Annotated in this window: 47 protein-coding genes, 1 tRNA gene and 2 pseudogenes (1 of these 50 only partly in view); 20 read left to right on the forward strand and 30 right to left on the reverse strand. The window is 70.4% G+C overall.

The window, feature by feature from the left end:
- Both GPY60_RS04375 and GPY60_RS27400 read right to left on the reverse strand, forming a co-directional pair.
- Positions 1–1,940, reverse strand: a pseudogene (locus GPY60_RS04375) (ATP-binding protein) (it extends 1,230 nt beyond the left edge of the window).
- 484 nt (positions 1,941–2,424) lie between these two features.
- Positions 2,425–2,615: pseudogene (locus GPY60_RS27400) on the reverse strand (hypothetical protein).
- 327 nt (positions 2,616–2,942) lie between these two features.
- Here GPY60_RS27400 and GPY60_RS04385 point away from each other — a divergent pair.
- Genes GPY60_RS04385 through GPY60_RS04395 form a run of 3 tightly spaced genes read left to right on the forward strand, consistent with a single transcriptional unit; the run spans position 2,943 to position 5,562 of the window.
- Positions 2,943–3,938, forward strand: a complete 996-nt coding sequence (locus GPY60_RS04385; protein WP_156686404.1) for an ATP-binding cassette domain-containing protein — start codon at positions 2,943–2,945, stop codon at positions 3,936–3,938.
- Positions 3,935–4,744: an ABC transporter permease gene (locus tag GPY60_RS04390; protein ID WP_231639316.1), complete on the forward strand. Its 810-nt coding sequence runs from the start codon at positions 3,935–3,937 to the stop codon at positions 4,742–4,744. The genes GPY60_RS04385 and GPY60_RS04390 overlap by 4 nt, the downstream gene beginning before the upstream one ends.
- Entirely contained in the window at positions 4,744–5,562 is an 819-nt protein-coding gene (locus GPY60_RS04395; protein ID WP_156686405.1) for an ABC transporter permease, read from the forward strand. Before GPY60_RS04390 ends, GPY60_RS04395 begins: the two co-directional genes overlap by 1 nt.
- Before the next feature lie 13 nt (positions 5,563–5,575).
- Here the strand turns inward: GPY60_RS04395 and GPY60_RS04400 are convergent, their stop codons facing one another.
- From GPY60_RS04400 to GPY60_RS04450, 12 genes are all read right to left on the reverse strand, one after another.
- Positions 5,576–6,496: a hypothetical protein gene (locus GPY60_RS04400; protein WP_156686406.1), complete on the reverse strand. Its 921-nt coding sequence runs from the start codon at positions 6,494–6,496 to the stop codon at positions 5,576–5,578.
- A complete protein-coding gene (locus tag GPY60_RS04405) occupies positions 6,493–7,440 on the reverse strand; it encodes an AfsA-related hotdog domain-containing protein (RefSeq protein WP_156686407.1) in 948 nt (315 codons plus the stop codon). The genes GPY60_RS04400 and GPY60_RS04405 overlap by 4 nt, the downstream gene beginning before the upstream one ends.
- 13 nt (positions 7,441–7,453) lie before the next feature.
- The gene (locus GPY60_RS04410; RefSeq protein ID WP_156686408.1) at positions 7,454–8,257 is read right to left on the reverse strand and encodes a nucleoside-diphosphate kinase; all 804 of its coding nucleotides are present in this window, start codon (positions 8,255–8,257) and stop codon (positions 7,454–7,456) included.
- Complete coding sequence (locus GPY60_RS04415; RefSeq protein ID WP_156686409.1) at positions 8,254–9,330, reverse strand: SDR family oxidoreductase; 1,077 nt, start codon at positions 9,328–9,330, stop codon at positions 8,254–8,256. The genes GPY60_RS04410 and GPY60_RS04415 overlap by 4 nt, the downstream gene beginning before the upstream one ends.
- The gene (locus tag GPY60_RS26530) at positions 9,327–9,569 is read right to left on the reverse strand and encodes an acyl carrier protein (RefSeq protein WP_197283527.1); all 243 of its coding nucleotides are present in this window, start codon (positions 9,567–9,569) and stop codon (positions 9,327–9,329) included. The genes GPY60_RS04415 and GPY60_RS26530 overlap by 4 nt, the downstream gene beginning before the upstream one ends.
- Complete coding sequence (locus GPY60_RS04420; RefSeq protein WP_156686410.1) at positions 9,566–12,901, reverse strand: AMP-binding protein; 3,336 nt, start codon at positions 12,899–12,901, stop codon at positions 9,566–9,568. The genes GPY60_RS26530 and GPY60_RS04420 overlap by 4 nt, the downstream gene beginning before the upstream one ends.
- Complete coding sequence (locus GPY60_RS04425) at positions 12,889–15,606, reverse strand: phosphoenolpyruvate synthase (RefSeq protein ID WP_156686411.1); 2,718 nt, start codon at positions 15,604–15,606, stop codon at positions 12,889–12,891. Before GPY60_RS04425 ends, GPY60_RS04420 begins: the two co-directional genes overlap by 13 nt.
- Positions 15,607–15,892: 286 nt before the next feature.
- The gene (locus GPY60_RS04430) at positions 15,893–16,495 is read right to left on the reverse strand and encodes a restriction endonuclease (protein WP_156686412.1); all 603 of its coding nucleotides are present in this window, start codon (positions 16,493–16,495) and stop codon (positions 15,893–15,895) included.
- A 37-nt stretch (positions 16,496–16,532) separates the two neighbouring features.
- Complete coding sequence (locus GPY60_RS04435) at positions 16,533–17,963, reverse strand: cytochrome P450 (RefSeq protein ID WP_156686413.1); 1,431 nt, start codon at positions 17,961–17,963, stop codon at positions 16,533–16,535.
- 45 nt (positions 17,964–18,008) lie between these two features.
- Positions 18,009–18,311: a DUF4193 domain-containing protein gene (locus GPY60_RS04440; RefSeq protein WP_156686414.1), complete on the reverse strand. Its 303-nt coding sequence runs from the start codon at positions 18,309–18,311 to the stop codon at positions 18,009–18,011.
- A gap of 184 nt (positions 18,312–18,495) precedes the next feature.
- A complete protein-coding gene (locus GPY60_RS04445) occupies positions 18,496–18,780 on the reverse strand; it encodes a hypothetical protein (protein WP_156686415.1) in 285 nt (94 codons plus the stop codon).
- Positions 18,781–18,831: 51 nt separating this feature from the next.
- Entirely contained in the window at positions 18,832–19,146 is a 315-nt protein-coding gene (locus tag GPY60_RS04450; RefSeq protein WP_156686458.1) for a hypothetical protein, read from the reverse strand.
- Positions 19,147–19,316: 170 nt separating this feature from the next.
- On the opposite strand from GPY60_RS04450, the gene GPY60_RS04455 reads away from it, so the two are divergent.
- Entirely contained in the window at positions 19,317–20,003 is a 687-nt protein-coding gene (locus GPY60_RS04455) for an HAD family hydrolase (RefSeq protein WP_156686459.1), read from the forward strand.
- Positions 20,004–20,032: 29 nt separating this feature from the next.
- Here GPY60_RS04455 and GPY60_RS04460 read toward each other — a convergent pair whose 3' ends face one another.
- Together GPY60_RS04460 and GPY60_RS04465 are read right to left on the reverse strand one after the other, a co-directional pair.
- Entirely contained in the window at positions 20,033–20,533 is a 501-nt protein-coding gene (locus tag GPY60_RS04460) for a DUF6328 family protein (RefSeq protein WP_156686416.1), read from the reverse strand.
- 52 nt (positions 20,534–20,585) lie between these two features.
- On the reverse strand, positions 20,586–20,954 hold the full coding sequence (locus tag GPY60_RS04465; protein WP_156686417.1) for an STAS domain-containing protein: 369 nt from the start codon (positions 20,952–20,954) through the stop codon (positions 20,586–20,588).
- 161 nt (positions 20,955–21,115) lie between these two features.
- On the opposite strand from GPY60_RS04465, the gene GPY60_RS04470 reads away from it, so the two are divergent.
- From GPY60_RS04470 to GPY60_RS04495, 6 genes are read left to right on the forward strand one after another with little or no spacing between them, the layout of a single operon-like run.
- Positions 21,116–22,018, forward strand: a complete 903-nt coding sequence (locus GPY60_RS04470; protein WP_156686418.1) for an STAS domain-containing protein — start codon at positions 21,116–21,118, stop codon at positions 22,016–22,018.
- Positions 22,019–22,040: 22 nt separating this feature from the next.
- Complete coding sequence (locus GPY60_RS04475; RefSeq protein ID WP_156686419.1) at positions 22,041–22,430, forward strand: STAS domain-containing protein; 390 nt, start codon at positions 22,041–22,043, stop codon at positions 22,428–22,430.
- Complete coding sequence (locus GPY60_RS04480) at positions 22,420–22,839, forward strand: ATP-binding protein (RefSeq protein WP_156686420.1); 420 nt, start codon at positions 22,420–22,422, stop codon at positions 22,837–22,839. Before GPY60_RS04475 ends, GPY60_RS04480 begins: the two co-directional genes overlap by 11 nt.
- A gap of 58 nt (positions 22,840–22,897) precedes the next feature.
- A complete protein-coding gene (locus GPY60_RS04485; RefSeq protein WP_370462645.1) occupies positions 22,898–23,470 on the forward strand; it encodes a SpoIIE family protein phosphatase in 573 nt (190 codons plus the stop codon).
- Positions 23,467–25,689 (forward strand): SpoIIE family protein phosphatase, encoded by a 2,223-nt coding sequence (locus GPY60_RS04490; protein WP_156686421.1) that lies wholly within the window; start codon positions 23,467–23,469, stop codon positions 25,687–25,689. The genes GPY60_RS04485 and GPY60_RS04490 overlap by 4 nt, the downstream gene beginning before the upstream one ends.
- Positions 25,690–25,749: 60 nt before the next feature.
- Complete coding sequence (locus GPY60_RS04495; protein WP_156686461.1) at positions 25,750–26,751, forward strand: iron-containing redox enzyme family protein; 1,002 nt, start codon at positions 25,750–25,752, stop codon at positions 26,749–26,751.
- On the opposite strand, the gene GPY60_RS04500 is transcribed toward GPY60_RS04495, so the two are convergent.
- The 10 genes from GPY60_RS04500 to selD all read right to left on the reverse strand — a co-directional run bounded on the left by GPY60_RS04500 (position 26,699) and on the right by selD (position 38,052).
- On the reverse strand, positions 26,699–26,962 hold the full coding sequence (locus GPY60_RS04500) for a CDGSH iron-sulfur domain-containing protein (RefSeq protein ID WP_156686422.1): 264 nt from the start codon (positions 26,960–26,962) through the stop codon (positions 26,699–26,701). The genes GPY60_RS04495 and GPY60_RS04500 overlap by 53 nt on opposite strands.
- Entirely contained in the window at positions 26,959–27,648 is a 690-nt protein-coding gene (locus GPY60_RS04505; protein WP_156686423.1) for a HemK2/MTQ2 family protein methyltransferase, read from the reverse strand. The genes GPY60_RS04500 and GPY60_RS04505 overlap by 4 nt, the downstream gene beginning before the upstream one ends.
- Positions 27,649–27,776: 128 nt before the next feature.
- Positions 27,777–28,331 (reverse strand): type 1 glutamine amidotransferase domain-containing protein, encoded by a 555-nt coding sequence (locus GPY60_RS04510; RefSeq protein WP_156686424.1) that lies wholly within the window; start codon positions 28,329–28,331, stop codon positions 27,777–27,779.
- A 34-nt stretch (positions 28,332–28,365) separates the two neighbouring features.
- Entirely contained in the window at positions 28,366–29,535 is a 1,170-nt protein-coding gene (locus GPY60_RS04515) for a zinc-dependent alcohol dehydrogenase (RefSeq protein ID WP_156686425.1), read from the reverse strand.
- Complete coding sequence (locus GPY60_RS04520; RefSeq protein ID WP_156686426.1) at positions 29,532–30,467, reverse strand: SRPBCC family protein; 936 nt, start codon at positions 30,465–30,467, stop codon at positions 29,532–29,534. Before GPY60_RS04520 ends, GPY60_RS04515 begins: the two co-directional genes overlap by 4 nt.
- 159 nt (positions 30,468–30,626) lie before the next feature.
- Positions 30,627–31,613 (reverse strand): LLM class F420-dependent oxidoreductase, encoded by a 987-nt coding sequence (locus GPY60_RS04525; protein ID WP_156686427.1) that lies wholly within the window; start codon positions 31,611–31,613, stop codon positions 30,627–30,629.
- Between the two features lie 74 nt (positions 31,614–31,687).
- Positions 31,688–32,758 carry an NrfD/PsrC family molybdoenzyme membrane anchor subunit gene (gene nrfD / locus GPY60_RS04530; protein ID WP_156686428.1) on the reverse strand — a complete coding sequence of 357 codons (1,071 nt, stop codon included), beginning with the start codon at positions 32,756–32,758 and terminating at the stop codon, positions 31,688–31,690.
- Positions 32,759–32,765: 7 nt separating this feature from the next.
- Positions 32,766–33,737 carry a 4Fe-4S dicluster domain-containing protein gene (locus tag GPY60_RS04535; RefSeq protein ID WP_156686429.1) on the reverse strand — a complete coding sequence of 324 codons (972 nt, stop codon included), beginning with the start codon at positions 33,735–33,737 and terminating at the stop codon, positions 32,766–32,768.
- A complete protein-coding gene (fdh, locus tag GPY60_RS04540) occupies positions 33,700–37,023 on the reverse strand; it encodes a formate dehydrogenase (RefSeq protein WP_197283528.1) in 3,324 nt (1,107 codons plus the stop codon). The genes GPY60_RS04535 and fdh overlap by 38 nt, the downstream gene beginning before the upstream one ends.
- Positions 37,024–37,059: 36 nt before the next feature.
- Positions 37,060–38,052 (reverse strand): selenide, water dikinase SelD, encoded by a 993-nt coding sequence (gene selD, locus GPY60_RS04545; protein WP_156686430.1) that lies wholly within the window; start codon positions 38,050–38,052, stop codon positions 37,060–37,062.
- Between the two features lie 27 nt (positions 38,053–38,079).
- Between selD and GPY60_RS04550 the strand changes: the two genes are divergently transcribed.
- From GPY60_RS04550 to GPY60_RS04560, 3 genes are all read left to right on the forward strand, one after another.
- Positions 38,080–38,174, forward strand: a tRNA-Sec gene (locus GPY60_RS04550).
- 18 nt (positions 38,175–38,192) lie between these two features.
- Complete coding sequence (gene selA, locus GPY60_RS04555) at positions 38,193–39,473, forward strand: L-seryl-tRNA(Sec) selenium transferase (RefSeq protein WP_156686431.1); 1,281 nt, start codon at positions 38,193–38,195, stop codon at positions 39,471–39,473.
- Positions 39,461–41,167, forward strand: a complete 1,707-nt coding sequence (locus GPY60_RS04560; protein ID WP_156686432.1) for a SelB domain-containing protein — start codon at positions 39,461–39,463, stop codon at positions 41,165–41,167. Before selA ends, GPY60_RS04560 begins: the two co-directional genes overlap by 13 nt.
- A gap of 6 nt (positions 41,168–41,173) precedes the next feature.
- Here GPY60_RS04560 and GPY60_RS04565 read toward each other — a convergent pair whose 3' ends face one another.
- Both GPY60_RS04565 and GPY60_RS04570 read right to left on the reverse strand, forming a co-directional pair.
- Positions 41,174–43,354 (reverse strand): FUSC family protein, encoded by a 2,181-nt coding sequence (locus GPY60_RS04565; RefSeq protein WP_156686433.1) that lies wholly within the window; start codon positions 43,352–43,354, stop codon positions 41,174–41,176.
- 74 nt (positions 43,355–43,428) lie between these two features.
- Positions 43,429–43,893: a GatB/YqeY domain-containing protein gene (locus GPY60_RS04570; protein ID WP_156686434.1), complete on the reverse strand. Its 465-nt coding sequence runs from the start codon at positions 43,891–43,893 to the stop codon at positions 43,429–43,431.
- A 134-nt stretch (positions 43,894–44,027) separates the two neighbouring features.
- On the opposite strand from GPY60_RS04570, the gene GPY60_RS04575 reads away from it, so the two are divergent.
- Genes GPY60_RS04575 through GPY60_RS04595 form a run of 5 tightly spaced genes read left to right on the forward strand, consistent with a single transcriptional unit; the run spans position 44,028 to position 49,421 of the window.
- Complete coding sequence (locus GPY60_RS04575) at positions 44,028–45,308, forward strand: DUF7847 domain-containing protein (protein WP_156686435.1); 1,281 nt, start codon at positions 44,028–44,030, stop codon at positions 45,306–45,308.
- Between the two features lie 8 nt (positions 45,309–45,316).
- The gene (locus GPY60_RS04580) at positions 45,317–45,970 is read left to right on the forward strand and encodes a DUF4129 domain-containing protein (RefSeq protein ID WP_156686436.1); all 654 of its coding nucleotides are present in this window, start codon (positions 45,317–45,319) and stop codon (positions 45,968–45,970) included.
- Positions 45,970–47,094 carry a DUF4350 domain-containing protein gene (locus GPY60_RS04585; protein WP_156686437.1) on the forward strand — a complete coding sequence of 375 codons (1,125 nt, stop codon included), beginning with the start codon at positions 45,970–45,972 and terminating at the stop codon, positions 47,092–47,094. Before GPY60_RS04580 ends, GPY60_RS04585 begins: the two co-directional genes overlap by 1 nt.
- Positions 47,091–48,098 (forward strand): AAA family ATPase, encoded by a 1,008-nt coding sequence (locus GPY60_RS04590; protein WP_156686438.1) that lies wholly within the window; start codon positions 47,091–47,093, stop codon positions 48,096–48,098. The genes GPY60_RS04585 and GPY60_RS04590 overlap by 4 nt, the downstream gene beginning before the upstream one ends.
- A complete protein-coding gene (locus tag GPY60_RS04595) occupies positions 48,099–49,421 on the forward strand; it encodes a DUF58 domain-containing protein (RefSeq protein ID WP_156686439.1) in 1,323 nt (440 codons plus the stop codon). It begins immediately after the preceding gene.
- Positions 49,422–49,428: 7 nt separating this feature from the next.
- On the opposite strand, the gene GPY60_RS04600 is transcribed toward GPY60_RS04595, so the two are convergent.
- Positions 49,429–50,421 (reverse strand): stage II sporulation protein M, encoded by a 993-nt coding sequence (locus GPY60_RS04600; protein ID WP_156686440.1) that lies wholly within the window; start codon positions 50,419–50,421, stop codon positions 49,429–49,431.
- A gap of 46 nt (positions 50,422–50,467) precedes the next feature.
- On the opposite strand from GPY60_RS04600, the gene GPY60_RS04605 reads away from it, so the two are divergent.
- Positions 50,468–51,367, forward strand: a complete 900-nt coding sequence (locus GPY60_RS04605) for an RDD family protein (protein WP_156686441.1) — start codon at positions 50,468–50,470, stop codon at positions 51,365–51,367.
- Between the two features lie 3 nt (positions 51,368–51,370).
- On the opposite strand, the gene GPY60_RS04610 is transcribed toward GPY60_RS04605, so the two are convergent.
- Positions 51,371–51,760 carry a hypothetical protein gene (locus GPY60_RS04610; protein ID WP_156686442.1) on the reverse strand — a complete coding sequence of 130 codons (390 nt, stop codon included), beginning with the start codon at positions 51,758–51,760 and terminating at the stop codon, positions 51,371–51,373.
- A gap of 179 nt (positions 51,761–51,939) precedes the next feature.
- Here GPY60_RS04610 and GPY60_RS04615 point away from each other — a divergent pair, with 179 nt between their 5' ends.
- Positions 51,940–52,659, forward strand: a complete 720-nt coding sequence (locus GPY60_RS04615) for a PadR family transcriptional regulator (RefSeq protein WP_156686443.1) — start codon at positions 51,940–51,942, stop codon at positions 52,657–52,659.
- Positions 52,660–52,841: the final 182 nt, after the last annotated feature.

Here is a 52,841-nt window from a genome sequence, read left to right on the forward strand (position 1 = left end):
ATGTCACGGTTGGTCGCCCAGGTGGCGGTGCGCATGTGCCAGCCGTACGCCGTGTGGAGGTCACCAGCGGCCTCTAGATGCTCGGCGATCAGCGCCGCCTTCTCCTCCGCCATCGTGGGATCGCGTGATTCGATGGCGGCTGCCACCCGCCGGTGCAGCTCCGCGCGATCCGCTTTGAGTTGGGATTCGTAGGCCACGGTGCGGATCAGCGGGTGGTGGAACACATACTCGGGGTGTCCGGTGAAGGTGATCTGGTCAATCAGCTCGCCCGCCAGCAAGTCTTCCAGGGCGGGATCAATCCCCAGCGTTTCCAGCAAGCCCCGGCTGAAGCGTGAACCGATTACCGCCGCCGCGCTCAGCGTGCGCTTGGCTGCCGGATCGAGCCGGTCAATGCGCGCGGCGATGGTGGCCTGCAAGGTCGCGGGGACGTTCACCTCGCTAACCTCTATCGCCGAGCTGTAAGCGCCTGGCTCACCCAGCAATACGCCGCGCTCGGCCAGGTCGCGCACGATCTCCTCGGCGAAAAACGGATTCCCGAGAGACCTCTCGGCGATCTTCTCGCCCAGTGCACCCATCGAGGGGTCCCGGCCGAGCATCCCGGTGACCAACGCTGCGGTCTCTGAATCACTCAGCGGTGCAAGGGCGAGGGTTTGAGCACCGTGCACCCGGGCCAGCGCGCCTTCGTATTCCGGCCGGCAGCTGACCAGCACGAGCGAGGGCGTCTGCGGGATCACCCGCACAAAGTCGGCGAGCATCGACTCGCTGACCTCGTCGATCCAGTGGGCATCCTCGATGACGTAAACCCGCGGGCTTTCGCGAGCCAACGAGGCGGCGTTCACCAGCGCGGTCAACCGCCGCCGCCGCGCATCGGGGTCGATCTTGGGCAGCTCCACCTCGGGGTCGGCGACGGCCAGCAGATCGTCGAAGAGCGCCAAGTCCTCGGGATCGCCAGGGAACTGCGCCCGTATCCGCGCTCGTGCGGCCAGCGGGTCAAGGCCCGTGATGCCCGTGATCGCCCGCAGCAGCCGTGCCACCGCATGGAAGGGGACCTGGCTGGTGTGCGACTCGCAAAAGACGCTGAACACCTCCACACGCCGGGAGGCCGCCATCACCGCCACCTCGCGCACCAGACGACTCTTGCCAATCCCCGGCGGCCCGACCACACCGACCACCGCGCCGCGCCCGTCAATGGCACGTTCCAACAGGCCCTCGAGGGCCGACATTTCCCAGCGCCGACCCACCAGGTGCGACTCCGCACGCTCGGCAGTGCGATGTCCGTCGTCCATGGCCAGCAGCCGACGGGCAGGCACCCGCTCGTTGGCACCCTTGATTGCAACCAGCTCGGATTCGCCGAGAGTCGCAGCGCCCCGCACCAGTCGTGCCGTGGACGCGCTGAGCATCACCCCACCTGGGGGTGCCACCGATTCCATCCGCTGGGCCAACCCGACCTGCTCGCCGACCGCGGTGTAACCGAACGGACCCGAGCCGATCTCACCGGCGATCACCTCACCGGAGTTCAGCCCGACCCGTAGTTGCAGCTCCACTCCGTCGCGCTTGTAGACATCGACCGCGAGCCGTTTCGCCGCCTCCTGAATCCCCAAAGCCGCAAGGCAGGCCCGGAGAGCATGGTCCTCCAAGGCCACCGGTGCTCCGAAGACCGCCATGATCCCGTCGCCGGTGAACTTATCCACGGTCCCGCCGTACCGCTGCACCACCACTGCGCACCGGTCGGCGAGGTCGGTCATGATCTCGCGCAGGCGCTCTGGTCCGACGATTCCGGCGATGTCCATGGAATGCACCACGTCGGCGAACAGGACGGTTACCTGCTTGTACTCCGCATGGGCCTCATATTTGGTGACTGGTGCGCCGCAGCCGTCACAGAATCGCGCACCCACGCGCGGCTCAGTGCCACATGTGCGGCACCCGGTCGCTGCGGTCATCCGACCCTCCGCCGCTTCCGGCCCCCGAGGTCCCGGTTCACCAGCATAGGACGCTAGGTGTTGGCGGAACAGGTCTGAACAGTTCATGCTCAGCGGCACGTCTTCGCACGTTAAGGGGACGTATCGTTGCTGCCGGCCTCTTCGGCGAGCAGGCTACGGGCCGGCCGGATGCTCGTCGGAACTCGCATGCTCATGCTGGCGGCACCTAAGCGACTGCAATGGTGTCAGCCCACCCGTCCGCACAGCGTCCGCAGTAGTTTCGTCAAGTCACGCCATCCACCAACAGCTCGAACGCTCTGACATGCGATTTAGTGGTTCAGCCAACGCGGTCAACAGCTACAAACGCCCACTACGCAGAGTTCGGGACGAAGAGGCCGTGGGTTCGAATCCCGCCACCCCGACCAATGTGTCTGACCCGCAGTAACAAGGTCAGTGCTTCTCGGCATCAGGACTTGGATGGCGCGACCGGCGCCTACCGCCGTCGTCAGCTTCGAGGAACCCTGCGCCCGCGGGACCAGCCGCGGTAGGCGAGGTAGCCCATCACCGCGGCGCTGCACCGGTGCCGATCAAGCCCAGCGTCGTGCCGTGGGTGAACACGTTCAGCACGAACAGCGCCAGGAACAACACCGACATCGCCGTGAAGAAGACGGGGCCGTACAGGGAGTTGGTCTGCACAGGCGTGCTCCTTTCGCCGCGCCCGCCCGGGCGGCGCGGGGCCTGCCGGCGGGATGCCGTTGCATACGCGATTCTCCTTGGATGCGGCTCCCTGGTCGACCCCAACGCTGGGGCCGCCTCCTTGCCGGGGCGCGTGAATGCTTGCTAGTCAACGCCATTCGATCGCCACCCGAACGGCTGGTCCGCCATGGCGTTGCCCCGGGCGCGACGCGGGTGTTTAGATCGGGCCTGTGGCCGTGGGTGTCGAGATGCTACGAAGACCGACACGATGCGTTCGATGGTTTGACCGCCCCGCCCGTTCCCTCTGTGCCGAGCCATAGCGACGCAATGCCGGGCCCGGGAAAAGGCATTGAGGTCGAAGGCATCTGCAAGTCGTTCGGTTCGGTCACTGCGCTGCATGACGTCTCCTTCGACGTGGGCCGCGGCGAGGTCGTCGCTCTGCTCGGCCCCAACGGGGCCGGCAAGACGATCACCGTGGAGATCCTGGCGACGCTGACCAAGCCGGACCGGGGGCGCGCACGGGTGGCCGGCCACGACGTCGTCGCCGAACCGGCGATGGTGCGCCGCTCCATCATGCTGACCGGTCAGCACGTCTCGCTCGACGAGATACTCACCGGCTACGAGAACCTGATGATGTTCGGCCGTCTGCACGGCCTGGACAAGGCAGCGGCCGGGGCCAGGGCCCGCGAACTGCTGCGGGACTTCGGCCTCGAGGACGCAGCCGACCGCCGAGTGGCCACCTACTCGGGCGGCATGCGCCGCCGTGTGGACATCGCCTGCGGGCTGGTGGTCCGGCCCGAGGTGGTGTTGCTGGACGAGCCGACCGCCGGGCTGGATCCACGCAGCCGGCGGGCCATTTGGGAATTGATCGCCACGCTGAAGGGCGCGGGCATCGCGACGCTGTTGACCACCCAGTACCTCGAGGAGGCCGACGCGCTGAGCGACCGGGTCGTCGTGCTCGACGGCGGCAGGATCGTCGCGCAGGGCACCGCGGAGGACCTCAAGGAGCGCATCGGCGGGACCTTCTGCGAGTTCGTGCCCAAGAATCCCGCTGACGTCGGCGCCATCGCCCAAGCCCTGGGCCCGCTGCTGCCGGAGACCAGCCGGGCCGCGGTCACCCCGGAGTCCGACCGCGTGGTCATGCCCGCCCCGGACGGTGCGGACACGCTGGCCGTCGCCTTGACGCGAATCCACTCCGCGAGCATTGACTTGGCCGAAATCGCCCTGCGCAGGCCCTCACTCGATGACGTGTTCCTCTCGTTGACCGGACATGCCGAGGGCGGCGGTGCCCGAGCGGCCGACGCGGACGGGGCCGCCTTGTGACCGGCGTGACCCTGACCCATCCGAAGCCGTCCGGCATGCGGCAGTGGTGGGTGTTGACCGTGCGGCTGATCGCGCCGACCCTGCGCAACGGCGAGGTGGCGGTGGGCGTGGCCGTCACGGTCGCCGTGACGGCGAGCATCTACATCCCCTTGCACCGGCTCATGGATGGGCCCGACCTGGGGATGAGCAGTTACGCGCAGTTCCTGCTGCCCCTGATCGCTTTGCAGGCCATCTCATTCGCGTCGATCTCCACCGCCTTCCGGGCCGCGACCGACTCCGTCGAGGGGATCAATCGGCGCTTCCGGTCACTGCCGGTGCCGGTGCTGACGCCGCTGGCCGCCCGGATCACCGCCAGCATCTATCGCTGCGCTCTCGGGCTGGCCGTGGCGCTGGCATGCGGACACGTGATCGGCTTCCGCTTTCATCGCGGACCGGTCGACGCCGGGGCGTTCTGCCTGCTGGCGCTGCTCACCGGACTCGCTCTCGCCCTGCTCGGCGACACCCTCGGCACGCGATCGCGCGATCCCGGCGCGATGTCGCAGTGGTTATTGTTGCCCCAGTTGATATTCGGGTTTCTTTCGGTCGGAATCCAGCCGCTGCAACGGTTTCCGCGCTGGATTGCGCCGATTGTCCGCAACCAACCCGTCTCCCGGATCGTCGAGGCCCTACGGGCGCTTGCCGGTGACTCCGCCGGCGGGGTGGCCCCGGTCAGCTGGTCCGTGATCGGACCGGCCCTGGCCTGGGTGGTGGGGCTCATGGCACTGACGCTGCCCTGGGCGTTCGTGGTCTACCGGAGGAGGGCCTGATGACGGCACTCGCCGACGCGCTGCCCGGCGCCGAGCCACCCTCTCGAAACCCGCTGACCGAACTCATCTTTCAAACCCGGGTGCTCACCTGGAGGCTGCTCCTCCGCGCGGCCCGGACCCCCATGACGCTGGTCCACGGCGTGCTGTTGCCCGCATCGTTTCTGCTCATGCTCAAGGTCGTCTTCGGCAACTCCATCACCGCGATCACCGGCCAGGATTCGATATACCGCAGCGTCGCGCTGGTGGCCCTGCTGTCGGCGATGTCGGGCTCCTCGACAGGCATGGTCGGCATCAACACCGAGCGTCTCGGCGGGTTCCTCGGCCGGTTGTGGGCGCTGCCCATCCACCGCGCCGCGGGTCTGCTCGCCCGGTTGGGGGGCGAAACGGTGCGGCTGCTGTTCACCACGCTGGTCATCCTGGGTGTCGGTGTCGCCCTGGGGTTTCGCTTCCATCGCGCGGTGGGCGGCGCGGCGCTGTGGGTGGCGCTTCCGGTGGTCTTCGGGGTGGCGTTCGCGGCGCTGTCCACCACCGCAGCCCTCTACTGGCCCAGGGCCATCATGGTGGAGGCGACGCAGCCGGTGATCGTCCTCGGCGTTACGTTCTGCACGGGATTCGTGCCGGCGAACATGTACCCCGACTGGGTTCAGCCGATGGTTCGGAACCAACCGATGTCGCTTGCCGACGATGCGATGCGCGGACTGTCCGCGGGCGGCCCGGTGTGGACGCCGGCAACGGAATTCCTGCTGTGGTGCGGCGGCATCATCCTGGCGTGTCTGTGGCCGATCATGGTGGGCTACCGCAGGGCCAGCACCAGATGAGCGCGACACCAGCTCATCTGGCGAGACCCTGGCCGACGATGCTCAGATAGAAGACGACGACGAAGAGGGTCGGCAACACCTTGGGATGATCGCGTGCCCGGGCGTGCAGGAAACTCCACGCTGACACCAGCGGCAGGGCCGCGGTCGAAAGTGGCAGCCACGCCAGCGGCCACCGCGGCCCGGCCCATGACCACGGCATGGACACCAGGATCTCCGCGACCACCGCGAAAAGTCCGGCGCCGCAGGCCAGTAACGCACTGGCGGTGACCCCGAGCAACTCCGAGTAGGAATGCGGGTCGTCCCCCACCGCGCCCGCACCGGCCGCCCGCGCGATCTTCCTGGCGAATTCCGCATGCAGCAGTGCGCCGGTGAACACCAACGGCACGCCGGCGAGCCGCCACCACGGCGCCTCACCGATCCCGGGACAGCCGGTCATCGCGAACCCCGTGGCCAGGAACTGCGCCGGGCAGACCGCGACCAGGTTGACGATTGCGTTGTCCCGCAGGAGGTTCCACTTGGTCTCCAGCCACCACACCGCCAGGCTGTACGCCAGGGTGGCGGCGAGCAGTGCGACGGCCCAGCGCGACACCGCGACGGCCAGGGCCAGCGCGGCGGCGGCCGCCGGAACCATCGCCGCGCGAAGTTCACCCGTGGTGATCCGGCCCTGCACCAGCGGTCGCGTCGGGTGGTGAAGCGTGTCGTAGTCGAGATCCTTCTGATCGTCGACCATCCGCATGAAGGCGCCGGCCGCCATCAGCGCCAGCGCCTTCGTAGCGGTACCCCACGACGGTCGCCACGGGCCGGCCGATCCCGCGATGACGACGGTGAGGCTCTCGGCCGCAACCACCCACAGCGCCAGATAAACCGGGTAGACGGGGAGGCATCGCTCGACGAGGAAGGCTCCGATGCGCCCGGCGCGCGCGGAAACCGTCATCGCGGGGGATCTGCTCCACCGGGGTCGTCCGCGGCGACGAAAGCCAACTCCACCGTGGCCCTCGTGTGACCGGACTGGTGCACCTCTCCGCGGAAAGCCAGCGCGTCGTCGGCGGGTGTCAGCGCGACGCTGCTCACCGCATCCAGTTCCGCGAACGAGTGGAAGTCGCATCGGAGCCGGGTCGGTCCAACGGTGGTCGCGGCCCGCGGCCCCAGCCCGGCTAGCGAAAGTTGCCGGAACGCCTCGAGAATCAGGCCGCCGGGCAGGTGGTCGAGCGGGTGGTCGAAGAACGTCGGATTGTGGATGTCCACCACGACGGGCGCACAAACCGAGCCGTCGGCGCCGACGCGAACCGGCTCGCCGATCACCACGTTGGCCGGGCGCGTCCGGCCCACGGTCGGCGGATCGGTCGGCGACGGTTGCGCCACCGGTTCCCAGCTCGATCCGGCGCGCATGCGCAGCCAGGACTCCTCGGAAACCCAACCGAATGCGCCGGACAGCTCCATCGCCTTCGTCCCGCCCCAAGTCGCTGTCGCGGCGACGTCCAGACCATGGATCCGGCCGTGCTCGGATCGCCGAAACTCCTTTCGGACAACGGTATCGAACTCGACGTCGAGGTGTTCCGGCCCGGCACCGAGCGCGGCCAGGTCCAGAACGGAGAACTCGTAGTAACGGACCGTGTGGTGGAAACCGAGAGGCACGTCGTACAGGAGATGGCTGGCGGCGATGCACCCCTGGCGCAGACCCTCGAGCAGGAGAAGGGGATCGTAGTAGCCCGATCGGCGGCCGGCGCAATCCGCGTGGAAGCCGTGCCGGCCGGGCAGCCGGGCGTGCGCTGTCCACCCGTTCGCGTCGGCGACCACGGAGCTGACGAAGGCTTCGGCGGGCGCATGCTTGTGCGTCAGCCGCGGCGCGACCGCGTGAAATCCGTTCTCCTCGTTCACCTTCGTCTCGCTCTCATCGTCGATGCATCGGCAAGTAGGACGCCTCGATCACGGTGCTGAACCAGGGATCGAGGCGAACACCACGCCGGCTCGCCTCGTCCAGGGCGCCCAACCACTCGCCCCCGGAGCGCGGGCGTTCCGTGATGCCAATTCGCGTCAGTTCGGCGCAGATCGCGTCCTGCGCTGCCGCGAGGTCACCGCTGCGGCGGTCCAGGCCCGACTCGATGCGGTCGACTATTCTGAACGCCTCGGCTGAGGCGTCCGCACCGGTCGCACACTCCGAAAGGACCTCGCTGAGCAGGGGTTCGGCGAAATAGATGCTGAGCTCGCGCAGAACATCGTCGGGGTTGTCGGGCGTGTGGATCAGATTGAGCAGGTACGTTCCGGCGCCCAGTTCATGCCGCAGCTGACCCGGTTCCCTGCGCGCCGGGTCGGCGGGCCCCTTGTCGGCGGTCAAGCGGACGGAGACGGGCTGAGCATCGTCGGGATGGGTGACGACCAGGACCACGGCCGGCGACAGGCCCGCGAGCCGGTCGGCAAGCCGTCGCCGCTCGCGGGTGGCGTCGTGCCAGTTGAAGTACCAGAGGGCGCGGATGTGCAACCCCGTGAACCGCACGGGGTAAGCGCCGACGATTCGGTATCCATGGTCGAGAAGCCACGTGACGGCGGGCCGCATCGCGCCGGTGATGGCGGCATCGGGCTTCAGGAGCAGCAGGGCGTTCCGGCGAGCGAACGCGTCGCGGTCAATCTGCAGCGCGGCCAGGGCGTCGCACGTCTCCAGGAAGTAGGTGTCGCGGTCATACCGTCGGTCGGTCATCGACCGCTCCTCATCAGTTGCAGCTCGGCCAGCACGTCGGCCACCGTGGGCTCCGCGCTACCCAGATAGCCTGTCTGCAAGCAGGAATCGAGGACGCGCCGCATGTATCCGGCCCCTATCGGCGGAGGCACCACGCCGAGCCGCTCGCGGGCGTTCGTGCTGTCGAAGTGTGGGCGGCGACGCAGATACGTCGTGTACAGCGACCCGACCTTGTGGAAGTACGCACGTTCGATGTCGTCCAGATCGTCGGGGCTGAAGGTGCTCGGGGGCACCAGATCGACCATCCGGAGGCTGGGATATTCGGCGAGCACGTCACTCATCGACCGCAGGGAAACCTCGTTCGCGCCCACCGCGTGAAAGGTGTGGCCGACGTTGTCCCCGAACCGCTCCACGGCGCTGACGACGGTGTCCGCGACATGTCCGATCGGGGACAGCGCCAGGGTGGCCGCATAGTTGCCGGGCAGTGTTCGCATCTTGCCTTCGGCGATCAGCTTCAGCACCGGGTAGATGTGCTTGTGCACACGGCTGTGACCGGTGCGGTACTCGCCCGACACGATCCCGGGCCGCACGACGGCCCACCGCTGCGGGGCCGCCCGCACGAGCTGCTCGGCCCGGAATTTGCTTCGCTCATAGTCGTTTCCGAAAGGCTGACCGATGTCGAGTTCATCCTCCCGGAACGTCCCGTCGAATTCACCGCACACGTAGGCCGTGCTGACGTAGATGATTCCGGCGTCCCAGCTCCTCGCCACCTCGAGCGCGTTCGCCGTCCCGTCGACGTTCAGCTCGGTGTACCGGCTCTCGGACAGACCGAATTCGGTCAGCGCGGCGCAATGGACAATCAGCCCGACCCGGTCGACCAGCCACGAGAACAGCTTGCGATCGAGTCCGAAACCCGGACTGCGGACATCTCCGCGCAGCACCTGCGCCGGATGTGCGGGACGGCCGTTGTTGGCGATGATGCGGACTTCGTCGTGCACCAGGGCGACGACGTCGTGACCGCGCCCGGTCAGGCGGTGGACCACCTCGGCGCCGACGTGTCCGGCGGCTCCCGTCACGAGCACCGCCGTCTTCACGACGAACCCCGTTGCGACCGAACAAGATCGACGAGATCGCCGACGGTGGACACACCGGCAAGCGATTCGGGGGTGAGCGGCGGCAGGCCGAACGCGCGCTCGAGGGCGATCGACAGCTCGAGGAAACGCAGCGAGGTGTACCCGAGGTCGTCCATGAAGGTGTCCTGAAGGTGAGCATCATCGGCGGCTGGGGCCATGGCGGCGACCAGGGCGAGCACCTCCTTCTCGGTGACGCTCACCGCCGCTCCCCCGGTTGGGCGCCGCCACTGGCCAACAGATCCCGCGTTTCGTCGAGTTCGACGTCGGCGTCGAGATATGCCCCCATCCGCAGCCACTGGTACCCGCGGCGCAGCGTCCGCTGCCACTCTTCCCGCGACGCGAATGACGCGGGGAACGCCTCTCCCCCGGTGGCCTGCCGCACCCGCGCGACGAATGTGTCGAGTTCCGATTGGGCGCGGAGGGCTCCATCGCGATCCCGGATCGGCAGGTGCACCAGATCGCGCGCGGTCCGGGCCAGGTCGCGATGTCCGGGCACGAGCTGCTCGAGGGTGTCGAACAGCACCGGGTCGCCCGGCAGGGGGGTGATTCCCCACGCGCTGGCGAGGATGCGGACCGCCATGACTGCTATGCGGCGCGCGCACAGCGACGTCACGCGCCATTGTTCGTCCTTGACCGCGCCGTCGAAGTCCTCGCGTGCGTTCTCCAGCACCATGTTGGCCAGCATCAACGCACCCGCGCATTCGGCGAACGCCCTCGCGCGCAACGGGGATCGCGCGATGTCGCCGTCGGTGGGGGCGCCGTCGATCGTGATCACCGGCCGTCGCGTCGACGGCAACGGGGTCAGGGGTCGGTCGGGCTCGCACATCGCGGCCGCCGGCCGGATCAGCCCGGCGCCGCGCCACGCCAGGGCGATGAGCCCGTGCCGGGCGAACAGCCGGACGTGCCGGCTCGCCGCCTTGGTGGAGGCGAGCGTCTGGCCGAACACCACGCGCCGCCAGGAGTCGGCGCACGCGGCGGACAACACGAACACGTCTTCGTCCCGCACAACGTGCGTGGTGGCCCCTATCGGCCACGTCGTCACCCCGGGGACGCGCCTGAGGATGACGTTGGCGGGATCGAACGTGACCGTCGGGGCGCCGAGCCGCGCCGCCAGGTCGTGCAGCCGCGCGGTCAACTCCCGGCGGCCGCCCGCCGCGGTGGGCGCGTAGTCGAGGGCCTCGTACTCGTCGAGCAGTTCGGTGGTGGCGCGGTCGGCTTGCCTTCGCAGCCGGGCGATCTGTTGCGGGAGCCACTTGATCTCGAGGTAACCCTCGCCGTGTTCGGCGAGGAAGGCTTTCATGGCCTGCGCCAACCCTTCCCGGGCCCAGCTGGCCGCCTCGTCCTCGTGGTCGAGGGCGACGAGGGCGGCGCTGTGGCGCAGGCAGTGGGCCGACCGCTTGCGCCACCACGTGGCGGTGAGCCCCGTCGCCTCCCGATAGGAGACGATGTCCAGGAGTTCCCCGTATTGTGGCCCGACGCGCAGGGGCACGCCCCGAAGGAATCGCTGGACGCGGTTGAGCAGATCCTCCGTGACGCCCTTCAGCGAGCCGCTGTCGATCGCTGTCCTGACCCGCAGCAGCCGCTTGCGCGCCTGATCGTGTGACTGGGCGCGGATCTCGACCCGGTGGCCGTCGACGAACAACACGGTCGGCATGACCGCGTGCTTGGCCGATCCCGGAACCAGCAGCAGGAAGTCGATGTCGGAGCAAGCATTTCCGAATCCCTCGGCCAGCGAGCCCTCGAAATGGACCGTGGCGTCGTCGGGCACCACCGCCATTGCACGCGCGCGGTCGAACAGCGCGCGCACCTGGTCGAGCTCGCGCGACGGGTGGCGGGGATCCCGGACCGCCAGCAGTTCCGACCCGGTGAGCCGCCCCGACCGCCATTGCTGCCAGAGGTATGACCGGCGGGGCTTGCCGCTCGACGTTCTCAGCAGTCCGCCGCGGGGAACGCTGATGAACCACAGTGGCGTGTCGTCACCGGCGTGCGCGCGCACGGCCGTGATTCCCGCGCGCACCGCGCCGGCGGGCATGGGCGCTGAGGACCTTTCGAACACCACCGCGACACCTGGCACGTCACCGTCGTTGACGGCGACGGTGACGAGCCGGCCCGGGCGCAGGGCCATGGCCTCGGTCGCGGCGACATCGAGGTCCTCGGCGAACACGGTGCGCCCGTTGACTTTCAGGCTTGTTCCCATCCGGCCGAGCACATGCAGCTGCCCGTCCAGCAGGAAGCCGGCGTCGCCGGTGCGGAGGTCACCGCGCTCGAACCGTGTCGCGCCAGCCGGGTCGCCGCGGTAGCCCTCCGCCACGCACGGTCCGGAGAGGACGATTTCACCGAGAGCACCCTCGGACGCTGCGGCCCCGGACTCATCGACGATGCGGACGGCGTGGCCGGGTATCGGCCGGCCGACGGAGACGATCCAGTCGGGTGACGGTTCGGCAGCCAGCCCGTCGTCGGTGCGCCCGAGCACCTGGACAGGCCGTCCGGGCCGAAGCGCCGTTCGGTCGATGCGGGTCATCCGGATGGGCTCGCCGAGACGCTGGCCGGTGGCGATCAAGGTCATCTCCGCCAGTCCGTACGACGGGAGGAAGGCTGACGGTGAAAAGCCGTGGCCGGCAGTCAACTCGGTGAACGCCCGCAGGTGAGCGGGATTGATCCGGTCGGCGCCGACCACCATCGTGCGCAGGCCGGACAGGTCGAGGTCACCGAGATCCTGTGGTGTGAGCCGGCGGCTCACGTACTCCAGGCCAAATGACGGCGAGACGGTGTGCTCCGCGAGGGCCGCCGCCTGCAGCCATCGAAGGGGGTCGCGGATGAACTGGTCCGGACGAAGCAGGCGCACCTCGTACTGGCCGGGAACGGACAGGAACATCCCTCCGATCAGGCCCATGTCGTGATACAGGGGCAGCCACGAGGCACCGCGTTCGCCGGGCTTCGTGTCGCACATCGCATGGATGGCGCCCAGGTTCGCGACGAGATTGCGCCAGCTGACGCAGACTCCGCGGGGAGCTGCCGTCGATCCGGACGTCATCTGCAGCAGCACGAGCGGCCCGGGCTCGGCCAGCTCGTCCAGGGGAGCGACGTCCGGAACCTGGCCCAGCACAGACACATTGGGTGGCTCGGCCATGCCGGACATCGCCTTGTGCACCGTCTCGGCAAAGGCCGGTGAACTGACCACGACCCGCGCCTCGGAGGCTCTCAGGATGCCGCGCAGGCGATCCGCGTAGCGGTCGGGATCCTCGAATTGCGGCGGCGTGATAGGCGTCAGGGTCCCACCCGCGGCGAGGACGCCGAACATGGTCGCCACACAGAGGCGAGACGTGGGTATCAGAACCCCCACCGTCGTGCCGGAACCGACGCCGTCGGCAACGAGCGATCGCGCGATACGCCGCGCGTCATCCGCGAGTGCGGCATACGGGACAAAATCCCATCCGCCGTCATCGGTGGCCAGGTGGATTCCGGTGTCGGACCGCGGCGACATCATCCACTCCCGCAGGGTGGCGGCGTCGTTCGTCCTCAGGCCCGGCATGACTGCTGCCCTTCGAGAACCACGACGCGACCGGTCGCACCGTCCACGCTGACCGTCATGCCGGTGCTGAGGGCTTTGGTCAGGCCGTCGATCTGCACGACGGTGGGTATGCCGAGTTCGCGCGCGATGATCGCCACGTGGGTGAGGGGCGACGCGCGTTCGATGAGCAGCGCCGAGGCGAAGGGAAGTGCCGCCGCCCAACTCGGCTCGGTCCGGTACGCCACCAGAACGCCGCCGGAGAACTCCTCGGGCTTCTCGACGACCTCCACCCGGCCGATCACCATTCCGGGACTCGACGGTGTGCCGGTGAGGACCGCACCGGTGGGCAGGTACTCCGGATCCGTGCGCTGGCGCCAGCCGGCCAGTTCCAGCTCCCTGCGCGTATAGCGCGATCCGCTCGTGGTGAAACGGACGGGCGCCGCAAAACGCCGGTAGCTCCCCTCGAGGGCCTTGCGTTTGGCGACCACGGTTCGCGCCTGTTCACAGTTCATGGCGCCCTCGTACACTCCGAAGAGTTCGTCGAGACGCAATTGGAAGATGTCGGTGCGGCTGTCGATGATGCCGCGCTGTTCGAGGTCGCGCCCCATTACCGCGGCAAGCGATTTGATGATTCCGAAGCCGCGCGTGCGGCAGAACCGAAGGTGCTCGCGGTGCGTCGCCGCCCGCTGGATTTTCTTGCGCAGCGCATCGAAAACCTTGCGGCGCGGCCCGTGCAGGTGGGAGTCGAGGTAGTCCTCAGCCTGCTCGTTCACCCGTCGGTTGTCGTCGGCGGTCTGGACCCTCAGCATCTGGAAGAGGCCCGCCGGGTCGTGGCGCAAGTCCGGCGCTTCGAGCTTGAGTTCGTCGCGGCAGCGATAGCCGAAGTCATCGATGTAGTCGTCGATCTTCTGGAGCAGCCGGTGCCATTCCGGAGCGTCCGATGTCTTCGCTTGCTCGACGAGGCGGGGGTAGGCAAGCGCCGGGTCGACCGAGTCGACGAAATTCCGCAAGGCCGGAACGGTGTCCACGTATTCCGTGATGGCGACCAGCGCCCGGGCGGGTTCGACGGATTCGATGTCGACTCCGGGATTGAGCAGGGCGAATCCGACCCACTCGGGTGCCCTGGGCAGGAAGACCTTCATAAGGCCGGCTAGCAGGCCGACCGACGTCAACAGGATGGCGTCGAGGACCATCATCGGGCCCCAGATGTCGGCCACCTCGGTGTGTGTCCGCCGGAAGTGCCGGTACGCGCGGGCCCCGTCGAGGCTGGAGACGTCCGACAGGCCTTGGCGCGCGATGAATTCCGCAAAGGTCGTGTCGAAGTCGCGAACCATCGAATCGATCGAGACGAACCGCCGGGCATAGGTGAGCGCCGTGCGCGTCCGCGAGACCAGCCGGGCGGCAGGTGACCGGAATACGAATGGGCGCAGTCGGTTTGCCACCACCCGGTCGAGCGGTTCGCTGACGCCCAGCGCTATTTCGAGCACACGCCGATTCAGCGTGTATCCCGGCGCGATGCCCACCATGCGGTACCAGTGCAGGAGGTTGTAATAGACGTGGCCATAGAACTGGCCGAGCATCACCGGCAACCACGACTCCATCTGCTCGAGTTGGGCACGCGGCACTTTCAGGCTGCGGGCGTAGGACCGGTAGACGTCGCCGTAGAGCTGACGCGCCACGGTGAACGTCAAGGGCGACGTGACCCCGGAGAAGCTTTCGATGATGTTCGAGTTGTCCCAGATACGCAGCTCACCGGGGCCGACCGCCTCACCGAGATGCTCTGCGGCCAAACCGATCTCTTGGCTGAGGGTGGTGATCGGACGGGTCTGCAGCAACCACGTGGTGGACCCGTCGTAGGCCCATTCCACGTCTTGTGGACCACCGAGATGCCGCTCGAGGCGCGGCGCCAGCTCGACGAGTGCCTCCCTGAGCGCCGGCCCGACGGCCGATTCCCGTTGCCGCTCTTCGGGAACGGCTTTCGTGCCGACGCCGCCCGACGCGTTGGTGGTGACCATGAAGGGCTTGGTGACCACCGTTTCGTCGAGCACCTGATGCGTTCTCTTGTCGACCACAACGGAGTCGGCATCGACGATTCCGCGAACCAGGCCCTCGCCGAGGCCGAGCACCCCGTTGACCAGGATGTGGTCCGATGAGCCCCCGACCGGGTCGACGGTGAACATCACCCCGCTGCTCACGGGTTCCACGAATTCCTGGACGATCACGGCGAGGGCAACGTCGCCGAAGCCGAGCCCGCGGACGTGGCGGTAGTGGGTCACCCGCGGCGAGAACGCCGACGCCCAGCACATCCGGACGGCGTTCTCGACAGCCTCGATTCCGCTGAGGTTCAGAAAGCTGTCGAACAGCCCGGCGTAGGAATGGCGGGACTCGTCGTCGTGCCGGGGCGACGAGCGGACGGCCACCCGCGGCGCGCCCACATGATCTACGGCGGCGGCAATGTCCTCTTTGATCGCGGCCGCGATGGGCGACTCGCGCAGGACCGACTCGGCGTGGGCCGCCTCCCGCAGGCGTTCGGCCAAAGTCATGGGTGCCGCGCTGGCGCACACGCCAGAAGCGGCCAATGCGGCTTCGAACGCATCCGTTCCGAGGATCGCCCACCGTGGCACCGCAAAGCCGGCCGCGCTCAGCCGGTAGAGGCTGCGACCCTTGACACCCGCAAGCGCGCTGCTTCGGTCGTCCGTGACCCTCTCGCCGGTGAGGACGGTCATTCCCGGCACCGCAACGCCGGTGACTCCCCCGTCTCGAGACGCCGACGGAAAGCGTGGAGCCCTTCCCGGCGCGAGTCGCTGATCGACCACCGCGAGCGATGGCCGACCACCCCGACATCGGGCGACCCGAGAACAGTCAACACTGACTACCACCCCACAGCGATTTGGTTGCCGATGCTCCGACGGTACGACCGGGTGGTGGTCGAAACGAGTGGCTAAAGTCCCTCGCGCCGCGGCGATTGGCACGACCGCATTTCCGGCGGCCGACGCGGCACTGCCGCGTTTTCTACGCTTCCGGCCCCGGCAGTAACCGCCGCTCACGCACGGGCTCGGCGAGGAGCCAGATGTGCAGCTGTTCCCGCCCGACCAGGCGGCAACGGTGCGTGCTCGCCAATTGCCTGGCGGCCTTGGTGAATCCGCCGTTCGTCACCACCACGGTCTGCTGGCAGCGGTGGTGGGCCGCGCCGGACACCACCTGCTGGACGGCGGCGACGCCGACCGCCCTGGCGAACCGCTTGCATTGCACCGCCATGCGGATGCCGTCCCTGGCGGCGATCAGGTCCACCCCGTAATCGCCCGTGCTGGCGGTGTGGGTGACGCTCCAGCCCCTGGTCCGCAGCTGCGCGGCGACGAATTCCTCGAACTGCAGGCCCGACATCTCGTCTACGGCGGCCAGGCCGGAGTCGGCAAGCTTCCGGTCGCGCCTCCGCTGTCGCCCGGCCCGGTATCGGTCCCGCCGCACCGAGAGCCACACCAGGAGGACGACGGCCAACATGAGGCCGCCCAGTCCGGCCGCGAATCCGGTGAACACGCCGCCGGTGGCCCGCTGCGTGAAATACCAAGGGAGAGCGAGCCCCACCACCAGCAATGACCCGAGAGCCTTCTCCACGCCGCCGAAACTACCGCAGCGGTATGACAAACGGGCGCTAGAGCGACGGGCTGAGCGGGCGGAAACGCACCCTGGTGCCGCGGCGGGGCGCGAGCATGATCGACTTGCGGACGATCCTCTCGGGGTCGCGGTCGACGGCGCTGAACTCGCCCTCACGCAGCAGGGTGTGGAGCACGGTGATCAACTCCTGCATGGAGAAGCTCGCCCCCAGGCAGCGTTTGACGCCGCCGCCGAACGGGACCCAGGCGTAGGTCTGCGGCCGGACGCCGAGAAATCGCTCGGGCCGAAACTCGTTGGGGCGGTCGTAGGTCTTCGGGTTGCGGTTGATGGCGATGATGTGGATGACGATCCGGGTGCCCGGGTCGACCCGGTAGCCGCCGATCGGAAACGGTTGCGCCGCAATGCGGGCCGTCAGCGGCGCGGGTGGGCGCACGCGGAGCGTCTCGTTGATCACCGCGGTGGTGAAGCTGTCGTCGCCGTCCATCGCTTCGCACTGCACGCGCCGCATCGCATCGGGATGATGCAGGAGCAGGTCGAAAACCCATGCCAGCGTCGTGGCGGTGGTTTCGTGGCCCGCGAGCATCAGGGTGATCACGTCGTCGCGAATCTCGCTGTCGGACAGCGCTTCCCCGTTTTCGCCCCGGGCGCTCATCAGCAGCGACAGGATGTCGGTGCGCTGCCCGAGGCGGGGGTCGTCGCGCCGGCGGGTGATGAGCGGCAGCACGACGCCGTCGATCTCCCTGTTGGCCCTGGCGCGCTGGGGCCAGACCCGCAGTGTCCCCGCGCGGCGCAGCGCGTAGCGCACGGTCAGCTGTTCGGAGACACCGAGATTCAGCAGGCGCTCGAACGGCCTGCCCAACCGGCACACTTCGTCGGGATCGTCGACGCCGAACATGACCCGGACGATGACGTCGAGGGTGAGCGCGCGCGCCGCCTTGAGCATCTCGAACGGACGGTCCACCGGCCAACTGTGCATCGCCGCTCGCGCGCAGTTCTCCATGATCGGCACGTAGCTGCTCAGCGCGGCCCCGTGCAATGGGGGGGTCAGCAGCTTGCGCCGCCGCAGGTGTTCGGGTTCCTCCTGCACGAACATCGATCCCGACCCGTAGATCGCCGCCGCGGGTCCCACCCCCTCGCCGCCCAGCAGAACGTCCGGTGGCGCGGTGAACACCTGCTTCGCCAGCTCGGGGTCCGAGACGATCGCCACGTCCCCGAGGCTGAGGACGGGCATCGTCATGATGGGCCCGTACCGCCGGATCAGCCGCAGCATCCGGCGCTCGCCGCCCACGAGATAGGCGGCCGCGTACGCGGCGGCGAAGGCGGAACGGAGCGGGCGTGGGGCGGGCAGGCCCGGCGGGCGGCTCAGGGCATCCGTCCGATCCGCGGGGCGAATGGCGGATTCTCCCACGCAGACGACAGAAACACGGCGGGTGTGGTTGGTCAAGCGCGACGGACCGCGCGGCGTCATGGCCACGTGGCGCCGCGGCCCGCGGTCACACGGGCGGCGGGGCCGTTACGCGCAGTCGGCGCAGACGAGGGGGCCGGAGCCCGAGCTGCGCAGCCTGCTGCGGTGCTGAACCAGGAAGCAGCTCGAGCAGGTGAACTCGTCGGCCCGCTGGGGAATCACCGTCACCGAGAGCTCCTCGCCGGACAGGTCCGCGCCGGGGAGCTCGAAGAAGGCGACATCGTTGGGGTCCTCGTCGACCACCGCGGTCGCCGAGGCGGGCAGGGTGGTCGTCAGCTCGCGCAGCGACGACCTGTCCTGGCTCTCGATGTCGGATACACGGCGGGCGTCATAGTCATTTGCGGTCGCCATGGTGGGTCCTTCCTGCCAAGTCGCGGGTTCACGCACTTCCCTGTACTCACCCGTGGCGCAGGCAGTACCCCGTTCGGAACGCCGTTACACCGGAAAATCCCTAAGAAATTCCACACACGCCAGCGCGGGGCAGTCTCCGCGCAGCGGAGAAGATCTCGAGAACGCGCCGGCTCGTCAGTCGTGCTCAGTCGTGGGCTGGGAGCGCGATGTTGTAGGCGCCGCGCTGGGTGTGCGACACCCAGGCCAATCCGAACCACGGCGCCAGCACGGCCGCGCCCAGCGCGACGGCCGCAACCCAAGCGTGTCCGGTCAGGAAGGAAACCACACCGATCACCAGGCCGACCGCCCACATCACCGCGGCCACTAACCCGGGAAGGCGGAAGTCCGCCTCCGGGCCGGCGGCGGCCATCAGACGGCGGGCGTCGACGGGGTCATCCGCCAAACCCAGCGCACCGGTTGTGTCGAGCATGTCCCGGGCATTACCCGGCGCCGTTCGCGGTCAAACGCAGGTGTGACCGGGTCAACTGGCCGGCGGCGGGGCGGGCTCGTCGGAGTGCTCTTCGTGCCACCGCAACTCGGCGTCGCGGACCTTGTGGTGGCTGTGCAGAAGCCAGGCGGCGCTCACCGCGCCGAGCGCCGTGGCCACCACCACCGCCACGCAGCCGGCGACCGGGTGGCCGGTCGCGAAGGCAGACAGACCGAGGACCAGCGCCGCCGCGGCCGCCAGCACCCCGTACACGCCGGGCGCGTGCGGGGCGTGCGTGACGGTTTCGCCGGCGTGCCGGCGAAACGTGCGCGCGTGGTCGACCGGGTCGCTTTTCGAGCGTTCCACCATCACTCCTCAGACGTTGTCTGCCAAAGTCTTTCGTGTCGAAATCTCGGGCTCGAAGGCCGTCTACCCGCCGCCCGCGAGGCCAAACAGCGCACACGTTGTGTCAGCCTCGGCGGACGTGGGTATGCCGCGCAGATGATCGCTTGCCTCCGCACGCATGTCGGGAGCGTCCGCTGAACGCCCGGCGCGGCGCCCCCGCCGTCCTGTTCGACGTCGACGGAACGCTGGTCGACTCCAACTACCTTCACGTCTACGCGTGGCAGCGCGCCTTCGACGCCGAGGGCTTCCCCGTGGCCGCCTGGGAGGTGCACCGCGGCATAGGTATGGACGGATCCAGCTTGGTGAGAAAGCTCACCGGTGACGCCCCGGCCGACGTCCAGGAGCGGCTCAGCGACGGGCACAGCCGGTACTACCAAGAGGTCATGCCCATGCTGACTCCCTTGCCGGGCGCCCGCGAGCTGCTGCACCGCGTCGCCGAGCTGGGGCTGCAGGTGGTGCTGGCCAGCTCGGCACCCGAGGACGAGCTCGAGGTGCTGCGCAAGGCGCTCGACTGCGACGACGTCATCTCCGAGACCACCTCGTCGCGTGATGTCGACACGGCCAAGCCCGAGCCCGGCATCGTCCAGGTCGCCCTCGACCGGGCCGGCGTGGACGCCGAGCACGCGGTGTTCGTCGGCGACGCCATCTGGGATGCGAAGGCCTCAGCCGGCGCGGGCTTGCCGTGCATCGGGGTGCTGAGCGGCGGCATCTCGCGGGCGGAGTTGCAGGAGGCCGGCGCGTCGCCCATCTTCGCCGATCCGCAGGACCTCCTCGAGCACCTGGCGTCCACCCGCATCGCGGCGCTGGCGCCCGGCCGCTGACGCCGCACCGAAGTCGCCGGGCCGCCGAATCACATACCGCGCGTGCGCAAGATCAGCGGCAGTACCCACCAAAAGAACGTAAACAGCCCAAGCGCACAGGTTCCCGCTATCAAACCGGCGGTACTTCCGGACACGGAGTCGAAAACCACGATGGTGACACCCGTTAACGCGGCGCCCAGTAACGCGAGACCCGCGTACGCGCAGCGATGCGCGGCCGACACCAGCACCTGAAGGCGGTGCCGCCTGAACAGCAGGCGGTGGATGCTGACTGGCGCGACGAGCAAAACCGTTGCGCCCACGGACAATCCGACCGTGGTCAGGTAGACGTACCGCATGGGGCCGGCCAGAACGCTGAAGCGCTGCTGGAACGGCAGCGTCAGCAGGAACCGGGTCAGCAGCTGCACCCCCGTCTGCACCACGCGCAGTTCCTGCAGCAGGCTGTTCCAATTGCGGTCCAGCCGTTCGATTTCGGATTCCCCGCGCGCGCGGCTATCCCAGCGCTGGTCGTCTTCAGGGTGGTCGACGTCCATACTGGTGATCATCGCACCGCGCGTCGACGCGCCGGCCGGTCACCCGGCGGACTCAGCCGCCGGAGGCGCCGTCCCGCACACCCGTCAACGCGTCGTCGAGCGTCGAGTACAACGGGAACGTCTTGTCCAAGCCGGTCAGGTGAATGGGGCGCCGGGTCGCCGGACCCCGCGCGACCACACCGAATTGCGTTGTGTTACCGAGCTTTTCGTAGGTCGCCGCGAGGATCTTCAGGCCCACCGAGCCGAGGAACTCGACCGCAGACAGGTCGATGACGAGCGCCGTCGGACTCTCCCCCACCACGGCGGCAATGGCTTGTTCGAGGGCCGGAGCGGTGACCAAGTCGATTTCGCCGCTGACCCGGACCACCGACACGCCGTCGTGGTCCTCAACCAACGTGGTGATCGAATCAGGTGCTGACAATGGCGATCCTTCGTCCCGGGCGGAAGCGTGGTGCAAGCCTAGCCTGCCGCGCGAACTGCGGGAAGAATAAGCCCTCAGCACCTGCCTTGCGACAGCCCAGGCTAGTCTCGCCTCTAGGACTTGCGCACTGCGGGGACGCGACGCGGCACTCGGGAGGCCAGATGTCAGATTCGCCGTCGGATTTCAGCAGTACCGCGACAGCCGCGCAGCCGCCCGGCATCTCCAGCGAGGGGCTGCTGCCACAACTCGTCCAGCACCTGCGGCAGAACAGGACCATCCTGCGCGAGGAGTGGGCCCGCAGGATCACCGAGGCGGAGTTGCTCACCGCGATGACCCCCGAGGAGCTCTTCTCGGAGGCGACCGCCGTCTACGACAACTATGTGGAGGTGCTCGAGACCGGGAGCGTGGAGGCCCTGCAGGCCTACGCGCGCGACCTGTCGGAACGCATCATCCCGCGAGGCGTCGAGACCGACGAGGTCGTCGGCATCGTGCTGCTGCTGCGCGACGTGCTGGCCCGTTCGCTGTTCGAGAAGTACCAGGCCGAGTTCGGGATGCTGAACCGGGTGCTCGACGCCTACGAGCCGGCGGCCAACCGCATCGCCAACACCGTGGCCGTCAGCTTCGTGCAGGAACGCGAGCGCATCATCCGCCAGCAGCAGGAGGCCATCCGCGAGCTGTCGACGCCCGTGCTCCAGGTGCGCGAGCAGCTCCTGATCCTGCCGATCATCGGCGTGCTGGACTCCCAGCGCGCCCGCCAGGTCACCGAGCAGTTGCTGCGGGCCATTCGCGCGAACCGCGCGAAAGTGGTGGTCATCGACATCACCGGTGTGCCCACCATCGACTCCACGGTGGCCAACCACCTCGTGCAGACGGTCGACGCGTCGGGCCTGATGGGGGCGAGCGTGATCATCACCGGGCTGTCCTCGGAGATCGCCCTGACGCTGGTGACGATCGGGCTGGACCTGTCGAAGATGAACGCCGTCGGCGACCTGCAGGGCGGCATCGAGGAAGCCGAGCGCCTGCTGGGATACGAAGTGACCCGCACCGGCGAGCAGACCGGGTGACCACGACCACCTCGAGCGCGTCATGCCAGTCCCGATCCTGAAGCAGGGCGCCTTCCTGATCGCCTCGGTGCAGGCCGCGCTGACCGACTCCGACACCGAGCGGCTGCGCTACGACCTGATGGAGCGCGTCAGCCGCTTCCGCGCGCAGGGGATCATCGTCGACGTCACGGCCATCGACGTCATGGATTCGTTCGCGGCCCGCTCGCTGCGCACGATCGCGCACATGACCCGGCTGCGCGGCGCGGAGACCGTGATCGTGGGGCTGCAGCCGGAGGTGGCCTTCGCGATGGTGCAACTCGGGCTGGCGTTCGACGACATGAACACCGCGCTGGACCTCGAAGAGGGCGTGGCGCTGCTGAATCGTCAACTGGGACGGCGGAAATCGACGATCGGGCGCGACGGTGGCGGATGAGCCGGACGAAGTCGTCGTCGAGATCGACAAGCCGGACGACATCGTCGCGGCCCGCAAGGCCGGCCACACGCTGGCCCTCGAACTCGGGTTCTCGCTGACCGACGTCACGATGATCGCCACGGCGATCTCCGAGGTCGCCCGCAACATCACCAGCTACGCGGGTCGCGGCGTGGTCCGCGTCGGGGTGGCCGACCGGGAGGGGCGCAAGGCCCTGCTGGTGCGGGCCGAGGACAACGGGCCGGGCATCGCCGACATCTCGCGGGCAATGGAGGACGGCTACTCGACCGGGCGTGGCCTGGGGTTGGGGTTGCCGGGGGCCCGCCGGCTGATGGACCGGTTGGTGGTGGAATCCGCGCTGGGCCGGGGGACGGTGGTCGAGATGTGGAAATGGGTGCCGCCCCGTGCATGACAGGCTGAGCTTTGGGGGGCGGTTCGGGCCGATCGAGTGGGCCACCGCCGGGCGGCCGCTGCCGGGTGAGCTCGTCTCCGGCGACCAGCCCATCGCGGTCAGCATCGACGACGACGCCGCCCTGTTCGGCGTGGCCGACGGCCTCGGGCACGGCACCCCCGCCGCGGCGGCCGCGGTGCGGGCCGTCGACGCGCTGAAGACCGCTCCCAACGAGCGGCTCGAAAACCTCGTCCAGCTGTGTCACCGGGTGCTCGCCGGAAGCCGCGGCGTGGCGATGACGCTGGCACGGGTCGACTTCTCCGCCGGGACCCTGTCGTGGACCGGGGTGGGCAACGTCGCCGCCGACCTCGTCGTCAAGGCCGCGACCGGTCCCCGGCTCCGAGCCAGCGCGCGCCTCTCCGCGGGGATCGTGGGCTACCGGATACCGGAGATCGGTCCGGCGCAGGTGGTTCCGATCCGGGCCGGCGACCTGATCATCATCTCGACGGACGGCATCGCCGAGGACCATCTTGAGCACATCGACTTCGCCGCCCCGGCGCCGGTGATCGCCAAGGAACTCTTGAGCAGGCATGCCAAGGAGACGGACGATGCAATGGTGCTGACGGCCCGTCACCGGGGGGTTTCGATATGAGCGGAAGAGGCGACTCCGAAGCCGACTTTCACGCCCGCTACGAGGCGGCCCTGCGCGCCTTCCTGCGGGCCCGCGGCGAGGACGACCTGGCGGTCGGGCACGAGCTGGGGCGCCGCGCGCTGCAGGAGCGCATCAGCGTGCTCGAGATCGTCGAACACCACGTACGGCTGGTCCTCGAGGTTTCCAAGGACTATCGGGTCGACGCGCCGATCGCCCTGGAATTCCTGTTGCAGACCCTGGTCCCGCTCGACGTCGCGACGCGGGGGTTCCTCGACGGCACCAGGCGCTACGAGGAGCAGCGGGCCCGGGCCGAGGGGCTCGCCGACCGCGACAAGTTCCGCACCGCGCTGGTCAACTCGCTGCAGGAAGGGTTCTTCGTCTCCGACCACGAGGGCTCCGTCGTCGAGATGAACGACGCACTGATCGACATCCTCGGTTACCCGGCGGAGGGGTTGCCGTACCGGTGGCCGCACCCCTGGCTGGTCGACAAGCGGGGCGCCCATCAACAGCAATCGCGCGTCCGCAGCCACGGCACCACCTCCTATGAGACGCCGATCCGGCATCGGGACGGTCACCTCGCGTGGGTGGCGGTGAGCATCAACGCCGTCAAGGAGGCCGGCAGCGACCGGGACGTGTACGTGGGCACGATCCGCGACGTCACGGCCGAGCGGGCCTTCGCCGCCCGCGAGAGCGCGGTGCTGCGCCTGGCCACGGCGGTGGCGGTCGCCAAGAGCGTGGACGAACTGCTCGCGATCGCTCTCGACGAGTGCCGCGCGGCGATCGACGTCCAGCGGGTGGTCGCGGTGTCGTGGCCGGGCGGGGGCGGGGATCCGTCGGTCCAGGTGGCCGGCGAGCCCACCGCGTCGAGCTGGCGGGAGCTGGACCCCTGGTTGCGCCACACGTTCGCCGACGCCCGGCACCAGCTGCCGCTGACGGCCACGACCGTCGACCGGCCCGACCACCCCGGCAAGGCGGCGGGACTCGTCGCGGTGCTCTCGGGCGCGGGTGACCTGGCGCTGTGGCTGGAGCTCCGCACGCCGCGCTGGGTCAGCGCCGAGGACCGGCTGTTGATCACGGTCCTCATCGGCCACCTCAGCCTGGCGATGCAGCACGTCCGGCAATTCGAGAACGCGCGGGAGACGTCGCTGACCCTGCAGCGCGCGATGCTGCCGCCGGTGCAGCCGCCGCCGGGCTTCGTGGTGCGCTACGAACCCGCGGTGCCGCCGCTGGAGATCGGCGGGGACTGGTACGACGTGCTGCCCATCGGCGACGACCGCATCGGCATCGTGGTCGGCGACTGCGTCGGCCGGGGCCTGCCCGCGGCCGCGATCATGGGCCAGCTGCGCAGCTCGGCGCGCGCGCTGCTGATCAACGGCGCCGAGCCGGCGTTGCTGCTCGAGCAGCTCGACTCGGCCGCCTCGCTGATCCCGAACGCCTACTGCACCACCGTTTTCCTGGCGATCCTCGACACCAGGACGGGCGTCCTCCAGTACAGCAACGCGGGCCACATGCCCGCCGTCCTCGCCGGACCGGGGCCGGGCGCGACGACGATGCTGACCGACGCCGCGTCCGTCCCGCTCGCGGTCCGCCGCGACGAACCGCGGCCCCAGGCGACCCGCGTGCTCCCACACGGCTCTACGCTGATGCTCTACACCGACGGGCTCGTCGAGCGCAAACACGAGTCCATCGATGACGGAATAGGCCGCGCCGCAGACGTTTTGGTGAACACCAAGAACCTGCCGCTGAACGCCGTCGCGGACGCGGTGCTGCGCGAACTGTCGCCGGCGGCGGGATACGACGACGACGTGGCGATGGTGATCTACCGCCACGGGCACGCCCCCCTGCAGATCGAAAGCCCCGCCGTCGCAGACCAATTGGCCGGCATCCGGCGCCGGTTGGCCGAGTGGCTGCGGGCCGCCGAGGTTCCCGACGACGTCGCCTCGGACATCATCCTGGTTGCCAGCGAGGCGTGCACCAACTGCGTCGAACACGCGTACCGCGGCGGCGGGGTCGGGACGATGTCGCTCGAGGCCGACCTCGTCGACGGCGAAGTCCGCGCGCGGGTCGCCGACTCGGGAACGTGGAAGACTCCCGCCGCCAACCCGGGCAACAGCGGGCGGGGGCTGGTCCTGATGAGGGCCCTCAGCGGCGCCCTGGAGTTCGACCGCACGCCCACCGGCACCACGGTCGACCTCGCGTTCCCGCTGCCGGCGGGCTGACCGGCACCGTTTGCCGGCCCCCGCATCCGGGTAGACATCGGCGTGACCCGCGCATCGACCATGCTGGAGCCGGCGCTGCCGGCCGCGCACGGACCACTGTCGACGGCGGTCCGCCGCGCGCTGGCCGGGCCGCCCGGCCGCGACCCGCTGACCCGCATCGGGGCCTCCGTTCGCGACTCCGACCCCTACGGCCTGGACCTGCAGCTGGCGCTGAGCATGTGCTATGAGCTGCACTACCGCGGATTCGCCGGGGTGGATCCCGCCTGGGAATGGAATCCGGCATTACTGCAGCTCCGCGCCGAGCTGGAGCGGGAGTTCCTTGCCGGCGTGCGCCGCGACGTCGGGGTCATCGAGCCGGACGCCACCGCGGCCGCCGAGATGGAGGCCATCGCGGCCGAGCCGGCCGACGGCACGGGCCCGTCATACTTCCTGCGCGACCACGGAACGTGGGAGCAGATGTGCGAATACTTCGTGCACCGCTCGGTGTACCACCTCAAGGAGGGTGACCCGCACGCGTGGGCGATCCCCCGGCTGATGGGCCGCGCCAAGGCGGGGTTCGTCGCGGTGGAGTTCGACGAGTACGGCGCCGGACAGGCCGCCCGCCTGCATCAGCAGCTGTTCGCCGATCTTCTCGAGGCGGCCGGCCTGGATTCGGACTACCTCGGCTACATCGACGCGGTGCCCGCGGAATCGCTGGCGGCGGTGAACCTGATGTCGATGTTCGGGTTGCACCGTTCGCTGCGCGGCGCGGCCATCGGGCACTTCGCGTCCACCGAAATCACCTCGCCGCCGGGATCACGGCGCATGGTGCGGGCACTGCAGCGGTTGCAGGCGCCGCCCGCGTGCGTCGAGTTCTACAGCGAGCACGTTGAGGCGGACGCGGTGCACGAACACGTGGTCCGCATCGACGTGGTCGGCGATCTCGTCGCCCGTGAACCCGAGCTGGACCCCGACGTCGTGTTCGGGATCCGCGCGCACGCGGCGGTCGAGGATCGGCTGGCCGACCGGCTTATGACGTCGTGGGAGCGGGGCCAGACGTCGCTGCGGACGCCTCTGACCTAGCGGCTTCGCGTTCAGTGTTGCCGCCCTTGAGGTTTCGGCACCGGCGGTGGCTGGTGTCGCAGAGGGGATAATCCTCGCTGCGCCGGCACGTGCACACGGCCACCATGAACCGGTCCGACTCCACGACGGCGCCGTTGGGCATTTCGATCCGCGCGGGACCCGACACCAGGACGGGCCCGCCCGGCACGACTTGCACACGGGTGGCGGTCATCGCTTGTCCGCCCGGATCACGACCAGCTCCTCTTGCCGGCGCCCGCGGGGAATCTGCCCGCCGTCCTCGAGCCACTTCGCCCGTGCCGTCATCACCGGACCAAAGGGAATCCATTTGGTGGCAACGACTTCGGCGTCCATGCCGGACGACTTGAGCGCCTTCAGCGACTCCTGGACCCCGGAGAGGGCGGAGTGCACGAGCAACAGGGTCCCTCCGTCGCGCAACAGATCGGGAACCGATTCGCACAACGGGTCGAGGATCATCCGGCCATCCGTTCCGGCGTTCCACGCCCACGACGGCCCCGCGCCAAGGGGAATCACCTCGGTGTCGCCGCCCGGTGGGGTCGGCACATAGGGCGGGTTGGACACGACGACGTCGAACGGTCCGCTGTCCATAGCACCCAGCCAGGTTCCTTCCCGGACATCCACTTCCACGCCCGCCAGCGCCGCATTTCCCCGCGAACAGCGCACCGCGTGCGGGCAGATGTCGAACGCCGTGACGCTGGCGCAACCCAGTTCGGCCGCCGCGATCGCGACGAACCCGCTGCCGGTGCACAGGTCGAGTACGCGGCGCCCCGGAATGAGCGCGCTCTGGTGCATGGCGTCCACGAGCAACCGGGAGTCGTCCTGCGGCTGATACACGTTGTAGTCGGCCGAGACGGCGGGATCGGGGTAAGTGGTTGTCAAGGTAGGCCTTTCGAGAACCCACGCGGCCCACCCTGAAAGGGGCCGCCGCGGAGACGGTGACGGCTTGCCTCGTGTCTATGCCCGCAAACTTGGGGGTTCAAACGGAGCAAATCCGGTAGCGGTATCGCCTAACCCGCAGGCGCGTGGGCGAATTGCTGGACGATCGTCGCGCAGAAGGCCGGGAGGTCCTTGGGCGACCGGCTCGTCGTCAGGTTGCCGTCCACGACGACCTCCTCGTCGACCACGTTGGCGCCCGCGTTGCGCAGGTCGGTGCGGATGCTCGGATACGACGTCAGCGTCCGCCCGGCCGCCACCCCGGCCTCGAGCAGGGTCCAGGGTCCGTGACAGATTGCGGCGACGGGCTTTCCGGACTCGACGAAGTCGCGGACGAAGCCCACCGCCGTGGAGTCCATGCGCAGCTTGTCCGGGTTCACGGTGCCGCCCGGCAGCACCAGGGCGTCGAACTCGTCGACCGTCGCGTCGCCCACCGCGCGGTCGACCGGGAAGGTTCCGGCCGGCTCGAGATCGTGGTTGCGGGCCTGGATCTCACCGGTTTTCAGCGACAGCAGCTCGACCTGGGCGCCGGCTTCCTCGACCGCCGCGCGGGGCTGCTCGAGTTCCACCTTCTCGACGCCGTCGGCCGCCAGGAACGCGACCTTCTTGCCTTGCAACTTATTTGACATCTGGGGTTCTCCTTGGGCGAATGTCGATTTTCCGTCAGGGCTTGAGGATGACCTTGGTGCACCGGTCCTGCTTGTGCTTGAAGATCTCGTAGCCGTGGGCGGCCTGGTCGAGCGACAGGTGGTGGGTGATGATGATCGTGGGGTCGATGTCGCCGCTCCGGATGCGTTCCAGCAGCGGCCGCATGTACCGCTGCACGTGGCACTGGCCGGTTTTGACGGTCAGCGACCGGTTCATCACCGCACCGATCGGGAACTTGTCCATCATTCCGCCGTACACGCCGATGATCGAGATCGTGCCGCCGTTGCGGCAACTCAGGGCCGCTTCCCGAAGGGCATGCGGCCGTTCGGTTTCCAGCCGCATCGCCTGCTTGGCGCGATCGTAGGCGTCCACCAGGGCCGTGCCGTTGCGGGCCTCCATGCCGACCGCGTCGATGCAGTGGTCGGGGCCGCGCCCGGCGGTGATGTCCTGAAGCGTCGCGAGCACCGGCGACTCCTCGAAGTTGACCGCCGTCGCACCGATCTTCTGGGCCAGCTCGAGCCGGTATGGCACGCGGTCGATAGCAACCACTTTCGACGCGCCCAGCAAATACGCGCTCATCATCGCGAAGAGGCCGACCGGCCCGGCGCCCCAGACCGCGACCACGTCCCCGGGCTTGATGTCGCACATCTCCGCGCCCATGTACCCGGTCGGCAGGATGTCGGACAGGAACAGCACCTGCTCGTCGGTGAGGTCGTCGGAGATCTTCAGCGGGCCCACGTCGGCGAAGGGCACCCGGGCGTATTCGGCCTGGCCGCCGGCGAAGCCGCCGAGCATGTGGGAGTAGCCGAAGAGGCCGGCCGGTGAGTGGCCCATGAACTTCTCGGCGATTCCGGCGTTGGGATTGGAGTTTTCACACAGCGAGAACAGGTCGCGCTCGCAGGCGGCACACGCCCCGCAGGCGATCGGGAACGGGACCACCACCCGGTCGCCCACGGCGAGGTTGCGCACCGCCTTGCCGACGTCGACGACCTCGCCCATGAACTCGTGCCCCAACACGTCGCCGCGCTTGACGGTGGGGATGTAGCCGTCGTACAGGTGCAGGTCCGAACCGCAGATCGCCGTGGACGTGATCTTGACGATCGCGTCGCGGTCGTTGAGGATCTTCGGGTCCGGAACCGTCTGCACCTCAACGCTGTTGCGGCCCGCCCATACTGTCGCCCTCATGCCCTTGCTCCCTCTCCGGTGGGTTGACCGGGTCGCTGCTTCAGTTGCGCCTTGGCGGTGGTGCCCTCGGGCGAGCCGTCGGACCGCATCACCTGCCCGGTCTCGAGGATTTGCTTGAAGCGCCGAAGGTCGTCGTTGACCTGCTGGTCGGGTGATTCGCCGAACAGCGTCGCGGCAGCCTTGCCCAGCGCCCCGCCGGGCAGGTGATAGCCGATCGTCACGCGAACCTCGGTGCTCGCGCCGTCGGGCGTCGGCGTGAACTCGACACTGCCGCCGTTGTCGACCGACGCGCCCGGCAGCGACTGCCACGCGATTCGCCTGCCGGGTTCGTCCTCGGTGATCTGGGCGTTCCACTCCACCGACCGCCCGGCCGGCGCGCTCGCGACCCAGTGGGAGCGCCCGTCGCCGTCGGCGGTGACGGATTTCAGGTGATACATGAAGGCCGGCAGATTCGCCACGTCGCGCCAGAAGGCGTACACCTCGTCCGGCGAACGCCGGACGGTGACCGCGGCGCGCACCGCGCGATGCCCCGAGCCGCCGGCGTGGCGGCCGCGGTCGTCGGCGGAGGCGCGCACCGCCGCGTACAGGTCGAGCACCCCTATCCCGGAAAGCGCCACGGCGGTGATCACGCCCCGCCGGCGCCGGCCCGGGCCGCGGGCGGCGACCCCCGCCAGCAGCAGCGCCGTGTCCAGGACGTCGCCGGCCACCCGCGTCCATACCAGCCGCTCCGGGCCGGCCAAAAGGGCGGCGCCGTGCCCACATTCACGCGCGCCGAGCGCGCGGATGACGGCCCTTGAGCGGGGCGTCTCGTCCACCCCCGCGACGTCGGCTATCTTGCCGGGTGCCAGCAGTTCGCCCAGGCCGAGGCCGAAACTCGCGGCGGCCAGCGCCTTCACCAAAGTTCCCGTGCCATTCCCGGATTCGTCAGTCATCGCCTGCTCCCCCTGCCCCGCCGGATGCAATCAGTGCTCAAATCCGATGCGAGACAACGGGTCACACTATTTCCGGGCGTCGGTCGTTGGTGGTGCCTCGAGCCGCGCGGCTCGCACCATGGCAGCGAGTACCCTGGCCCGATTCGGCCAAACGTCCGATCAGCGCGACGCGTCGCGCAGGGCCTCGAGCAACGGCTCGGCGGCTTCCTTGAGGAACCTCTCCTGCGTTTCGCCGCCGATCTGCACCAGCGCGATGTCGGTGAACCCCGCCTCCCAGTACGGTTTGACCGCCTCGACGATCGCGTCCAGGTCGGGCCCGCAGGGGATGCTCTCGGCGACGTCTTCGGGTCGCACGAACTGGGTCGCCCCGGCGAAACCGGCCGGAGTGGGCAGGTCGGCGTTCACCTTCCAGCCGCCGGCGAACCAGCGGAACTGGTCGTGCGCGCGTTGGACGGCGGCGTCGCGGTCGGGATCCCAGGACACCGGTATCTGCCCGACCACGCGGCCGGGAGGGGCGCCGTTGGCGGCCTGGCGCGCGGCGTGCCACGCGTCAACCAGTTCCTTGTCGGGTTCGACCGCGACGAAATGGTCGGCGAGCTTGACGAACTTGTCGACGGCCTTTTCACCGCCCACGGCGACCGCGATGCCGACCGGCACGTCGGGGGTGTCCCACAGCCGCGCCGAGTCCACCTGGAAGTACTCCCCACGCCAGTTGACCAGCTCACCGCCGAACAACTCGCGGATGATCTTGATCGCCTCGCGCAGCATGTCCTGGCGGCGCTCGACGGTGGGCCAGCCCTTGCCGACCACGTGCTCGTTGAGGTTCTCGCCGCTGCCCAGGCCGAGGGTGAACCGGCCGTCGGACAGGATCTGCACCGTGGCGGCCTGCTGCGCGACGATGGCCGGGTGATACCGCATCGTCGGGCAGGTCACGTAGGTGTAGAGGTCGACCCGCTCGGTCGCGTGCGCGACGGCGCCCAGCACGGTCCAGGCGTTGGGCGCGTGGCCCTGCGACACCAGCCACGGCGAGAAGTGGTCGCTGCACACCTCGAAGTCGAAGCCGCGCTCCTCGGCCGAAATGGCATAGTGGACAAGGTCTTTGGGCCCACTCTGCTCGGTCATGAGAGTGTAGCCGAAATTCGTCATGACAAGCTATTACCCGCTTGCCCGGCAGGAGTAACGCCGGGGCGGAAAATCGCCGTGGCGTTGCGCGCGCGCCGCTAGCCCGCGGTGGTGATCGAGTCGCCGGCGATGCCGGCCGCCCGCCGGGCCGCGAGCCGGCGCTTCTGGGGGTCGATCGTGTAGCGCGGATCGCGGGTCGACGCCAGGCCCGCCTCGAAGAAGCCGAACCGCAGCATCGCCGACGCCGCCAGCAGCGTCAGGCCGGACAGGGCGGCGACGCCGCGGTTGCCCCCGCCGAGCAGCGCGCCGAGCCCGCCCGCAGCGGCGAGCCGTTCGCTCCAGGACAGCAGGCGGCCGGGCCTGCCCTGGTGGAGCGGTTCCCTGGTGACCGGGTCCATCCGGTATTCGGTGAACCGCGCGGAGATCAGGTCGCCGACCGCGCCGATGACGGCCAGCGTGCGCGCGGGCCCCGCCTCGGACACCGGGGTGGTGATCATCGCCAAACCGCCCGCCGCCAGGCTCGCCGAACTGACGAACACGAACGGCAGGTCGCGGTAGGCGGCGTTCCAGGTCGGCGTCGCGGTGTCGGTGAGCAGCACCGCGGTGTAGACGGCGAGCGGCGGCGAGAAGAGCGCGGCCTCGAGTCCCGCCGGCCCCTCCATGGCGCGCAGCACGGACCGCAACGGGCCCAACGGGATCCGCTCGCCGGTCATCCGGTCGACCTCCGCCACCGCGGCGACCCCGATGCCGGCGCCGAAGAAGCTGAGGATCCACGAGCCGATACTCATCGGCGAGGTCAGCTTGACCGTCCGCAGCATGTTGACGAACCGCGCGGGCTTGCCGAGGTCCTTCACCAGCGCGGCCGCCCCGAGCATCACCGCGATCAGGGCGGAAAGCCTGGAGTTGCGGCGCAACGTGTTCCGGCCGGTGAGCTGGGCCCCTGCCGCCAGCAGGCCGGACCCGCCCGCCACACCGCCCAGGAACAGGTACGCCGCCACCTCGGGTCCCCACGGCGCGGGCTTGACCACGGGACGCCCGTAGTACGAGGTGAATTCGGCGTCGGGCACCATCACCGACTCGTCGCGGCGCCGGCGCCGGCGGCCGGACCTTTCGCGTTTCCGGCCCGGCGTATCCGGCGGGCGGAGGCTGTCGAATTCCGACGTGCTCATGCGGTTTTCACCGGCCTTTCCAGAAGGCCAGCGCCGCGGCGGCGAACATGCCCGCCGCCGCCGCCCCCGCCCTTCTGGCCATCTGGGGCAGGTCCGCGGTACACACCCGCGGGTCGGGCGGTAGGCCGTAGACCTCGGGCTCGTCGAGCAACAGGAAGATCGACCCGATGCCACCCACGCCGTCGTCCTCGTTCGCCCCGTACAGGCGGGCCTCGGTGCGCCCCTCGGCGTGCAGCGCGGCGACCCGCTCCCGCGCCGTGACGACCAGATCGTCGTGGTCCCCGTACTTGATCGACGTGGTGGGGCAGGCCTTGGCGCACGCCGGTGTCTGGTCCTCGACCATGCGGTCGTAGCAGAGCGTGCACTTCTGGGCGACCCCGGTGACGAACTTCTCGGCGGGACCGTCGGGCCGCTCGGCCGGCGTCGCGTAGGTTCCGTCGCTGCGGCGCTCGACCACCCCGAAGGGGCAGCCGGCCACGCAGGTGCCGCAGCCGTTGCAGACGTCGGCCTGAACGACGACGGTGCCGAACTCCGTGCGGAACAGCGCGCCCGTCGGGCAGACGTCCAGGCACCCGGCGTGCGTGCAGTGTTTGCAGACGTCCGACGACATCAGCCAGCGGAACTCCGGGGTGTCGGGCGGCGAGAAGTCCTGGTTGTCCGCCGCTTTCGGCACGGTCGGCATCCCCAATCCGATGAGCTTGCGCCCGGACTCGCGCGCCCGGTCGATGCGGTCGCGGTCCTGCTCGATGAACGCCACATGCCGCCACGTGCTCGCGCCCAGCGCGCCGGTGTTGTCGTAGGACGACCCCAGCAGTTCCAGGTTGCCGTCGCGCGGGTTGCGGTTCCATTCCTTGCACGCGACCTCGCACGCCTTGCACCCGATGCAGATCGAGGTGTCGGTGAAGAATCCCTTGCGGGGCTTGGGTTCCGCCCAGCCGGCGTCAACGGTCGGGTCGGTCGGTCCGCTCAGCTTGCCCATCGCCTCCCCCTTCCCATACGCCGTCGCTCACTGGTGAATTGCCGGTTTCGGCGGTGGCGCCGGACCGCGATTGATATTCGGCGATCAGCCGGAGCAGCTCCTCGCCCTGTGGGCGGCGGCCCGGCCGGATGTCGCACGACCCCGCCTTGGATTCCTGGATCTGCACGTTGGGGTCCAGCGTGATGCCGAGCAGGTCGTTGGCCGCGTCTCCCTGGACCACCGCGTCGCTCCCGACGCCCCAGTGGTAGGGCAACCCGATCTGGTGCACGGTGTGGCCCGCGACCACCAGCGGGGTCATCCGCTCGGTGACCAGCACGCGCGCCTCGATGGCCGCGCGCGGCGAGACGATGGTGGCCCACCCGTAGGGCTCGAGGCCGCGCTCGGCGGCCAGCTCCGGGGACACCTCGCAGAACATCTCCGGTTGCAGTTCGGACAGGTAGGGCAGCCAGCGGCTCATGCCGCCGGCGGTGTGGTGCTCGGTGAGCCGGTAGGTGGTGAAGACGTACGGGTAGACGTCGGCCCCGGGCTCCCCGGCGCTGGGCGCGCTCAGATTGTCCTTGCGCGCGAAGGTGATTCGCGCGGGATTGCGCCGCTGGGGGTAGAGCGGGTTCGCGACCGGCGATTCCTGCGGCTCGTAGTGGGTGGGCAGCGGCCCGTCGACCACGCCCTTCGGGGCGAACAGCCACCCCTTGCCGTCGGCCTGCATGACGAACGGGTCGTCCCCGGCGAGCGCGTCGGGCCCGCCGACGTCCGGGTCGGGCCGGGCGCCGGGCGCCCGGTCGACGACGAAGTCGGGCACGTCGTGTCCGACCCAGCGCCCTTGGTCGGCGTCCCACCAGACGTAGCGCTTGCGTTCGCTCCACGGCTTGCCCCGGGGATCGGCGGAGGCGCGGTTGTAGAGGATTCGCCGGTCGGCGGGCCACGCCCAGCCCCACTCGTGCTGGCTCGGCCCTCCACCGCCCTGCGGCACCCGCCGCGCGGCCTGGTTGACGCCGTCGGCGTAGACCCCGGTGTAGATCCAGCAACCGCCCGCCGTCGACCCGTCGGCGCGCATCTCGGTGTACGACGACAGCGGATTGCCCTGCGCCACTTGGTAACCGTTGATCTCGGCCAGCACCGCCTCACCGTCGGGCTCGCCGTCCTCGTCGGTCGGGTAGTCCCAGGTCAGGTCCAGCAGCGGACGGTCGCGCTCGTCGGTCGAGCCGGCCAACCGCTGCCTGATGCGCTTGCCGAGCTCGAAGAAGAACTGCAGCTCGCTCTGGCACTCCCCCGGCGGGTCGACGGCTTTGTGGCGCCACTGCACCAGCCGTTGCGTTTGGGTGAACGACCCGGCCTTCTCCACGTGGCTGGCGGCGGGCAGGAAGAAGACCTCGGTCTCGATGTCCTCGGTTTTCAGTTCGCCCGAGGCGATTTCGGGTCCGTCCTTCCACCACGTGGCCGACTCGATGAGGTTGAGGTCGCGGACCACCAGCCACTTGAGGTGCGACATGCCGAGGCGCTGCATGCGGCCGTGCGCCGAGCCGACCGCGGGGTTCTGACCCAGCAGGAAGTAGCCGTCCACCTCGTCGTCGAGCATCGCCGTCACGGTCTGGTAGGTGCCGTGCGGGCCCGACAGCCGCGGCAAATAGTCGTAAGCCCAGTCGTTGTCCTCGGTGGCCGCGTCGCCCCACCACGCCTTGAGCAGGCTCACCATGTAGGCGTCGGCGTTGGCCCAGAAGCCTTTCTGCTTCTTGGACCCGACGGCGTCGAGGTAGTCCTCGAGGGTGTCGTGCATGCCGGCCTTCGGCATCGCCAGGTAGCCCGGCAGCAGGTTGAACAGCGTCGGGATGTCGGTCGAGCCCTGGATGGTGGCGTGGCCGCGCAGCGCCATGATGCCGCTGCCCGGCCGGCCCACGTTGCCCAGCAGCAGCTGCAAAATGGTTGCGGTGCGGATGAATTGGGTGCCCAGCGTGTGCTGCGTCCACCCGACGGCGTAGGCGAAGCAGGTGGTGTGCTCGCGCCCGGAGTTCTCGACGATGGACCGGGCGAGGTAGTCGAAGTCCGCGCGGCTGATGCCGCAGACCTGGGTGACCATCTCCGGGGTGTAGCGGGCGTAGTGCCGCTTGAGGATCTGGAACACCGTCCGCGGGTGCTGCAGCGTCTCGTCGCGTTTGATGTTCGCGTGCGCCAGCGGTGGGCCGCCGCTGCCCTGCTCGTGACCGGACGCTGTCTGCGCGGCGGTGTCACCGTGCGAGTGGCCCCCGCCGGGTGACTCCACGTTGCCGTTGCTCGCCTGCTCGTACGACCACGTCGACGTGTCGTACTGCCCGGTCTCGGGGTCGAAGCCGGAGAACAGCCCGCCGAGATCCTCGGTGTCCCGATAGCTTTCGTTGATCAGGCTGGCGGCGTTGGTGTAGGCGACGACGTACTCGCGGAACCATAGGTCGTTGGCGATGACGTGGTTGATCAGCGCGCCGAGCAGAACGACGTCCGACCCGGCGCGGATCGCGATGTGCTTGTCCGCCACCGCCGACGTGCGGGTGAACCGCGGGTCGACGTGGATGACCCGGGCGCCGCGCGCCCGCGCCTCCTCGACCCACTGGAAGCCGACCGGGTGGCACTCGGCCATGTTGGAGCCCTGGATGACGATGCAGTCGGCGTTGGCCATGTCTTGCAGTGTTTGGGTGGCGCCGCCGCGCCCGAAGGAGGCTCCCAGACCGGGAACCGTGGCGGAGTGTCAAATACGGGCTTGGTTCTCGATCTGGATCGCGCCCGCGGCGGTGAAGAGCTTCTTGATCAGATAGTTCTCTTCGTTGTCCAGGGTCGCGCCGCCCAGCGCCGCGATCCCCATCGTGCGGCGCAGCGGGTGGCCCTTCTTGTCGATGTCCTGCCAGGTGTGGCGGCGGGACTCCACGAAGCGGTCGGCGATCATGTCGATCGCGGTGTCGAGTTCCAGCCGCTGCCACTCGGTCGCCCGCGGCGCACGGTAAAGCACGTGCAGCTGGCGGCCGGGCGAGTTGACCAGCTGCTCGCTGGCGGAACCCTTGGGGCACAAGCGCCCCCGCGAGATCGGCGATCCCGGGTCGCCCTCGATCTGGACGACCTTCTCGTCCTTGACGTACACGAGCTGGCCGCAGCCGACGGCGCAGTAGGGACAGATGCTCTCGACCACCCGGTCGGCCGTCGTCGTGCGGGGCTCCGCGGCGCGGGTCTGCTTGGACGTGACGGCCGTCCCGCGGCCGAGCTTGTCGGCGGAACGCAGCTGACGGACGACGGGCCATTCCAGGAAGAGCTTGCGCATAGCCATGGCATCTACCCTAGTGCGCGCGGCTCAAACCCCGGCTCAACGAACCACGATCGTGTGCTCGCCGCGGGGCACCAGTTCCCCGATGACGGGGGCGCCCGGGATCTCGCCGGCGATCAGCAGGCCGCCGGAGGTCTGCGCGTCGGCCAGCAGGAGGGCCTCGTCCTCGCCGACGCCGGACAGGTCGGCGTGGGGGGCCACCCAGTCGAGGTTGCGCCGCGTCCCTCCGCTGACGTGGCCGGCGGCCAGCGCCTCGCGCGCGCCGTCGAGGTAGGGCACCGCCGCCGAGTCGATCACCGCCGTGACCCCGCTGGCCCGCGCCAGCTTGTGCAGGTGTCCTAGCAGGCCGAAACCCGTGACGTCCGTGGCACATTCGACGCCGGCCGCCAGCGCGGCCGCGGCCGCGTCGGCGTTGAGCGTGGTCATCACCGCGATCGCCTGCTCGAAGCGTTCGCCGGTGGCCTTGTGCCTGGAATTCAGCACGCCGACGCCGAGCGGCTTGGTCAGGGAAAGGGGCGTGCCCGGTTTGCCGGAGTCGTTGCGCAGCAATCGTTTTGGGTCGGCGACTCCGGTCACCGCCAGGCCGTACTTGGGCTCGGGATCGTCGACGCTGTGCCCGCCGGCCAGGTGGCAGCCGGCCAGGCCGCAGACGTCGAGCCCGCCGCGCAGCGTCTCGGCCGCCAGCTCGAAGGGCAACACGTCGCGCGGCCAGCCCAGCAGGTTCACCGCAACCACCGGGCGCCCGCCCATCGCGTACACGTCGGAGAGCGCATTGGTGGCCGCGATGCGGCCCCAGTCGTAGGCGTCGTCGACCACCGGGGTGAAGAAGTCCGTCGTCGCGATCAGCGCGGTGCCACCGTCGATGCGCACCGCGGCGGCGTCGTCGCCGCTGTCCAGCCCGACGAGCAGCTCGCCGACGGGATCGCGCGGGGCGGTCGCCGTCAGCCCGCGGACGATGTCCTCCAGTTCACCGGGCGGGATCTTGCACGCGCAGCCGCCGCCGTGGGCGTACTGGGTGAGTCGGTAGGTCACCCGTCCATAATTGACCGCATGGTCCAGGGAGGCGTGTCCGGTCTGGTGACCGGCGCGGTCTTCAAAACCGTCGAACGGCAGACGCTGCCGCTGGCGGGTTCGATTCCCGTCCGCCTCCGCCATGCTCCCTCGGGCCTGACATGACCGACCCGCGCCGGCGGATACCCGGCACCGACGTCCTGCTCGCCGACCCCCGGCTGGCCGAGGCGCAGCGGGTGCTGGGCCGCGCGCTGGTGAAGTCGGTGATCGCCGACGCCCAGAAGCTGGCGCGCGCGGGTGAGATCGAGCCCGAGCGGGTCGCCGAGCACGCCGTCGCCACGCTGCCCACCACCGCGTCGAGCCTGCGGCCCGTGGTCAACGCCACGGGCGTCGTCGTCCACACCAACCTCGGCCGCGCGCCGCTCTCCCGCGCCGCGCTCGACGCCGTCGTCGCCGCCGGCGGGACGACCGACGTGGAGTTCGACCTGGCCACCGGCCGGCGGGCGCGCCGCGGCCGGGGCGCGCTGGCGGCGCTGGCCCGGGCGGTGCCCACGGCCGGTGGGGTGCACGTCGTCAACAACAACGCCGCCGCGCTGCTGCTCACCGCGCTGACGCTGGCCCCGGGCAGGGAGATCGTGATCAGCCGCGGCGAGCTCGTCGAGATCGGCGACGGCTTCCGCATCCCCGAACTGCTGGCGTCGACGGGATCGCGGCTGCGCGAGGTCGGGACCACCAACCGCACCAGCCTGAGGGACTACGCCGAGGCGATCGGGCAGGACACCGGGTTCGTCCTGAAGGTGCACCCGTCCAACTTCCACGTCACCGGATTCACCTCCGCGGTCGGCGTCCCGGAACTGGCCCAGCTGGAGGTGCCGCTCGTCGTCGACATCGGCTCGGGGCTGCTGGCGCCGCACCCGGTGCTGCCCGACGAGCCCGACGCCACGACGACCCTGCGCGACGGCGCGGACCTGGTGACCGCGAGCGGCGACAAGCTGCTCGGCGGCCCCCAGGCCGGCCTGCTGCTCGGCCGTCAGGAGCTGATCGAGCGGCTGCGCCGCCACCCGGCGGCCCGCGCCCTGCGCGTCGACAAGCTGACCCTCGCCGCGCTCGAGGCCACCCTGACCGGCCCCCCGCCGCCCGTCGCCCAAGCCCTGGTGGCCGACGTGGCGGGCCTGCGGGCCCGCGCCGAAACGCTTGCGGCGCAACTGCCCGACGCGACGGCGGTCGTCTGCGTGGCCGCCGTCGGCGGCGGCGGCGCGCCGGGCGTGCGCCTGCCCAGCGCGGCCGTCAGCCTGCCCGCGGCCTACGCGGCCGCGCTGCGCGCCGGCGACCCGCCCGTCGTGGGCCGCCTCGAGGCCGGCCGGTGCCTGCTCGACCTGCGCACGGTGCCGCCCGAGGACGACGAGCTGCTGGTCCAGGCGGTGCGGGCGTGTTCGTCCTAGCCACCGCGGGGCACGTCGACCACGGCAAGTCCACCCTGCTGCAGCGGCTGACCGGTATGTGGCCCGACCGGCTGGCCGAGGAACAGCGGCGGGGCCTGACCATCGACCTCGGGTTCGCCTGGACCGAGCTCGACGGCCGCGAGGTCGCCTTCGTCGACGTGCCGGGCCACGAGCGGTTCGTGGCGAACATGCTGGCGGGGGTGGGCGCCGTCCCGGCGGTGCTGTTCGTCGTGGCCGCCACCGAGGGCTGGATGCCGCAGTCCGAGGAGCACCTGGCCGCGCTCGACGCGCTCGGGGTGCGCCATGGGCTGGTGGTGATCACCAAGGCGGACCTGGCCGACCCGGCGCCGGCCGCCGCGCAGGTGTCCGAGCGGCTCGCGGGCACCACGCTCGCCGGTGCCCCGATCGCGATCGGCGCCGACCTGGATCGGGTGCGCGCGGAGCTGTTGGCGCTCACCGACCGGCTGCCGGCCCCGGACCCCGAGGCCGACGTGCGGCTGTGGGTGGACCGCGGGTTCACGGTGCGGGGCGCGGGCACGGTCGTGACCGGCACGCTGGCCGCCGGCACGGTCCGGGTCGGCGACGAGCTGGAACACGCCGGGCGGCGGGTCACCGTCCGGGGGCTGCAGTCGCTGGGCCGAAGCCGGACCTCCGTCGGCCCGGTGGCCCGCGTCGCGCTCAACCTGAGGGGGCTGGACCGTCACGACACGGGCCGGGGCAACGCCGTCCGGACGCCGGGCGCGTGGCTGGACACCGCGGAGATCGACGTCGCGCTGCGCTCGGCGGGCGCCCTGCACCGCCAGCTCGTCCTGCACGTCGGCTCGGCGGCGGTGCCGGTGCAGGTGCGCCCGCTGGGGCCCGCGGCGGCCCGGCTGCGGCTCGGCACCCCGCTGCCGTTGCGGGTCGGCGACGTCGGCCTGCTGCGGGATCCCGGGGAGCACCGGATCGCGGCGGGGATCACGGTGCTCGACGTGCGGCCGCCCGGGCTGCGCCGCCGGGGCGCGGCGCGGGCCCGTGCCGCCGAGCTGGCGTCGGCGCTGGTGACCGGCCATCTCCGTTCGCCCGACTGCGCCCGGGTCGACGAGCTGCGCGCCATGGGCCTGCCGGCGCGCGGTCAGCGGGTGGGTGACTGGGTGATCGACCCTGTGTGGTGGGCGGCGCGGCGCGAGCAGGCGACCGCGGCGGTGCGCGGTTGGGCGCAGGAGCACGACGTCGCCGCCGGCATGCCGCTGGAAGCCGTGCGGCAGCGCGCCGGGTTGCCCGCGGCGGACCTGGTGCCCAGGCTGCTCGAGGGCACCGGCCTCGAGATCGTCGACGGGCTGGTGCGCGCGCCCGGGGCGGGCCTGCCGGCCCGCGTCGACAAGGCGGTGCGCACCATCGAGGACTGGCTGGCCGCCGAGCCGTTCCGGGCGCCGGAGGCCGACGAGCTGGCCGAGCTGAGCCTCGGCCCGCGCGAACTGGCCGCGGCCGTGCGCACCGGCCGGCTGTCCCGGATCGCGGACGCAATCGTGTTGGGGCCCGACGCTTTCGATCGGGCAGCGCAGATCCTGGCCGCGCTGCCGCAGCCGTTCACCGTCAGCGAGGCCCGGCGCGCGCTCGGCACCACCCGCCGGGTCGCCGTGCCCCTGCTCGAACAGCTCGACGCCCGCCGCGTCACGCAGCGCGGCGATGACGGCACCCGGACGGTCGTCTGAGGCCGCTCAGCGCTCGACCGGATCCTTGCCCGCGGCGGCGGCCTCGGACGCCGCCGCCAGCACCAGCTCGAGCTGCGCGAGGTTGGCGGCGACCGCGACGAGCGGCTGAGCCACCTCCACCTCGTCCACCTGGGCGCACGCCTCTGCCCGCAAAGCGCGCACGAACTCTCCGGCCATCGGCCGGCCCGGGCCGTCGCCGGCCCCGGTGAGGTGCGTCGTGACGAACTCCAGGTGGCGCTCCAGGACGGCGCGGGTGGCCGGGCACGCGTCGGCCTCCGGGCGCCTCTTGAGGTCGGCGATCACGTCGGCCGTCAAGCGCACCCAGGTGGCGCGGTTGGCCGCCAGCACCACCGGGGTCCGCGAGTTGGCCCCGTTGCCGGTCTCGGAAAGGTACTGGCGCACCGCGTCGTCCACCCGTCGGCTGCCCACGACGGCGTCATGACTCAGGGCCTCGAGGTCCGCCTCGTCCTTCCCGGACGGCCCTCGGGTGACCCGCAGGACGGCCGCCCGAAGGTAGCGGACGTTGACCGCGAGCGCGGCGTCGATCAGGGCGGCCACCGCCGCCGTCGCGCCCCGCGGCCACAGCAGCAGCGAGACCCCCAGGCCCACCGCCGCGCCGACCGCGATGTCCTCGATGCGCAGCAGACCGACGCGCCACCCCGTGGGCAGGGTGAGGCTGAGGATGGTCAGCAGGTTCACCGTGCCGATGGCCTGCGCGGTGGCGAACGAGACGAACCGCGGCAGGTACGTCGACGTGAACACCGTGACGGGCACCAGCAGCCACTGGACGAGGGGCGTCACGCCGACGGCCGCCACTAGCAAGCCGCCGAGGACGATGCCGACGGTGGTGCCCGTCACCGCCTGCACCACCCTCGTCCTGGTGGCCAGGGCGCTGCTGCTGAGCACCAGCATGGTGCCCACCACCACCCAGAAGCCGCGGTCGAAGAGGTGCAGGTGCGTGAGGGCGACGGCCAGCGCCAGCCCGACGCCCATGCGGAGCCCGTTGCGCGACGCCACGGAACGCGCGGTGAGGAACGCACTGACGATGGTCGTGCCGGCGACCGTCTCCGGCGTCAGCCGGTCGGCGAACCCGGTTGGCCGCAGCCCTACCCCCAGGGCCCGCGCCCAGACCGGTCTGGCGTCGGCGGCCGCCGCGGCGGCGACGATCCGGCCGGTCAGGGTGACCGTCGACTGGATCACCCGGCATTCCAGCAACCGCCGGCCGATCGCCACCGCCGCCGCGTCGTCCGGCGCCTCGAGGATCAGCCGGACGTTCTCGCGGTAGGCCTCGCGCGCCGACGACCGCAGGACGGGAAGCGCCCGGTCGAGCGCGTCGCGTCCGGCGAGGCAGCGCGGTCCCTGGGGGGCGGCCAGCGACGCGTCGAGCACCCCGGTGCACAGGCGCAGGACGTCGACCGCGTGGCTTCTGACGGCGCCCAGCGTCGCGCCGGCGTGTTCGCCGACGAGGTCGCCGGCCAGTTCGAGAAAGTCGACGAGGCGGACCAGTGCGCGGCTGCCGGCGCTCAGGCCGACGGGCCGGTAGCTGGCGGCCAGGAAGTTCGCCCGCAGCGAGTCCATTGCCTCGGTGACCGCTGCGGCCGACCCGCTCCCCTCGATCCGGTCGGCCAGCGCCCCGCACACGCGGGCGGCCCGGCGCCGCAATTCGTCGTAATGCCGCGGGGGCAGCAGGTAAAGCGCCGCGGGCACGCACATCACCAGGGCGATCAGCCAACCGAGCAGCCGCTCGCCGATCGGCCCAACCGGCGTGCAGACCGGCCAGACGTAGAACAACAACGTGGCGCGCAGACCGGCCGACATCGTCGCGCTGAGCATCCCCGCGAGGGTGACCGCGACGCCCAGCGCGAGCATCAGCACGACCGACAGCCAGACGTACGGAGCCACCAGGGTGCCGAGGGCGATCAGGGCGAAGCCGTTCGCGGCGAGGCCGAGGTATGCCACCGCCCGCTGCTGCCGGTTGCCGGGAAAGTCGGTCACGACCAGCAGCCAGAACGCGCCGAGCAACGCGTAGAGCGGCACCACCTTGCCGCCCACGACCAAGAAGGCCAACCCGGTCGTCAGTGGCACCATGACCGCCGCGCGGACGGCGCGCCGCAGCGCGTCGCGCTCAGGGTCCTTGGTGCGCAGCACCTGCAGCGTGTGCCGGATCGACGGGATCCGGATCGGCATGAATGGATGATAAAGCGGACGGGGATTACGGGCGTGCGGCGCCGGTCGGCGGCTATCCGGCTCTCACGGTGCGCTCAGAGGCGCTCTTTGACCGCCGCCGACAGGCGTGCGCCGTCGGCCTTCCCGGCCGCGATCGCCGTCGCCGCTTTCATCACCATGCCCATCTGCTTCATCGTGGGGCGCTCGCCGATCTCCTCGGCCACCTGGGCGATGGCGGTGTCGGCGACGTCGGCGAGCTCGGCCTCGTTGAGCGGCGTGGGCAGGTATTCGTCGATGATGCGCGCCTCGGCGTGCTCGTTGGCCGCGAGCTCGCCGCGACCGTTTTGGGTGTAGATCTCGGCCGCCTCGCCGCGCTTGCGGGATTCGCGCGCCAGCAACTTGATGACATCGTCATCGGAGAGCTCCCTGGCCTCCTTACCCGAGACCTCCTCCGTCTGGATCGCGGCCAGGAGCATGCGCAGCGTCGCCGTGCGCAGCTTGTCCTGACTCTTCATCGCCTGGGTCAGGTCCGCCCGCAGCCGTGCTTTGAGTTCCGCCATGGCTGCGACGGTACCGCGCCACCCGGCGGTCGAGGTCGGTCAAGATTGAGAAATGCCCGGACCGCCGACAGGATGTACCCCATGACGAACGACGGGCCCACCCCCGGCGACACGACGACGGGGCGCGGACGGCGGTGAGCACCCCTCCGCCCGGCTATCCGGTTGGCCCGCCACCGGCTTACGGCCCCCCGCCTGCATACGGTCCACCGGCGTACGGTCCCCCGCCTGCGTATGAGCCGCCGCCAGGTTATGGCACCCCGCCGAGTTACGGTCCCCCGACCGGCTACGGTCCGCCGCCCGGTTACGGTCCCCCGCCCGGTTACGGCCCGCCGCCCGGTTACGGGCCCTCGCCCGGGTATGGACCGCCACCCGGCTACGGCCCGCCGACGGGCTACGGCGCGGCGCCCGGTCCCTACGGCGCGCCGACACCTGGTCCCTACGGCCAGGCGGTCAAACCCGGCATCATCCCGCTGCGGCCCCTCACCCTGAGCGAAATCTTCAACGGCGCAGTCGGTTACGTCCGGAGCAACCCGAAGGCGACGCTCGGGCTCACCACCATCGTGGTGGTCATCATCCACCTCGTCACGTTGATCGCCACCATGAGCCCGCTGGCCGCCTACGGCCGGTTCGGCGCGCAACGCGCCGACGAGATGTCCGCCGGCGTCGTGGGGGCCTGGCTAGCCTCGATGGGCGGCGGCATCCTGGTCAGCTGGCTGGGCGGCATGCTGCTGTCCGGCATGCTGACGGTGATCGTCGGCCGGGCCGTGTTCGGGTCGACGATCACGATGGGCGAAACCTGGGCCAAGATCCGCGGGCGGATCCTGCCCCTGTTGGGCCTCGCGTTGATCGAGGCCGCCGTGGTGGCCGCACTCGTCGGCGTCATGGTGGTGATCATCGCGGTGCTGGCGGCCGTCGGCAACGGCGCGGCCGCGGTGATCGTGGGCCTGCCGATGGCGCTCGTCGTGGGCGCGCTGCTGGTGTACCTCTACACCGTCGTGCTGTTCGCGCCGGTGCTCATCGTGCTTGAGCGGCTGCCCGTCGTCGACGCGATCACGCGGTCGTTCACGCTGGTGCGCAACGGCTTCTGGCGCGTGTTGGGGATCAGGGTGCTGGCTGCCCTGGTGGCCTCCGTCGTCGCCGGCGCCGTCGGCGCGCCATTCAACATCGTCGGCCAGGTGATCCTGGCCGGGGAGACCTCGACCGGGATCGTCCTGGTCAGCACCGCGATAGCATCGATCGGATCCGCGATCGGGCAGATCATCACCGCCCCCTTCACCGCCGGAGTCGTCGTCCTGCTCTACACCGACCGCCGCATGCGCGCCGAGGCCTTCGACCTGGTGCTGCAGACCGGCGCGGCCGGCGGCCCCTACGCGGGCGCCTCGACGGACCACCTCTGGCTAACCCGGCCCGCCTGAGGACGACCGTGCCTTCCATCGACATCGATCGAGATGCCGCGCACCAGGCCGCGCAGACCGAACTCGGCAAGCCCATCTACGGGAAATCCTCCGCCGGGCAGCAATTCGTCGATTGGCTCAACGAAGCGATCTACCGTCTGCTGCAGAACATCTCCACGATGCCGGGCGGCTGGCTCACCAGCACGGTGCTCCTGATCCTCCTCGCGATCGCCGTCGCGGCCGCTATTCACATCGCGCGTCGCACCCTGCGGACCAACCGCGGGGGCGACTACGAACTGTTCGGGGCCGCCCAGCTCACCGCGGCCCAGCACCGTGCCACGGCGGAAGCCTATGCCGCGGAGGGTAATTGGGCCGCCGCAATCCGCCACCGGCTGCGCGCCGTCGCCCGGCAACTCGAGGAAACCGGCGTATTGGAGCCCGCCCCCGGCCGCACCGCCAACGAGCTGGCCCGCGACGCCGGCGCCGCGCTGCCGCACCTGAGCAGCGAATTAACCTCAGCGGCAACGGCTTTCAATGACGTCACGTACGGCGAGCAGCCCGGCACACCCGCCGCCTACCAGACGGTGGCCGAGCTCGACGACCACCTGCGGTACCGGTCGCCGGGCCTCGCGCCCGCGCCCGGGCCCGCCGGCGCCGGCCAGCCCTGGGCGCAGGTGCGCTGATGACGACGATCTCGGGGATCGCGGCCCGCCGTCGCTCATGGCGCTGGGTCGTCGTGACGCTCACCGTCCTCGCCATTCTGGCGGGCATCGACGCCTACCTGACCGCCCCCCGCCCGGGCGCGCGGATGGACCCCGCATCGACAGGTCCCGACGGCGCCCACGCGCTGGTGGCGCTGCTGCGCGACGGGGGCGTCGACGTCGTCGTGGCCGATGGCATCGCCGACGTCGAGCAGGCGGCGCGTCCCGACACGCTGGTCCTCGTGGCCCAGAGTCAGTACCTCACCGACGCCGCCGTGGAGCGCCTCGCACGGGTCCCCGGTGACCTCTTGCTGGCCGAACCCACCGCGCGGACCCGCGAGGCGCTGATGCCCGGCTTCCGGATGTCGGGCACCGACGCGTTCGACAGCAAGCCCGATTGCTCGCTGCGCGAGGCCGACCGGGCCGGACCGGTCCGTTTCGGGCCCAGCGACACCTACAAGGCGCCGAAGGGCCAGACAGTCACGAGCTGTTACGGCGGGGCGCTGGTTCGCTTCCGGGACCACGGGCGGACGGTCACCGCGGTCGGCAGCAGTGACTTCATGACGAACGGCAGCCTGCTGCAGGCCGGCAACGCCGCCCTGGCGATGAACCTGGCCGGCGACCGGCCGCGGCTCGTCTGGTACGCGCCCCACCGCGTCGAGGGCGGGTCGTCGTCCTCGACGTCGCTGCTCGACCTGGTCCCCGACAACGTGACCTGGATCGTCATCCAGCTCGCGCTCGCCGTGCTCCTGGTGGCGCTGTGGCAGGGCCGCCGGCTCGGCCCGCTGGTGGCCGAGGAGCTGCCCGTCGTCGTGCGGGCGTCGGAGACCGTCGAGGGCCGCGGCCGCCTCTACCGCTCCCGCCGGGCGCGCGACCGCGCCGCGGCGGCGCTGCGGACCGCCACCCTGCACCGGCTCCTGCCGCGGCTCGGCCTGGGACCGGACGCGCCGCCGCCCGCGGTCGTGACCACCGTGGCCCGGCGGTGCGGCGCCGACGCGGGATTCGTCTCCTACCACCTGTTCGGGCTGCCCCCGGCCACCGATCACGACCTGCTACAACTGGCCCGTGCGCTCGACGACATCGAAAGGCAGGTCACCCACACGTGACTCAACCGACGCAATCCTCCCCTGAGGCCTCGCCTGAGGTGCAGGCCCCGTCCCCGGCCGCCGAGTCGGCCCGCGAGGCGCTGCTGGCGCTGCGCGGCGAACTCGCCAAGGCCGTCGTCGGTCAGGAGGGCGTCGTCAGCGGCCTGGTGATCGCGCTGCTCTGCCGCGGCCACGTTCTGCTGGAAGGCGTTCCGGGAGTGGCGAAGACGCTGATGGTCCGGTCGCTGGCCGCCGCGCTCAGCCTGGAGTTCAAGCGCGTGCAGTTCACCCCCGACCTGATGCCCGGCGACGTCACCGGCTCACTGGTGTACGACACGCGCACCGCCGCGTTCACCTTCCGGCCGGGACCGGTCTTCACCAACCTGCTGCTGGCCGACGAGATCAACCGCACCCCGCCCAAGACGCAGGCCGCGCTGCTCGAGGCGATGGAGGAGCGCCAGGTCAGCGTCGAGGGCGAACCCAAGCCCCTGCCCGACCCGTTCATCGTCGCGGCCACCCAGAACCCAATCGAGTACGAGGGCACCTACCAGCTGCCCGAGGCCCAGCTCGACCGCTTCCTGCTCAAGCTGAACGTCACCCTGCCGCCGCGCGACGCCGAGATCGCGATCCTCGGCCGCCACGCGCACGGCTTCGACCCCCGCGACCTGTCCGCGATCCAGCCGGTCGCCGGCCCCGCCGAGCTCGCCGCCGGCCGGGAAGCCGTGCAGCGGGTCCTGGTCGCCGACGAGGTGCTGGGCTACATCGTCGACATCGTCGGCGCCACCCGCAGCTCCCCCGCTCTGCAGCTCGGGGTCTCGCCCCGCGGGGCGACCGCCCTGCTCGCCACGGCTCGCTCATGGTCCTGGTTGTCCGGGCGCAACTACGTCACCCCCGACGACGTCAAGGCCATGGCCCGCCCGACGCTGCGGCACCGGGTGATGCTGCGCCCGGAAGCGGAGCTGGAGGGTGCCACCCCCGACGGCGTGCTCGACGGGATCCTGGCGTCGGTTCCGGTGCCCCGGTAGATGATCCTGACGGGACGCACGGGCCTGGTCGCGCTGCTGTGCGTCCTGCCGATCGCGTTGTCACCCTCTCCCCCAGAGACTTTCGTCGCGCTGCTGGTGGCGTTGGTGATCGCCGTGTGCGTCGACATCGCGCTGGCGGCCAGCCCGCGCCGCCTGCGCTACACCCGCGACCCCGATCGCTCGGCCCGGCTCACGCAACCGGTGGAGGTGGGCCTTTTCGTCCACAATGACGGGCCGCGCCGATTCCGTGGTCAGGTCCGCGACGCCTGGCCCCCGAGCGCTCGCGCGGAGCCGCGCAGCCACCCCGTCTCCATCGCCGGCGGCCAGCAGCAACGGGTGGTCACACAGCTGCGCCCGGTGCGCCGGGGCGACCAGCGGGCGGCCGCGGTCACCGCCCGCTCGATCGGCCCGCTCGGGCTGGCGGGACGCCAGGGCTCCCAGCGGGTGCCCGGCCAGGTGCGGGTGCTGCCGCCGTTCCTGTCGCGCAAGCACCTCCCGTCGCGGCTGGCGAAGCTGCGGGAGATCGACGGGCTGTTGCCGACGCTGATCCGCGGGCAGGGCACCGAATTCGACTCGCTGCGCGAATATGTCGTGGGTGACGACGTGCGCTCCATCGACTGGCGCGCCACCGCGCGGCGCGCCGACGTCGTGGTGCGCACCTGGCGGCCCGAACGCGACCGCCGCGTCGTGATCGTGCTCGACACCGGGCGCACGGCCGCGGGCCGGGTCGGCGTCGACCCGACGGCGACGGACCCCGCCGGGTGGCCCCGGCTCGACTGGTCGATGGACGCCGCCCTGCTGCTGGCGGCGCTCGCGTCGCGCGCCGGCGACCACGTTGACTTCCTCGCCCACGACCGCGTCAGCCGGGCCGCCGTCTTCGGGGCGTCGCGCACCGAGTTGCTCGCGCAGCTCGTGGATGCGATGGCCCCGCTACAGCCGACGCTGATCGAACCCGATTGGCGGGCAACGGTTTCGACGATCTTGCGGCGAACCCGCCGGCGGTCGCTGGTGGTGCTGCTGACCGATCTCAACGCCACCGCGCTCGACGAGGGACTGCTGCCGGTCCTGCCGCAGTTGTCCGCCCGCCACCACCTGCTCGTCGCGGCGGTCGCCGACCCCCGCGTCGACGACATGGCGGCCGGACGGTCGGACCCGGCCGCCGTGTACGACGCGGCCGCCGCCGAGCGGTCCCGCAACGACCGCGCGGCGATCGCGACCCGACTGCGCCGCGCCGGGGTCGAGGTCGTCGACGCGCCGCCGAGCGAGATCGCCCCGGCGCTGGCCGACAGTTATCTGGCGATGAAAGCGACCGGGCGGCTGTGAGATTGCGCTAAAGCGTCGGCACCACGTCGGGCGCGTCCTCCATGTCGCCCGTCTCGCCCGCCCTGACCGCGCGCCGCCCGAAGTACACCACGTACGCCAGGAATGCCGCCTCGGCGACGACGCCGATCCCGACGCGGACGAACGTGGGCAACGGCGACGGCGTCACCAACGCCTCGATCAGGCCGGAGACCAGCAGCACCGCCACCAGCCCGACCGCGACCGACACGACGGCCCGGCCCTGCTCGGCGAGCACCTGCCCACGAGGCCGGTCGCCGGGGGCGACCACCGACCACCCGAGCCGCATTCCCGTTGCGCCGGCGAGGAATACCGCCGTGAGCTCCAGCAATCCGTGGGGGAGCAGCAGTCCCAGCAGCAGGCCGCCCTTGCCGGCATGGAACATCAGCCCGGCGATCAGCCCCAGGTTGGCGGCGTTCTGGAACAGCACCACGGGTATCGGGATTCCGAGCACCACGGACAGGGCGATGCACTGCGCGGACACCCAGGAGTTGTTCACCCAGATCTGCAGCGCGAAGGCGGCCGCGGGGTGGTCGCTGTAGTACGAGGCGACGTCGTGGTTCACCAATTGGTCGATGTCGCTTGGCGTTCCGATCGCCGACTGCACCTCAGGGTTGCCGGCGACCCACGCCGCGATGACCACCACGACGGCGAAGAAGGTCGCCGCCGTGCCCAGCCACCACCGCCACGTGCGGAAGGCAGTCACGGGGAAGGACACCGTCCAAAACCGGACGAACGTGCGGGACAGCGGCGCGTGCGCGCCCGTCACGGCCGAGCGGGCGCGGGCCACCAGGCTCGACAGCCGGCCGATGAGGACGGAGTCCGATGACGCCGACCGCAGGATCGACAGGTGGGTGGACACCCGCTGGTAGAGCTCGACCAGCTCGTCGACCTCGGCCCCCGTCAGCGACCGCCTCTTGGCGATCAACTCCTCCAGCCGGTCCCACGTGCCACGATGGGTCAGCACGAATGCGTCGACGTCCACCCTGGGCAGCCTAATCGCCCGGGCAAACCCTGTACCGTTCCCAGTTATGTCGGAGGTGGTGACAGGCGACGCCGTGGTGCTCGACGTGCAGATCGCCCAGTTGCCGGTGCGGGCGGTCAGCGCGCTGATCGACATCACGGTCATCCTGGTCTGCTACATCCTCGGCCTGATGTTGTGGGCGGCCACCCTGACCCAATTCGACAGTGCTTTGAGCACCGCGGTGCTGCTCATCTTCACGGTGCTGGTGGTGCTCGGCTATCCGCTGATCATGGAAACCACCACGCGCGGGCGATCGGTCGGCAAGATCGCGCTGGGCCTTCGCGTCGTCTCCGACGACGGCGGGCCAGAACGCTTCCGGCAGGCGCTGTTTCGCGCGCTGGCAGCCGTGGTGGAGATCTGGATGCTGCTCGGCAGCCCTGCGGTCATCTGCAGTCTGCTGTCACCGAAGGCCAAGCGCATCGGGGACATCTTCGCGGGCACCGTCGTGGTCAGCGAACGCGGGCCACGGTTGGCGCAGCCCCCGATGATGCCGCCGTCGCTGGCGTGGTGGGCGGCGTCGCTGCAGCTGTCCGGGCTGGACTCCGGCCAGGCCGAAGTAGCGCGCCAATTCCTCTCGCGGGCACCGCAACTCGATCGTCAGCTGCGCTATCAGATGGCCAACCGCATTGCCGGGGACGTGGTGTCGCGCATCGCGCCGCCGCCGCCGCCCGGCGCTCCCCCCGAGATGGTGCTGGCCGCCGTCCTGGCCGAGCGGCACCGGCGCGAGCTTGCGCGGCTGAGGTCGGTTGCGCCCTCTCCGCCGGCTGCGGGAAACTGGCCCGCGCCGCCACCGGCCGGCGTCGCACCGTGGCCGCAGCAGCAGCCGGTGCCATGGCCGGAGCCGGGAACACAGGTCGCGCCCTGGCCGCAGGACGGGCCGCCCGGCGGATTCGCCCCGCCCCGCTGACCGTCAGCTGGAGACGGCGGCCGCCATCCAGGCGACGTCCGCGACCAGCAGTGCCCAGCCGATCAGGGGCACCACGATGCCGCTGCGTCGCTTGGCGGTGAAAAACGACACAAGCAGGACGACCGCGGCCACGATGGGCGCGCCGTAGAAGGCGACGCCGAAGTCGATGCCCCCGCTGCCCAGGTTGGGGCAGTTGCGGTCGCTGCAGCCGTCGGTGCTCATCACCGCTCCCAGCGCGAACAGCATCACGATGGCCGCGGCGGGAACGGTCGCGAGCGCCAACCCCCAGTTCACCCACGGCCACACGTTGCGGTCGCGAGCGCCGCCGTAGGCCGGTTCCGCCGCGCCTGGGGATCCGCTTCCGATGGCCAGGTTGGAGTTCTTTGCGTCCATTGCACAGGTCCTACCCGGCACCTTGCCGATGCAAACCGGCGTGCGCCGTTCGGATCGGCCGAGAGCCGATGATCGACTCGTCGCCGATCTGCCCGTTGCATCGCGATAGATTTCGATATATCGTTAGCGGCAGGCGCATCGATCCCCGAGCGTCGACCCACAAACATTGAGGACAGAACATGAACCACCCATTCACTCCCCCCGGCGCGCCCTTCGGGGGCCGTCCGGGCATCGGCTTCGGCTTCGGCGCAGACCCGACGCTGGGGGTGCCACCCGTCCGCGGCGGACGGCGCGCTCTGCACGGAGCCAGGCGGCAGGCCCGCCAGGAGTTCTTCGAGCATCTCCGCGATCACGCCGGCGGCCACGAGGGCCCGTTCGGTTTCGGCCCCGGGTTCGGGCCGGGCTTCGGTCTCGGCTTCGGGCCGGGCGGCCGAGGCGGGTGGCGCCGCGGCGGCGGCGGGCGCGGGCGTCGCGGTGACGTCCGCGCGGCCATCCTGGCGCTGCTGGCCGAGCGACCGATGCACGGCTACGAGATGATCCAGCAGATCGCCGAACGCAGCAACGGCCTATGGAAGCCCAGCCCCGGGTCGGTGTACCCGACCCTGCAGTTGCTGGACGACGAGGGCCTCATCAGGGCCAGCGAGGCGGAAGGCAGCAAGAAGCTCTTCGAGCTCACCGATGACGGGCGCGCGGAAGCCGCGAAGATTTCCACCCCGCCATGGGAGGAGATTGCGCAGGGCGCCGACCCCGGGCACATGAATCTACGGGCGGCCGTCGGGCAGTTGTTCGGCGCGGTCGCGCAGTCCGCGCACACCGCCAGCGCCGAGCAGCAGCAGCGCATCGTCGAGATTCTCAACAATGCGCGCCGCGAGATCTACGGCATCCTCGGCGAGGACTGACCCCTCGGTGCCGCGAGCGTGCGTAAAAGTACGCGCGGCACGGCGTGTCGTCGTACAAACACTCAGTGTCAGGGTGGCGTTGCCGCGTTTGCGGTGGTTGGGTCCAGATCACCCGGTGTCTGGCTCTTACAAACACTGCCGCCTTGAGGAGGTTGGCGTTCGTGCGTTGTGTCGGCATCGGG

The sequence above is a fragment of the Mycobacterium sp. Marseille-P9652 genome (assembly GCF_902652685.1).
In the GTDB taxonomy this organism is placed as follows: domain Bacteria; phylum Actinomycetota; class Actinomycetes; order Mycobacteriales; family Mycobacteriaceae; genus Mycobacterium.

Excerpts from the sequence above, each read along its gene's own strand:
- GPY60_RS04470 (WP_156686418.1), top strand. The coding sequence starts at position 21,116 with ATGTCAGATTCGCCGTCGGATTTCAGCAGTACCGCGACAGCCGCGCAG.
- GPY60_RS04450 (WP_156686458.1), bottom strand. The coding sequence starts at position 19,146 with ATGGTGGAACGCTCGAAAAGCGACCCGGTCGACCACGCGCGCACGTTT.
- GPY60_RS04595 (WP_156686439.1), top strand. The coding sequence starts at position 48,099 with ATGATCCTGACGGGACGCACGGGCCTGGTCGCGCTGCTGTGCGTCCTG.
- GPY60_RS04565 (WP_156686433.1), bottom strand. The coding sequence starts at position 43,354 with ATGCCGATCCGGATCCCGTCGATCCGGCACACGCTGCAGGTGCTGCGC.
- nrfD (WP_156686428.1), bottom strand. The coding sequence starts at position 32,758 with ATGAGCACGTCGGAATTCGACAGCCTCCGCCCGCCGGATACGCCGGGC.
- GPY60_RS04585 (WP_156686437.1), top strand. The coding sequence starts at position 45,970 with ATGACGACGATCTCGGGGATCGCGGCCCGCCGTCGCTCATGGCGCTGG.
- GPY60_RS04385 (WP_156686404.1), top strand. The coding sequence starts at position 2,943 with ATGCCGGGCCCGGGAAAAGGCATTGAGGTCGAAGGCATCTGCAAGTCG.
- GPY60_RS04495 (WP_156686461.1), top strand. The coding sequence starts at position 25,750 with ATGCTGGAGCCGGCGCTGCCGGCCGCGCACGGACCACTGTCGACGGCG.
- GPY60_RS04435 (WP_156686413.1), bottom strand. The coding sequence starts at position 17,963 with ATGACGCCGCGCGGTCCGTCGCGCTTGACCAACCACACCCGCCGTGTT.
- GPY60_RS04515 (WP_156686425.1), bottom strand. The coding sequence starts at position 29,535 with ATGAGGGCGACAGTATGGGCGGGCCGCAACAGCGTTGAGGTGCAGACG.
- GPY60_RS04490 (WP_156686421.1), top strand. The coding sequence starts at position 23,467 with ATGAGCGGAAGAGGCGACTCCGAAGCCGACTTTCACGCCCGCTACGAG.
- GPY60_RS04520 (WP_156686426.1), bottom strand. The coding sequence starts at position 30,467 with ATGACTGACGAATCCGGGAATGGCACGGGAACTTTGGTGAAGGCGCTG.
- GPY60_RS04525 (WP_156686427.1), bottom strand. The coding sequence starts at position 31,613 with ATGACGAATTTCGGCTACACTCTCATGACCGAGCAGAGTGGGCCCAAA.
- GPY60_RS04475 (WP_156686419.1), top strand. The coding sequence starts at position 22,041 with ATGCCAGTCCCGATCCTGAAGCAGGGCGCCTTCCTGATCGCCTCGGTG.
- GPY60_RS04445 (WP_156686415.1), bottom strand. The coding sequence starts at position 18,780 with ATGCTCGACACAACCGGTGCGCTGGGTTTGGCGGATGACCCCGTCGAC.
- GPY60_RS04570 (WP_156686434.1), bottom strand. The coding sequence starts at position 43,893 with ATGGCGGAACTCAAAGCACGGCTGCGGGCGGACCTGACCCAGGCGATG.
- GPY60_RS04425 (WP_156686411.1), bottom strand. The coding sequence starts at position 15,606 with ATGACCGTCCTCACCGGCGAGAGGGTCACGGACGACCGAAGCAGCGCG.
- GPY60_RS04440 (WP_156686414.1), bottom strand. The coding sequence starts at position 18,311 with ATGGCGACCGCAAATGACTATGACGCCCGCCGTGTATCCGACATCGAG.
- GPY60_RS04535 (WP_156686429.1), bottom strand. The coding sequence starts at position 33,737 with ATGGGCAAGCTGAGCGGACCGACCGACCCGACCGTTGACGCCGGCTGG.
- GPY60_RS04610 (WP_156686442.1), bottom strand. The coding sequence starts at position 51,760 with ATGGACGCAAAGAACTCCAACCTGGCCATCGGAAGCGGATCCCCAGGC.
- GPY60_RS04400 (WP_156686406.1), bottom strand. The coding sequence starts at position 6,496 with ATGACGGTTTCCGCGCGCGCCGGGCGCATCGGAGCCTTCCTCGTCGAG.
- GPY60_RS04460 (WP_156686416.1), bottom strand. The coding sequence starts at position 20,533 with ATGGACGTCGACCACCCTGAAGACGACCAGCGCTGGGATAGCCGCGCG.
- GPY60_RS04500 (WP_156686422.1), bottom strand. The coding sequence starts at position 26,962 with ATGACCGCCACCCGTGTGCAAGTCGTGCCGGGCGGGCCCGTCCTGGTG.
- selA (WP_156686431.1), top strand. The coding sequence starts at position 38,193 with ATGACCGACCCGCGCCGGCGGATACCCGGCACCGACGTCCTGCTCGCC.
- GPY60_RS04395 (WP_156686405.1), top strand. The coding sequence starts at position 4,744 with ATGACGGCACTCGCCGACGCGCTGCCCGGCGCCGAGCCACCCTCTCGA.
- GPY60_RS04605 (WP_156686441.1), top strand. The coding sequence starts at position 50,468 with ATGTCGGAGGTGGTGACAGGCGACGCCGTGGTGCTCGACGTGCAGATC.
- GPY60_RS04410 (WP_156686408.1), bottom strand. The coding sequence starts at position 8,257 with ATGACCGACCGACGGTATGACCGCGACACCTACTTCCTGGAGACGTGC.
- GPY60_RS04615 (WP_156686443.1), top strand. The coding sequence starts at position 51,940 with ATGAACCACCCATTCACTCCCCCCGGCGCGCCCTTCGGGGGCCGTCCG.
- GPY60_RS04510 (WP_156686424.1), bottom strand. The coding sequence starts at position 28,331 with ATGTCAAATAAGTTGCAAGGCAAGAAGGTCGCGTTCCTGGCGGCCGAC.
- GPY60_RS04420 (WP_156686410.1), bottom strand. The coding sequence starts at position 12,901 with ATGCCGGGCCTGAGGACGAACGACGCCGCCACCCTGCGGGAGTGGATG.